Annotated in this window: 57 protein-coding genes and 1 pseudogene (1 of these 58 running past the window's edge); 27 read left to right on the forward strand and 31 right to left on the reverse strand. The window is 67.7% G+C overall.

Annotation, left to right across the window (positions count from 1 at the left end):
* Window positions 1-209, reverse strand: a pseudogene (locus tag D0D37_RS47425) (protein-tyrosine phosphatase family protein); the annotation flags it as partial.
* 104 nt (window positions 210-313) lie between these two features.
* Between D0D37_RS47425 and D0D37_RS17515 the strand changes: the two are divergent.
* The 9 genes from D0D37_RS17515 (at window position 314) to D0D37_RS17560 (ending at window position 8580) form a co-directional block, all read left to right on the forward strand.
* Complete coding sequence (locus D0D37_RS17515) at window positions 314-946, forward strand: DUF1707 SHOCT-like domain-containing protein (RefSeq protein WP_116201622.1); 633 nt, start codon at window positions 314-316, stop codon at window positions 944-946.
* A 136-nt stretch (window positions 947-1082) separates the two neighbouring features.
* Window positions 1083-2057, forward strand: coding sequence for a deoxyribose-phosphate aldolase (gene deoC, locus D0D37_RS17520; protein ID WP_116201623.1), 975 nt, complete (start codon window positions 1083-1085; stop codon window positions 2055-2057).
* A gap of 1 nt (window position 2058) precedes the next feature.
* Entirely contained in the window at window positions 2059-3492 is a 1434-nt protein-coding gene (locus tag D0D37_RS17525; RefSeq protein WP_116201624.1) for an aldehyde dehydrogenase family protein, read from the forward strand.
* Window positions 3485-4351 (forward strand): aldehyde dehydrogenase family protein, encoded by an 867-nt coding sequence (locus tag D0D37_RS17530; RefSeq protein WP_116201625.1) that lies wholly within the window; start codon window positions 3485-3487, stop codon window positions 4349-4351. Before D0D37_RS17525 ends, D0D37_RS17530 begins: the two co-directional genes overlap by 8 nt.
* 359 nt (window positions 4352-4710) lie before the next feature.
* Complete coding sequence (locus tag D0D37_RS17535) at window positions 4711-5139, forward strand: hypothetical protein (protein WP_116201626.1); 429 nt, start codon at window positions 4711-4713, stop codon at window positions 5137-5139.
* Window positions 5136-5762, forward strand: a complete 627-nt coding sequence (locus D0D37_RS17540; RefSeq protein WP_116201627.1) for a DUF3558 domain-containing protein — start codon at window positions 5136-5138, stop codon at window positions 5760-5762. The genes D0D37_RS17535 and D0D37_RS17540 overlap by 4 nt, the downstream gene beginning before the upstream one ends.
* 8 nt (window positions 5763-5770) lie before the next feature.
* Complete coding sequence (locus D0D37_RS17545) at window positions 5771-7108, forward strand: hypothetical protein (RefSeq protein WP_162834287.1); 1338 nt, start codon at window positions 5771-5773, stop codon at window positions 7106-7108.
* A gap of 243 nt (window positions 7109-7351) precedes the next feature.
* Window positions 7352-7591, forward strand: a complete 240-nt coding sequence (locus tag D0D37_RS17555; protein WP_116201629.1) for a hypothetical protein — start codon at window positions 7352-7354, stop codon at window positions 7589-7591.
* Between the two features lie 140 nt (window positions 7592-7731).
* Window positions 7732-8580 (forward strand): helix-turn-helix domain-containing protein, encoded by an 849-nt coding sequence (locus D0D37_RS17560; RefSeq protein ID WP_116201630.1) that lies wholly within the window; start codon window positions 7732-7734, stop codon window positions 8578-8580.
* Between the two features lie 3 nt (window positions 8581-8583).
* On the opposite strand, the gene D0D37_RS17565 is transcribed toward D0D37_RS17560, so the two are convergent.
* Together D0D37_RS17565 and D0D37_RS17570 are read right to left on the reverse strand one after the other, a co-directional pair.
* Window positions 8584-9126, reverse strand: a complete 543-nt coding sequence (locus D0D37_RS17565; protein WP_116201631.1) for a DUF4232 domain-containing protein — start codon at window positions 9124-9126, stop codon at window positions 8584-8586.
* 142 nt (window positions 9127-9268) lie between these two features.
* Window positions 9269-9901 (reverse strand): TetR/AcrR family transcriptional regulator, encoded by a 633-nt coding sequence (locus D0D37_RS17570; RefSeq protein ID WP_116201632.1) that lies wholly within the window; start codon window positions 9899-9901, stop codon window positions 9269-9271.
* A gap of 205 nt (window positions 9902-10106) precedes the next feature.
* Between D0D37_RS17570 and D0D37_RS17575 the strand changes: the two genes are divergently transcribed.
* From D0D37_RS17575 to D0D37_RS17585, 3 genes are read left to right on the forward strand one after another with little or no spacing between them, the layout of a single operon-like run.
* Window positions 10107-11333 (forward strand): cytochrome P450, encoded by a 1227-nt coding sequence (locus D0D37_RS17575; protein WP_116201633.1) that lies wholly within the window; start codon window positions 10107-10109, stop codon window positions 11331-11333.
* Window positions 11334-11343: 10 nt separating this feature from the next.
* Complete coding sequence (locus D0D37_RS17580) at window positions 11344-12549, forward strand: cytochrome P450 (protein ID WP_116201634.1); 1206 nt, start codon at window positions 11344-11346, stop codon at window positions 12547-12549.
* A gap of 40 nt (window positions 12550-12589) precedes the next feature.
* Window positions 12590-12784: a ferredoxin gene (locus D0D37_RS17585; protein WP_116201635.1), complete on the forward strand. Its 195-nt coding sequence runs from the start codon at window positions 12590-12592 to the stop codon at window positions 12782-12784.
* A gap of 41 nt (window positions 12785-12825) precedes the next feature.
* Here the strand turns inward: D0D37_RS17585 and D0D37_RS17590 are convergent, their stop codons facing one another.
* On the reverse strand, window positions 12826-13629 hold the full coding sequence (locus D0D37_RS17590) for a class I SAM-dependent methyltransferase (RefSeq protein WP_116201636.1): 804 nt from the start codon (window positions 13627-13629) through the stop codon (window positions 12826-12828).
* 51 nt (window positions 13630-13680) lie between these two features.
* On the opposite strand from D0D37_RS17590, the gene D0D37_RS17595 reads away from it, so the two are divergent.
* Window positions 13681-14286 (forward strand): TetR/AcrR family transcriptional regulator, encoded by a 606-nt coding sequence (locus tag D0D37_RS17595; protein WP_116201637.1) that lies wholly within the window; start codon window positions 13681-13683, stop codon window positions 14284-14286.
* Between the two features lie 30 nt (window positions 14287-14316).
* On the opposite strand, the gene D0D37_RS17600 is transcribed toward D0D37_RS17595, so the two are convergent.
* From D0D37_RS17600 to D0D37_RS17625, 6 genes are all read right to left on the reverse strand, one after another.
* The gene (locus D0D37_RS17600; RefSeq protein WP_116201638.1) at window positions 14317-14886 is read right to left on the reverse strand and encodes a DUF3995 domain-containing protein; all 570 of its coding nucleotides are present in this window, start codon (window positions 14884-14886) and stop codon (window positions 14317-14319) included.
* 123 nt (window positions 14887-15009) lie between these two features.
* Window positions 15010-16092 (reverse strand): ABC transporter ATP-binding protein, encoded by a 1083-nt coding sequence (locus D0D37_RS17605; protein WP_116201639.1) that lies wholly within the window; start codon window positions 16090-16092, stop codon window positions 15010-15012.
* Between the two features lie 12 nt (window positions 16093-16104).
* Complete coding sequence (locus tag D0D37_RS17610) at window positions 16105-16893, reverse strand: carbohydrate ABC transporter permease (RefSeq protein WP_116201681.1); 789 nt, start codon at window positions 16891-16893, stop codon at window positions 16105-16107.
* 89 nt (window positions 16894-16982) lie between these two features.
* Window positions 16983-17915 (reverse strand): carbohydrate ABC transporter permease, encoded by a 933-nt coding sequence (locus tag D0D37_RS17615; protein WP_116201640.1) that lies wholly within the window; start codon window positions 17913-17915, stop codon window positions 16983-16985.
* A complete protein-coding gene (locus tag D0D37_RS17620; protein WP_116201682.1) occupies window positions 17912-19258 on the reverse strand; it encodes an ABC transporter substrate-binding protein in 1347 nt (448 codons plus the stop codon). The genes D0D37_RS17615 and D0D37_RS17620 overlap by 4 nt, the downstream gene beginning before the upstream one ends.
* The gene (locus D0D37_RS17625; RefSeq protein ID WP_116201641.1) at window positions 19245-20252 is read right to left on the reverse strand and encodes a zinc-dependent alcohol dehydrogenase family protein; all 1008 of its coding nucleotides are present in this window, start codon (window positions 20250-20252) and stop codon (window positions 19245-19247) included. The genes D0D37_RS17620 and D0D37_RS17625 overlap by 14 nt, the downstream gene beginning before the upstream one ends.
* 131 nt (window positions 20253-20383) lie before the next feature.
* On the opposite strand from D0D37_RS17625, the gene D0D37_RS17630 reads away from it, so the two are divergent.
* Window positions 20384-21373 carry a sugar-binding transcriptional regulator gene (locus D0D37_RS17630; protein ID WP_425266950.1) on the forward strand — a complete coding sequence of 330 codons (990 nt, stop codon included), beginning with the start codon at window positions 20384-20386 and terminating at the stop codon, window positions 21371-21373.
* 32 nt (window positions 21374-21405) lie between these two features.
* Here the strand turns inward: D0D37_RS17630 and D0D37_RS17635 are convergent, their stop codons facing one another.
* On the reverse strand, window positions 21406-21723 hold the full coding sequence (locus D0D37_RS17635; protein WP_116201642.1) for a winged helix-turn-helix transcriptional regulator: 318 nt from the start codon (window positions 21721-21723) through the stop codon (window positions 21406-21408).
* 73 nt (window positions 21724-21796) lie between these two features.
* Here D0D37_RS17635 and D0D37_RS17640 point away from each other — a divergent pair, with 73 nt between their 5' ends.
* Window positions 21797-22378: an NADPH-dependent F420 reductase gene (locus tag D0D37_RS17640; RefSeq protein ID WP_116201643.1), complete on the forward strand. Its 582-nt coding sequence runs from the start codon at window positions 21797-21799 to the stop codon at window positions 22376-22378.
* 130 nt (window positions 22379-22508) lie between these two features.
* On the opposite strand, the gene D0D37_RS17645 is transcribed toward D0D37_RS17640, so the two are convergent.
* Window positions 22509-25013 carry a DEAD/DEAH box helicase gene (locus D0D37_RS17645; RefSeq protein ID WP_116201644.1) on the reverse strand — a complete coding sequence of 835 codons (2505 nt, stop codon included), beginning with the start codon at window positions 25011-25013 and terminating at the stop codon, window positions 22509-22511.
* Window positions 25014-25167: 154 nt separating this feature from the next.
* Here D0D37_RS17645 and D0D37_RS17650 point away from each other — a divergent pair, with 154 nt between their 5' ends.
* Window positions 25168-26421, forward strand: a complete 1254-nt coding sequence (locus tag D0D37_RS17650) for a primosomal protein (protein ID WP_116201645.1) — start codon at window positions 25168-25170, stop codon at window positions 26419-26421.
* 5 nt (window positions 26422-26426) lie between these two features.
* Here D0D37_RS17650 and D0D37_RS17655 read toward each other — a convergent pair whose 3' ends face one another.
* From D0D37_RS17655 to D0D37_RS17665, 3 genes are all read right to left on the reverse strand, one after another.
* On the reverse strand, window positions 26427-26615 hold the full coding sequence (locus tag D0D37_RS17655) for a hypothetical protein (protein WP_208720010.1): 189 nt from the start codon (window positions 26613-26615) through the stop codon (window positions 26427-26429).
* A gap of 62 nt (window positions 26616-26677) precedes the next feature.
* Window positions 26678-27886: an MFS transporter gene (locus D0D37_RS17660; protein WP_116201646.1), complete on the reverse strand. Its 1209-nt coding sequence runs from the start codon at window positions 27884-27886 to the stop codon at window positions 26678-26680.
* A gap of 109 nt (window positions 27887-27995) precedes the next feature.
* Complete coding sequence (locus D0D37_RS17665; protein ID WP_116201647.1) at window positions 27996-29087, reverse strand: adenosine deaminase; 1092 nt, start codon at window positions 29085-29087, stop codon at window positions 27996-27998.
* A gap of 211 nt (window positions 29088-29298) precedes the next feature.
* On the opposite strand from D0D37_RS17665, the gene D0D37_RS17670 reads away from it, so the two are divergent.
* Window positions 29299-30393 (forward strand): PA containing protein, encoded by a 1095-nt coding sequence (locus tag D0D37_RS17670; RefSeq protein WP_116201648.1) that lies wholly within the window; start codon window positions 29299-29301, stop codon window positions 30391-30393.
* A 59-nt stretch (window positions 30394-30452) separates the two neighbouring features.
* Here the strand turns inward: D0D37_RS17670 and D0D37_RS17675 are convergent, their stop codons facing one another.
* The 6 genes from D0D37_RS17675 to D0D37_RS17700 all read right to left on the reverse strand — a co-directional run bounded on the left by D0D37_RS17675 (window position 30453) and on the right by D0D37_RS17700 (window position 37274).
* Window positions 30453-31730, reverse strand: a complete 1278-nt coding sequence (locus tag D0D37_RS17675) for a thymidine phosphorylase (protein ID WP_116201649.1) — start codon at window positions 31728-31730, stop codon at window positions 30453-30455.
* A complete protein-coding gene (locus D0D37_RS17680) occupies window positions 31727-32116 on the reverse strand; it encodes a cytidine deaminase (RefSeq protein ID WP_116201650.1) in 390 nt (129 codons plus the stop codon). Before D0D37_RS17680 ends, D0D37_RS17675 begins: the two co-directional genes overlap by 4 nt.
* Window positions 32116-33354 carry an ABC transporter permease gene (locus D0D37_RS17685; protein WP_116201651.1) on the reverse strand — a complete coding sequence of 413 codons (1239 nt, stop codon included), beginning with the start codon at window positions 33352-33354 and terminating at the stop codon, window positions 32116-32118. The genes D0D37_RS17680 and D0D37_RS17685 overlap by 1 nt, the downstream gene beginning before the upstream one ends.
* A gap of 38 nt (window positions 33355-33392) precedes the next feature.
* A complete protein-coding gene (locus tag D0D37_RS17690; RefSeq protein WP_116201652.1) occupies window positions 33393-34490 on the reverse strand; it encodes an ABC transporter permease in 1098 nt (365 codons plus the stop codon).
* Complete coding sequence (locus D0D37_RS17695) at window positions 34487-36052, reverse strand: ABC transporter ATP-binding protein (protein WP_116201653.1); 1566 nt, start codon at window positions 36050-36052, stop codon at window positions 34487-34489. The genes D0D37_RS17690 and D0D37_RS17695 overlap by 4 nt, the downstream gene beginning before the upstream one ends.
* Before the next feature lie 79 nt (window positions 36053-36131).
* Window positions 36132-37274, reverse strand: coding sequence for a BMP family lipoprotein (locus D0D37_RS17700; RefSeq protein ID WP_116201654.1), 1143 nt, complete (start codon window positions 37272-37274; stop codon window positions 36132-36134).
* 554 nt (window positions 37275-37828) lie between these two features.
* On the opposite strand from D0D37_RS17700, the gene sdhC reads away from it, so the two are divergent.
* The 5 genes from sdhC to D0D37_RS17725 all read left to right on the forward strand — a co-directional run bounded on the left by sdhC (window position 37829) and on the right by D0D37_RS17725 (window position 42384).
* Window positions 37829-38278: a succinate dehydrogenase, cytochrome b556 subunit gene (gene sdhC / locus D0D37_RS17705; protein ID WP_116201655.1), complete on the forward strand. Its 450-nt coding sequence runs from the start codon at window positions 37829-37831 to the stop codon at window positions 38276-38278.
* A gap of 4 nt (window positions 38279-38282) precedes the next feature.
* The gene (locus D0D37_RS17710) at window positions 38283-38699 is read left to right on the forward strand and encodes a succinate dehydrogenase hydrophobic membrane anchor subunit (RefSeq protein WP_037712346.1); all 417 of its coding nucleotides are present in this window, start codon (window positions 38283-38285) and stop codon (window positions 38697-38699) included.
* Between the two features lie 35 nt (window positions 38700-38734).
* The gene (sdhA, locus tag D0D37_RS17715; RefSeq protein WP_116201656.1) at window positions 38735-40489 is read left to right on the forward strand and encodes a succinate dehydrogenase flavoprotein subunit; all 1755 of its coding nucleotides are present in this window, start codon (window positions 38735-38737) and stop codon (window positions 40487-40489) included.
* A complete protein-coding gene (locus tag D0D37_RS17720) occupies window positions 40489-41262 on the forward strand; it encodes a succinate dehydrogenase iron-sulfur subunit (RefSeq protein WP_009072547.1) in 774 nt (257 codons plus the stop codon). The genes sdhA and D0D37_RS17720 overlap by 1 nt, the downstream gene beginning before the upstream one ends.
* Window positions 41263-41418: 156 nt before the next feature.
* Window positions 41419-42384 carry a hypothetical protein gene (locus D0D37_RS17725; protein ID WP_244223554.1) on the forward strand — a complete coding sequence of 322 codons (966 nt, stop codon included), beginning with the start codon at window positions 41419-41421 and terminating at the stop codon, window positions 42382-42384.
* 55 nt (window positions 42385-42439) lie between these two features.
* Here D0D37_RS17725 and D0D37_RS17730 read toward each other — a convergent pair whose 3' ends face one another.
* Both D0D37_RS17730 and D0D37_RS17735 read right to left on the reverse strand, forming a co-directional pair.
* A complete protein-coding gene (locus D0D37_RS17730) occupies window positions 42440-43822 on the reverse strand; it encodes a S8 family peptidase (RefSeq protein WP_116201657.1) in 1383 nt (460 codons plus the stop codon).
* 76 nt (window positions 43823-43898) lie between these two features.
* Window positions 43899-44144, reverse strand: coding sequence for an SCO4848 family membrane protein (locus D0D37_RS17735; protein WP_116201658.1), 246 nt, complete (start codon window positions 44142-44144; stop codon window positions 43899-43901).
* A gap of 42 nt (window positions 44145-44186) precedes the next feature.
* On the opposite strand from D0D37_RS17735, the gene D0D37_RS17740 reads away from it, so the two are divergent.
* Window positions 44187-45416 carry a D-alanyl-D-alanine carboxypeptidase family protein gene (locus D0D37_RS17740; protein ID WP_116201659.1) on the forward strand — a complete coding sequence of 410 codons (1230 nt, stop codon included), beginning with the start codon at window positions 44187-44189 and terminating at the stop codon, window positions 45414-45416.
* A gap of 72 nt (window positions 45417-45488) precedes the next feature.
* Here the strand turns inward: D0D37_RS17740 and yhjD are convergent, their stop codons facing one another.
* From yhjD to D0D37_RS17765, 5 genes are all read right to left on the reverse strand, one after another.
* The gene (gene yhjD, locus D0D37_RS17745; protein WP_116201660.1) at window positions 45489-46502 is read right to left on the reverse strand and encodes an inner membrane protein YhjD; all 1014 of its coding nucleotides are present in this window, start codon (window positions 46500-46502) and stop codon (window positions 45489-45491) included.
* Window positions 46503-46556: 54 nt separating this feature from the next.
* A complete protein-coding gene (locus tag D0D37_RS17750; protein ID WP_116201661.1) occupies window positions 46557-47813 on the reverse strand; it encodes a hypothetical protein in 1257 nt (418 codons plus the stop codon).
* Between the two features lie 44 nt (window positions 47814-47857).
* Window positions 47858-48877 (reverse strand): tryptophan--tRNA ligase, encoded by a 1020-nt coding sequence (gene trpS, locus D0D37_RS17755; RefSeq protein WP_116201662.1) that lies wholly within the window; start codon window positions 48875-48877, stop codon window positions 47858-47860.
* 274 nt (window positions 48878-49151) lie between these two features.
* Window positions 49152-49439, reverse strand: coding sequence for a hypothetical protein (locus D0D37_RS47975; protein ID WP_244223555.1), 288 nt, complete (start codon window positions 49437-49439; stop codon window positions 49152-49154).
* Window positions 49440-49989: 550 nt separating this feature from the next.
* The gene (locus D0D37_RS17765; protein ID WP_116201664.1) at window positions 49990-50805 is read right to left on the reverse strand and encodes an exodeoxyribonuclease III; all 816 of its coding nucleotides are present in this window, start codon (window positions 50803-50805) and stop codon (window positions 49990-49992) included.
* Between the two features lie 63 nt (window positions 50806-50868).
* On the opposite strand from D0D37_RS17765, the gene D0D37_RS17770 reads away from it, so the two are divergent.
* Window positions 50869-51600, forward strand: coding sequence for an MBL fold metallo-hydrolase (locus tag D0D37_RS17770; protein ID WP_116201685.1), 732 nt, complete (start codon window positions 50869-50871; stop codon window positions 51598-51600).
* 385 nt (window positions 51601-51985) lie between these two features.
* On the opposite strand, the gene D0D37_RS17775 is transcribed toward D0D37_RS17770, so the two are convergent.
* Together D0D37_RS17775 and D0D37_RS17780 are read right to left on the reverse strand one after the other, a co-directional pair.
* Window positions 51986-52297, reverse strand: coding sequence for an SH3 domain-containing protein (locus tag D0D37_RS17775; RefSeq protein ID WP_116201665.1), 312 nt, complete (start codon window positions 52295-52297; stop codon window positions 51986-51988).
* A gap of 191 nt (window positions 52298-52488) precedes the next feature.
* Window positions 52489-53712, reverse strand: coding sequence for an NADP-dependent isocitrate dehydrogenase (locus D0D37_RS17780; protein WP_116201666.1), 1224 nt, complete (start codon window positions 53710-53712; stop codon window positions 52489-52491).
* Window positions 53713-53941: 229 nt separating this feature from the next.
* On the opposite strand from D0D37_RS17780, the gene D0D37_RS17785 reads away from it, so the two are divergent.
* From D0D37_RS17785 to D0D37_RS17795, 3 genes are read left to right on the forward strand one after another with little or no spacing between them, the layout of a single operon-like run.
* Entirely contained in the window at window positions 53942-54418 is a 477-nt protein-coding gene (locus tag D0D37_RS17785) for a hypothetical protein (RefSeq protein WP_244223556.1), read from the forward strand.
* Between the two features lie 37 nt (window positions 54419-54455).
* Window positions 54456-54821, forward strand: coding sequence for a DUF2203 domain-containing protein (locus D0D37_RS17790; protein WP_116201667.1), 366 nt, complete (start codon window positions 54456-54458; stop codon window positions 54819-54821).
* A 29-nt stretch (window positions 54822-54850) separates the two neighbouring features.
* Window positions 54851-55450 carry a class I SAM-dependent methyltransferase gene (locus tag D0D37_RS17795; protein WP_116201668.1) on the forward strand — a complete coding sequence of 200 codons (600 nt, stop codon included), beginning with the start codon at window positions 54851-54853 and terminating at the stop codon, window positions 55448-55450.
* Here the strand turns inward: D0D37_RS17795 and D0D37_RS17800 are convergent.
* Window positions 55447-55619, reverse strand: partial view of a hypothetical protein gene (locus tag D0D37_RS17800; RefSeq protein ID WP_116201669.1) — the end only. Its footprint extends 334 nt past the window's final position; the window shows 173 of its 507 coding nt (coding positions 335-507); the start codon falls outside the window, past its right edge — the gene reads right to left on this strand; its stop codon occupies window positions 55447-55449. The genes D0D37_RS17795 and D0D37_RS17800 overlap by 4 nt on opposite strands.

Consider the following 55619-nt stretch of genomic DNA (forward strand, 5'->3'; position numbering starts at 1 on the left):
TCCCAATCCCGAGGCAGCAGAAAGTCCGGCCAAAGCACCCACCGCCGCTCCCAACTCAACGACGGGTCGTACTTGGCCCGCATCCGCCGCGACCCCAAATACAACCCAAACTCCGGCTCCGGCCCCTCTGGTTTCGGCTTCCCCAGCCCGCGAGCCCGCACCACGGCCCCGTCCGGAAGCACCAAAGTCCCCAGCAACGCAGAATCCATCACGCCATGATCCCCCTATCCACCGTTAGACGGACCCGAGCCAGTCTCGACAGGACTAGGCTGCCCAGGTGAGTGAAGACCCAGCCACGCCGGGCCCGGACCAGATGCGCGTGTCGGACGCCGATCGGGAGCAGGTCGCGCAGGTCCTGCACCAGGCGCTGTCCGAAGGCCGCATCACGATCAACGAGCTGGAAGAGCGGCTCTCCAGCGTCTACTCGGCGAAAACGTTCGCCGACCTGAAACCGGTGACCGCCGATCTGCCCGGCAGCGCCGCGGTCACCGCCACGGCGTCGGCCTCGCTGCAGGCCGCCCCTTCGCGCGCGCTCGGGCTGCCGGACAACCGCGTCGGCGGGCATCCTGGCTCCGCCGTGTCGGTCGGCCTGATGTCCGCCGCGATGCGCAAGGGCAGCTGGGTGTTGCCGCAGCAGCACACCAGCGTCGCGTTCTGGGGCGGCACCGAGATCGATTTGCGCAGCGCCCGGTTCGCGGAGAAGTCGTGCACGATCACCGCCATCGCGATCATGGGCGGAATCGAGATCACGGTGCCCGATGACATCAACGTGAACGTCACCGGGTTCGGGTTGATGGGCGGTTTCGTGCTGGAGGACAAGTCCGGCGCGCCGCCCGCGCCGCCGACCGCCCCGACCGTGACGATCAACGGCCTCGGCTTCTGGGGCGGCGTCGTGGTGTACCGCAAGCGCGCCAAGGACTTGAACGCGCCGCAGATCGAGTCCTGAACCCGACTGCACACGGCACCGACAAAAACCGCCGTCCCCGGCCCGCGGCTGTGGACAACCGCGAGACCGTGACCAGCTGTCCACAGATTCCGGTGAGCGCTCCGGCGCCTGCTGTCGCGCACCTACACTCAGCGGTATGACAGCTACCACCAGCCCGGCAGCGGCGCCGGACACCCCGTCGCCGCTGACGGACGTCACTCGCGACGAAGCGAGCCTGCGGCGGTTCCTGCACGGGTTGCCCGGTGTCGACCAGGTCGGCGTCGAGCAGCGTGCGGCGGGGCTCGCGACCCGGAGCATCAAGAAGGAAGCCAAGCGGTGGGCGATCGACACCGCGGTGTCGATGGTCGACCTGACCACGCTCGAGGGAGCCGACACGCGCGGCAAGGTCCGCGGCCTCGCCGCCAAGGCGATGCGGCCGGACCCCGAGCGGCAGGACTGCCCGCGAGTCGCGGCCGTGTGCGTGTACCCGGACCTGGTGGAGACGGCCGTCGAAGCGCTTGCGGGCAGCGGGGTGCGGGTGGCGAGCGTCGCGACCGGCTTCCCCGCGGGCCGCACGAGCCGCGAGGTGAAGCTGGCCGACACCCGGCTGGCCGTCGAGGCAGGCGCGGACGAGGTCGACATGGTGATCGACCGCGGCGCCTTCCTCGAAGGCCGCTACCTGGAGGTGTTCAACGAGATCCGCGCCGTGAAAGAGGCCTGCGGCTCGGCGCACCTGAAGGTGATCCTGGAAACGGGCGAGCTGGCGACGTACGACAACGTGCGCCGCGCGTCCTGGCTCGCACTGCTGGCCGGCGGTGACTTCATCAAAACGTCCACCGGCAAGGTGTCGCCCGCCGCGACGCTGCCGGTCACGCACGTGATGCTGCAGGCGGTGCACGACTGGCACGAGCGCACCGGCGAACTGCGCGGCGTCAAGCCCGCGGGCGGGATCCGGACTACGAAGGACGCGATCAAGTACCTCGTCGCCGTGCACGAGGTCGCGGGCGAGCAGTGGCTCACGCCAGACCTGTTCCGGTTCGGCGCGTCGAGCCTGCTCAACGACCTGCTGCTGCAGCGGCGCACCCAGGTGGACGGCCACTACAGCGGCCCTGACTACGTGACGGTGGACTGACATGGGCATCTTCGAATACGCGCCCGCGCCGGAATCGCGCGCTCTGGCCAATCTGAAAGAGCATTACAAGCCGTTCATCAACGGCGAATTCGTCGACGGTTCGGGCGAGCCGCTCAAGACGATCAACCCGGCCACCGAGGAGATCCTCGCCGAGGTCGGCACCGCGTCGGAGTCCGATGTGGACACCGCGGTGAAGGCCGCGCGCAAGGCGTACACGTCGGTCTGGTCGAAAATGCCGGGCGCGGAACGGGCGAAATACCTGTTCCGCATCGCGCGGCTGATCCAGGAACGCTCGCGCGAGCTGGCGGTGCTGGAGACGCTGGACAACGGGAAGCCGATCAAGGAGTCGCGCGATTCCGACGTGCCCACCGCGGCCGCGCATTTCTTCTACCACGCGGGCTGGGCGGACAAGCTCGGCTACGCGGGCTACGGCCCGGACCCGAAGCCGCTCGGCGTCGCGGGCCAGGTGATCCCGTGGAACTTCCCGCTGTTGATGCTGGCGTGGAAGATCGCGCCGGCGCTGGCCACCGGCAACACCGTCGTCCTCAAGCCCGCCGAGACCACGCCGCTGACCGCGCTGGTGTTCGCCGAGATCTGCCAGCAGGCCGAGCTGCCGCCGGGCGTGGTGAACATCCTGCCCGGCGCCGGCGACATCGGAGCGTCCATTGTGGAGCATCCGGACGTCGACAAGATCGCGTTCACCGGCTCCACTGAGGTCGGCAAGCTGATCCAGCGCACCGTCGCGGGCACCCGCAAGAAGCTGACCCTGGAACTCGGCGGCAAGGCGGCGAACGTGGTGTTCGACGACGCCCCGCTGGACCAGGCGGTGGAGGGCATCGTCAACGGCATCTTCTTCAACCAGGGCCACGTCTGCTGCGCGGGCTCGCGCCTGCTGGTGCAGGAATCGGTGGCCGAGGAGGTGCTGGAGAAACTCCGGTACCGAGTGTCGACGCTTCGCATGGGCGACCCGCTGGACAAGAACACCGACCTCGGCGCCATCAACTCGGCCGAGCAGCTGGCGAAGATCCGCGGCCTGGTCGAATCCGGCGACGCGGAAGGCGCGCAGCGCTGGACCAGCCCGTGCCCGGTTCCCGACCGCGGGTTCTTCTTCGCGCCGACGGTGTTCTCCGAAGTCCACCAGTCAATGCGGATCGCGCGGGAGGAGATCTTCGGCCCCGTGCTGTCGGTCCTCACCTTCCGCACCCCGGAAGAAGCCGTGGCGAAGGCGAACAACACGCCGTACGGGCTGTCCGCGGGCATCTGGACCGAGAAGGGTTCGCGCATTCTGTGGATGGCGAACCAGCTCCGGGCAGGCGTCGTCTGGGCCAACACGTTCAACCGCTTCGACCCCGCCGCCCCGTTCGGCGGCTACCAGGAGTCCGGTTTCGGCCGCGAAGGCGGACGCACCGGTTTGGAGGCCTACCTCAATGTCTGACCGGATTTCCGTCGCCAAAACCTACAAGCTTTACCTCGGCGGCAAATTCCCCCGCTCGGAATCAGGCCGGGTCTACCCCGTCACCGATTCCAAGGGCGCTTTCCTGGCCAACGCCGCCCACGCGTCGCGCAAAGACCTGCGCGACGCGGTGTCCGCCGCCCGCAAGGCATTCCCAGGTTGGTCGTCGGCAACTGCATACAACCGCGGCCAGGTCCTCTACCGCGTCGCCGAGGTCATGGAAGGCCGCCGCGCGCAGTTCGCCGCCGAGGTGGCCGCCTGCGAAGGCGTCGCCGCGAAAAAGGCCGAGTCCCTTGTGGACGCGGCCATCGACCGCTGGGTCTGGTACGCGGGCTGGACCGACAAGATCGCGGCGGTCCTGGGCGCCGCCAACCCGGTAGCCGGCCCGTACTTCTCCTTCACCACGCCAGAACCCACCGGGGTCGTCGGCGTCCTGGCCCCGCAAGAGTCCTCCCTGCTCGGCCTGGTCACGGTCCTGGCCCCAGTCCTGGCCACCGGCTCGACGGCGGTCCTCGTCTCCAGCGCGGACCGCCCGCTGCCCGCCATCACGCTGTCCGAGGTCCTGGCCACCTCCGACGTCCCCGGCGGGGTCGCCAACATCCTGACCGGCCGAGCCGCGGAACTAGGCCCCTGGCTGGCCTCCCACGGAGACGTCAACGCTCTGGACCCGACCGGCGCCACCCCCGCCGACCGCGTCACCCTGGCCCAGGAAGCCGCGGGAACGGTGAAACGAGTCCTGTCCGTCCCCGACGCCGAGCCGGACTGGACCGCCGAGCCAGACCTGTCCCGCATTCGGCGGTACCTGGAAGCGAAAACCGTCTGGCATCCGATGGGCGTCTGACATTCGAGTTCACCCAGACCGCCGTTCCGGTTAACCCGGAACGGCGGTTTTGTCTGCGACAACTAGAAAAATTGCGCACCGGGCAGACTTTTCTTAGGTTGGGCGGCCAACCAATAAGGAGTAGAGTGAACCGCCCTGTGCCCGGCAAGCCGCATCGCTATTTCTCACAGAGATTTCCGCAGCCGACTTCCCTCTTAGCAGTAGTATTCGCCCAATTTCGCGAATCTATTGCCTGTTTTCTACGAGTATGCTCGACCCTCGCGACTTATCGTGCTCCGTCGGTTACGGTGAATATCGCCGCGAGGCACCGAACCGACCGTTGCGCGAAATGTCCGCCGTGTCTTGGGGAGGGCGAGGACATGGACCAGCCTGCCGCTGACGCAGGTAAGAACTGGTTGCCGGACTTCACCTTCACCATCACCGACACCGGAGCAGCACCGCCGGGCCCCGGCTTCACCATGAGCCGCGACGACGCCCGGAGCATGCTCAACCTCGCCAAACAGGCCCGCGAGCAGTTCGACGACATGCGGATCCACGCACAGTACTTGACCAGGCTGACTCCGCCCGCGGACGAACCGGCGAGCAACGACTACAACAGGCGATTGACCGGCAGCGACTCCGGCGACGGCGCGTTCGGGGCAGGCCTGGCGAACCTCATTCACCTGCGCGACTACACAGGCGAGCTGGTCCGGAAGCTGGAACAAGCACTCGGGATCACCGAGAGTTCCGACAAAGCCGCAGCCGCCGAGGTGAAGGCCTCCGGCGAGCCAACGGGCCTCGCCGGATGAACCGCCGCTCGCCAGCGTGGCTGCTCGTCGCCGTCGGCACGCTCGTCACCGCTGCGGGATGTTCGGGAGGCAATGCCCCCTCGCCGCCGGTTTCCTCGGCGCCATCGCCGGCCGCGGCTTCCCTGCCCTACGGAGGAGCGCCGAAGGTGGACCGGCCCCTGCCTTCGTCGGTCTTGTCGGGCGATCCCTGCCACAACGCGCTGACCGCTGAGCAGCTCAAGGAAATACTCGGTGCCACGGATCCGCCCAAACCCGAGAACATCCCGGCGACCGGGCCGTCCTGCCGGTGGAACCATCCGGACTCCGGTGCCGGACTGAATATTTTCTACGACATCCGCACCCGCCAGGGACTCAGTTCGGTCTACCAGAACACCAAACCGAAGACGACCACGTGGCGGCAGCTTCCCTTGGTCCAGGGATTCCCCGCAGTCGCGTTCTCGATCCATCCCGTCTCTGGAGTCGATGATTCCTGCGAAGTGAGCGTGGGAATCGCGGACGACTACACCTTCGACGCGGCGCTGACCCTCGGCCGCGGCAAAGAAGGAAAAGCCGATCCCTGCGAGCTGACGGCCAAGGTCGCCGACATGGTCGCCGGGAACCTTCGGCAGCGGGCGGGTTCGTGATGGGCTTCGTGGATTTGCTCGAGGACGTCGGCCACTGGGTCGGCGAGCGCATTGACGACCTCGGCAAGTTCTACTCCGTCGCTTTCCACGGCAACACCGGCGACGAAGCCGTGCCCGCGCCCGAACTGGCCCGCAAGGTGCTCGCCGGGCCCGGTACTTCGGTTTGGCACGAAGGCGCCGGGCGAGCGGTCCAGCTCAGCAGCGAGCACCACGAGGCCAGCGATCTGGTCTCCCGCATGAGCACCGGGCTGGAATCCGCTTGGACCGGCAAGGCCGCGGATGCCGCGCAGACCCGGATTCGCGCCCTGGCGGAGATCGCGTCCGTGTCCGCGGCGATCTACACCACCAACGGCGCCAATCTGTCCGACGTCGCGCACGGGTTCGACGCCATGAAGACCTCCCTGCAACCGATGCCGGACCAGCCGCCGCACCTGACTTTTCTCGATCGGATCACTCCCTGGGAGACCGACGCGGAGAGGGAGATCCACCAGTACAACGCGGTGGCCCAGCAGAACGTCGACCGCTATCAGGCCTACGTCCAGCATGCCCGCACAGGCAGCCAGCAGCTGCAGGCCGACTACGGGCGGCTCGACGATTTCGGCGGGCGGAGCACCACGGCCGGCTCCCAGCTGAAGGCGGGACGAAAACCTGACGACGCACCGCATTTCCCGAAACCTCGAAACCCCGGGCATCCGCCGGACGCTCCTCCCCCGGCCTCCGCGCCACCGACGAGTGGACCGTCCACAAGGCGAGGGCCCAGCGAAAAAACCGGCCCGGGCATGGAACTGCCGTCGAGAACCGGCGATCAGACGGTGCCATCCGGATGGACACAGCCCTCGTCAGATCCAGCGACGACCAGGGATTGGGTTCCGCCTGCCGCCGCACCCCGCACCGGCGAGTCAGGGAGCGGCAGTGCGTCGTGGTCGTCGATTCCTGTCCAAGGAAACGCAAGCACCGGAGGGGAAGGCCGTTCAGGCGGGAACACCGAAGCCCGCAGCCGAGCGGGCAGCCCACCAAAACCGGGCCCCGGCGGAAGAACCGGCGGGGGCGAAGAAGGCCGCCCAGGAAGCAACACAGCACGCGGCACAAGCGCCACCCCCGGCAAGACCGGTTCCCGAGGCACCCCAGGCGCAGGCGGAATAACCCCGACCCGCGGCAAAGACAAAAACGAAGACTCCCAGGAACACCACCGCAAATACGGCCTGGAGACCGACGACGCCTTCTCCCTCACCGACGACGACGGAGAACGCACCGTGGATCCCCGCACCGGTTTGCCTAGGACGGCAGCCGGACGCACAGCACCCCGCTGTCCGCGATCGACCTCACCGGTCGCGGGCGCGTGCTGAGTTTCGTCAGCCCCGACGACTCCGGCGGGCTGCAGATCAACGTCTACTCCGGCACCCGCTCCCACCTCGTCGACGCGCTGGCGCTGACGCTCGCCGAACTCGCCTGAGCGGCGATCACCGGACGGCAACATTTCGCGCCATGCCTCTATCCTTTCGCGAAATTCTCTGCCAACATGAGCCATTGGGGAAATTTCGACGCCCCGGTCCGGTACAGGCGCCGCCAGCACGTCAGGAGGACTCCGCATGACCCTGCGTCCCGCTCAGCCCGAAGAAGCACTCGCCCTCGAGTTCCTCGGCACCACCAGCGCGGGCGGCAACTGCCCCAACGCTTATCGCACCAACCGCGGCACGTACGTCGTCCAGGGATACCGGGTCACCGACGAGGAGGCGCTGCGGCAACTGCACGAACGCGGCATGCCGGACACCGAAACGGCCGTCGAAATCCCCGCCGGCCTCCTCAAGTTCTTCCCGCGGGAAGCTTGAGAACGGCGGGCCGGCGCGGGCGAGGCAAGGCGTCCCGGCGATCCAGACGCACTAGGCGCCCAGGATTTCTCGAAACTCGACCCCAGGTGTGGGAAGATGCCATCGGGTTCGAGGAATTCCGCATGCGATAGCGAGGGCGAGTGCCTACCAGTTTCGAGAAACGCCGGGCAGAGCTTGGCGACCGCCTGCGCCGGCTCCGGGTCGACGCGGGCTACGAGACCGGAAAGGACTTCGCCAAGGCCATCGGCTGGAACGCGCCTAAGGTCAGCAAGATCGAGAACGGCAGGCAGACCGTCGGCGACGACGACCTCGACGCCTGGGTCGCCGCGGTCGGCGGGCCGCCGGAACTGGCCGAGCAACTGCGCGAGCAACTCGTCGAAGTACGCGACGCGCACGCCAGCTGGAAAGACAAAGTCCGCGACGGACACCGGGCCAGACAAGAGGAATCCATTGCCCGGGAGGCCCGCGCGCTACGAATTCGCGCGGTCGACCTCAGAATTGTCTCCGGATTACTGCAAACCCCGGAGTACGCCCGGCATACGCTGCTCGCCCACTCCCGGGTCCACGGCGGCGCCCAGGACATCACCGAGGCCGTCCGGGCGCGGATGCAGCGCCAGCAGATCCTCTACGAACCCGGCCGGACCATCGAACTGCTCACCTCGGAAGCCGCGCTGCGCTACCCGAACGCGCCGCACGAGGTGATGATCGCGCAGGTGCACAAGCTGCTCGCGCTGCTCGGCACCCCGAACATCCGCTTCGGCATCATCCCCGCGGACGTCGTCCTGCCGTACCCGGTCACCGCGGACTTCTGGGTCGTCGACGACGTCGCGATGGTCGAAACCCCGGAGGGCGAGCACATCGCGAGCGACGCCGACCCGTACCACGAAGTCGCGGATCTACTGTGGACAGTCGCGGCCGAAGGCGACGCCGCCCGGGCGGTGCTGCTGCGGGTCCTCGATTCCCTCACCCGCGCAGCCCCGCCCGGATAACCGTTACGCGGCAGGCGCTTCACCGGCGGTCAGCGCGCCGACGTCGATGGTGTGGCTGTCGGCGTTGGCGTCCACCGCACCGAAGGTCCAGTCCACCGTCACGTTCGGGTCGATCGGGTCCCCGTGCGGGTTGGAGTCGGCCGGAGCGGTCATGGTCACCGCGTTCGGCGTCTGCTGCTCGTCGTCGGCCCCGATCGCGGTCCAGTGCAGCGGCACGTACGCCGACGAACCGTTCGCGATCAGCACCGGCGGCGCGTCGGCCCGAGCCTCGTTGTTGACCAGGACGTCGTGCGCGCCGACCAGGTTGACGTCGGCCCGGCCGGACAAAACGCACCGCTCGCCCTGGTTCGCGGTGAACTGCAGCGCCGCCTGGCGCTGGCCCGCGCCGGCCCCGCCGTAGACGAGCTTGGTGCTGAACTGGTTCGCCGTGCAGGGAAGCGCCGACGAGTCCGTGCTCGCGGTCGTGGCGGCGGCCGTCCCGGCGAAGGCCGCGGCAGCGCCCCCGGCGACAGCAACGGCGATGGCAATTCGGCGGATGTTCTTCATGTTCTCGTCCCCTCTCGCGTTTTCCGGCGGCTCCGCACCGGCTTTCACGAGATAAGACGTCCCCGCCCGGATCCCGATGGCCCGTTGTGCGATCACCCCTATCGGAGCAACCCGAAACGGCCCGACACGTCCGAAGAAAGGGTCAGATCAAGTCGTCCTTGCCGAGCGGCCGCCCCGGCAGCGGAGTGACCGGACCGGCGCGCAGGCCGTCGATCATGATGGCGATGCTGCGCGCGGTCGCCAGCTCCGGCGTCTTCAGCCGGTGCGCGGGCAACTGCCGGATGATGCGCGCGAACAGCACCGCGACGTCGCCCGCGCCCACGTCCGTCCGCAACGCCCCCTCGGCCTGCGCCCGGACCACCAGGTCGTCGACCTCGAGCAGCACCGCCTCGCGCAGATGCGCCACCTCGGGGTCGTCCTTGAGAATTTCGTGCGCCCGCTGCGACAACATCGCCAGCTGCATCGACAACTGCAGTTCCGCGCCGTGGTACAGCAGCTGCACCAACGCTTCCCACGCCGTCGGCGCTTCGACGGACAGCCGCTTGGCGTTGTCCAGCACGCCCGCGAAGTTGTCCACCGCCACCGCGCGGATGAGCGCGTCCCGGTCCGGGAAGCGCCGGTACAGGGTGCCCACGCCGACGCCGGCCCCGCGCGCGATCTCCTCCATCGGGACCTCGGGACCATGACTGGCGAAGATGACGCGAGCGGCGGCGATGATCTGGTCGCGGTTGCGTTGCGCGTCCGCCCGCAGCGGCGTCTCGGGGTCTGCACTCATAACCCGGCCTTCCCTCTTCCGGTTGGCGCGCATTCTCGCATGCCCGGCCAGCTGCGCAAACGTGCCGGCAAACCGGGCCGGACAGCAATTGTCACCCCGTTGCTAGTGGACGACGATCCTCCACTTCGGTACCTTGGGCACTGAACCGGAATGTAATCCTCCACATTCATTCCGTAACGGGGCAAACCCACCACAGGGGGTTCTGATGACCGAAGTCGCCCAGCCCAGCCACACCCAGCCTGAGCAGGCCGCATTCCCGATGGAGCGAACCTGTCCGTTCGCGCCGCCGCCCGGCTACGACCGTTTCCGCGACGCTCGCGCGCACTACGTCGAGCTGGAACGCACCGGCCAGCGCGCCTGGGTGCTCCACCGGCACGAGGACCTTCGGGCGATGCTGAACGACCCGCGGTTCAGCTCGGACCGCTTCAACCCCGGTTTCCCGATCCTGTTCAAGGACGGCCAGCAGCGCCGGCCGAGGCTGCGCCCGTCGCTGATCGGGATGGACGCGCCGGACCACGGCCCGGCCCGGCGCGGCGTCGTCGGCGAGTTCACCGTCAAGCGGATGAAGGCGTTGCAGCCGCGCATCCAGGAGATCGTGGACCAGCACCTCGACGCGATGCTGGCCGGCGACAAGCCCGCCGACCTGGTGTCGGCACTCTCACTTCCGGTGCCGTCGCTGGTGATCTGCGAACAGCTCGGCGTCCCGTACTCCGACCACGAATTCTTCCAGAAGCACAGCTCACGGCTCCTCAACCGGGAAGTGAGCGGCGAAGAACGCAGCGCCTCGGTCGAAGAAATGCAGAAATATCTGTCCGACCTGATTTCCGCGAAGGAAACCGCCCCGGCGGACGATCTGCTCAGCCGTCAGATCGAGAAGAAGCGCGAGGAAGGCGCCTACGACCGCGACGACCTCGTGTCGATGGCCTTCCTGCTGCTCCTCGCCGGGCACGAGACCACCGCGAACATGATTTCGCTCGGCACCGTCGCGTTGCTGGAGAACCCGGACGCGCTCGCCGCGATCAAGGAGGATCCGGGCAAAACCCTCGACGCCGTCGAGGAATTGCTGCGATACTTCACTATCGCGGAATTCGCCACCACTCGCGTCGCGCGCGAGGACGTCGACATCGCGGGCGTCACCATCAAGGCAGGTGAAGGCGTGCTCGGACTGAGCTACGCGGCCAACTTCGACCCCGAAGTCTTCCCCGAACCCGAGCGGCTCGACATCACCCGCGGCGCCCGGCACCACGTCGCGTTCGGTTTTGGCGCGCACCAGTGCCTCGGCCAGAACCTCGCGCGGATGGAACTGCAGATCGTGTTCGACACGCTCTTCCGCCGCATCCCGACGCTGCGTCTCGCCGCGCCGGTCGACCAGTTGCCGTTCAAACACGACTCCGGCGTCTTCGGGCTGTACTGCCTCCCGGTGACCTGGTGAAGGGGAAACGATGACTGCCACTGAAGAACTCCGCATGCCGGTCGCCCGCACCTGCCCGTTCGCCCAGCCGGAGCAGTACGTCCGGATGCGCGCGGAAAGCGCGCTTCACCGGGTGCAGATCCCTGGCGGCAAGGAGGCCTGGGTGGCCGCGCGGCACGAGGAAGCCCGGCAGATCCTGGGCGACCGCCGGTTTTCCTCCGACCGGTTCCTGCCCAATTTCCCGTTCCTGGCCGAGGGCGGGGCCGCGATCCTCAGCAACTCCAAGCAAAAGGCCATGATCGGGATGGACGCGCCCGAGCACGGCGAAGCGCGTCGCGAGGTGCTCGGCGAGTTCACCGTGAAGCGGGTCGAGGCGATGCGGCCGCGGATCCAGGAGATCGTCGACGGCCTCGTCGACGAACTGCTCGCCGGGCCGAAACCCGCTGACCTGGTGGAAAAGCTGTCGCTGCCGGTGCCGTCGCTGGTGATCTGCGAACTGCTCGGCGTCCCGTACGGCGATCACGACTACTTCCAAGAGCGCACCATGGCGCTCATCCGGCGCACCACCAGCGTCGAGGACCGCAAGAAGGCGTCCGAGGAGTTGCGCGAGTACCTCGGCGGCCTGGTCGCGACGAAGGAGAAGGACCCGGCCGACGACCTCCTCGGCAGGCAGATCGTCAAGCGCCGCGAAGAAGGCCGTTACGACCACGACGCGATGATCGGACTGGCGTTCCTGCTGCTGGTCGCCGGGCACGAGACCACCGCGAACATGATCTCGCTCGGCACCATCGGGCTGCTGGAGAACCCCGGGCAGCGCGCGACGATCGAGGCGGACCCGGGCAAGACGCTCCTCGCGGTCGAGGAACTGTTGCGCTACTTCACGATCGTCGAAGGCGCGACCGCGCGGGTCGCGACCGAGGACGTGGAGATCGGCGGCGTCACGATCAAGGCCGGCGAGGGCGTGCTCGTGCTGGGCTACGCCGCGAACTGGGACCCGGAGGTGTTCGAGAGCCCGGAAAAGCTCGACCTCGAACGCGGCGCGCGCCACCACGTCGCGTTCGGGTTCGGGCCGCACCAGTGCCTCGGGCAGAACCTGGCGCGGATGGAGCTGCAGATCGTGTTCGACACGCTGTTCCGCCGTATCCCGACGCTCACGTGCACGCTCCCGGCCGACCAGCTGCCGGTGAAGAAGGACGCGACGATCTTCGGCCTGTACCAGTTGCCGGTGACCTGGTAGAGATCAGAGTGCTCCCACCACAAGCCAGGAAGAGGCCATCATGAAGATCATCGCGGACACCGGCAAGTGCGTCGGCGCCGGCCAGTGCGTGCTCACGGAGCCCGCGCTGTTCGACCAGAGCGAGGACGACGGCACGGTCATCGTCCTCAACGACACCCCGGACGGCGAACTGATCGAGAAGGCGCGCGAGGCCGTGAACATCTGCCCGAGCCAGGCGCTTTCGCTGGAGGAGTGACCCTCGTGAGTGTTTATGCCGGTTCTAACCGGCATAAACACTCACGAGCCAATGCGGACGGCGGTCACCGCGGCGGTCGAGTACTTCGTCGTCAGGCGGCCGCCGCGCGCGTCGATCGCGGCACCGACCTCGGCCAGGATCCGGTCGCGCTGCTCCGGCGTCGCCACCGTGACACCGCCCTGCGTGGCGAGCAGGTCCAGCCACTCGTCGCGGCGGTAGTCCTGCGTCCATTCGTAGTGCCAGTACTCCGTTTCGGCGAACGCGCCGGACTTGGCCAGGCCGTCGGCGGCTTTGTCGAGCATCGGCTGGTAGGCGTCCGCGGTGGGGCTTTTCAGGTAGTTGCCGCTGAACGGCGAATCCGGCATCGCCCGGCGCAACGCGTCGGCCAGCGCGTGCGAAATTTCTTCCGGCGGCATGAAAACGTGCCAGAACGCGGCGAACCGGCCGTCCGGGCGGAGCACCTGCGCCGCCTTCGCCGCTCCTGCGACCGGATCGACCCAGTGCCACGCCTGTCCGGATACGAGGGCGTCGAACGTCCGCCCCGCCGGGTCCCAATCCTCGAATTTCGCGACCTCGACCGGGAAATCGCGCCGGGCGAACTCCGCCATCCGCGCGTCCGGCTCCACTCCGGACACGACGGCGCCGCGGGCGCGGAATTGCCGCCCCTCGATGCCGGTTCCGCAGCCGACGTCGAGGATTTCCTTCCCCGGGCACGCCTTGAGAACGGCGGTCACCAGCTCGTCCGGGTAGCGCGGGCGGGCCCGGTCGTAGCGCTCGGCATCGACGCCGAACGACTCCGCCATGGTGCGGTGCTGATACGGTTCGGGACGAGGTAAAGTGGGCATGTGCCCACCATAGTGGGCAAGCGCCCACTATGGCCAGGAAGGACCCACGAGTTGCCCACCGGGATCCACCTCCGCGACGTCCGCGCCCAGCTTTTCGACGCCGCGGAACGGGTTTTGCTGCGCGAGGGCCCGAGCGGCCTCACCAGCCGCGCCGTCACCGCCGAAGCGGATTGCGCGAAGGGCGTGCTGCACCGGCATTTCGAGGATTTCGACGCGTTCCTCGCCGCGCTGGTGCTCGACCGGATCCATCGCCTCGAAGCCCGCGCGGGCGACCTGAACGCCGGGGCCGGAACCGGCGACCTGGTGGAGACGGTGGCCGAGGTGCTCACCGAAGTCTTCTCGTCGGTCGCGGTGTCGATCGTCGCCCTGATCACCTTCCGCGACGAACTGCGGCACCGGCTCCGCGCCGCGCGGCCGGGTCCGGGGATTCCGCTGGCCACCGACGCGGCGAACGTGCTCGCGGATTACCTTGCCGCGGAACGAAATCTTGGCAGGCTCGCTCCGGACGCGGACGTGCAGACGCTGGCGCCGACGCTCATCGGGGCGGGCCATCTGCTCTTCGCCGATCGCACTGGGGAGCCGCCCAGCGAAGAGGCCGTACGGCAGATGGCGGCGACCGTTCTCGCTGGGGTGGTCGTGAGTGTTGATCCCGGTTAGAACCGTGATGAACACTCACGAGCACCCAGTTCACCCAATGCCCGTCGCGACCGCAGCCACCGACAAGGCCAACGCACCCAACGCACCCACCACTCCGTAACGAGTCAACGTGCGTCGGTCATCGCGGTGCCGGACGTACTGCGCGACCGCCCAGGCGAACACGAGACCGCCCGCGATGAACCACGGGCCCCAGAGGTAGAGATACCAGTTGATCAGGTCGGACAGCGCTGGGTCGACGGCGACGGCTCCGGTCTTGACCAGCACGCCCTGCACGACGAACAGCCCGCCGTGCCAGGTCAGCAGGATCGCCGCGCCAGCACCGCAGAACACCATCGTCCGGCTGAGCCACCGACCGCGCGGCTGCGTCAGGCTGATGCCGATCACGGCACCGAAAACCTTCAGCAGACCGGTGATCACCAGGACGGCCACGAACCACGGCACCCGGTCCTGCGCGAGCTTGACCAGTGACGGCGACACCGTGGATGTCGCGCCGAAGGTGTTGCCGGTCGCCCAGACGAAGCTGGGGATCGCGAACGCCACTCCCCAGGCAGCGGCGGCGCAACCTGGCCATTTGCTCAACTCGGCTTGCGTTGACGTCATGCGGCAAGCGTCGTCTGGAGCGCGGCGGAAGGGATCGGGCGCGAGGGGGAAGCGCCTCCCCCATGAGAGTGGGGTCGTGAGTGTTCATCCCGGTTCTAACCGGGATGAACACTCACGAGCCGCTCAGCCCAGCCGCAGCGTCGTCTTCGGGTGGAACGCGTGCGCCTCGCCCTCGCCGCGCAACGCCACCCGCACGTTGTCGCCGATCCGCGGCGGCGTCCGTCCGTCGACCCGGACCACGAACCGGTCGTCGCCGACCTTGCCGTGCAGGTACGCGTCCGCGCCCAGTTCCTCGACCAGTTCCACCACCAGCTCGAAGCCCTCGTCCGCCTCGCCGACGAGGCGCAGCGACTCCGGCCGGATGCCGAACACGATCTCCGACAGCCCGGCCGCCGCTGTCCGCACCTCGGTGGGCAGCGGCACCACCAGGTCACCCAGCTGCACGCCGCCGTCGGAAAGCGGCAGCGTCGCCAGGTTCATCGCCGGCGACCCGATGAACCCGGCCACGAACGAGTTCTCCGGCTTCTCGTACAGCGACCGCGGCGCGTCGCATTGCTGCAGCACGCCGTCCTTCAGCACGGCCACCCGGTCGCCCATCGTCATGGCCTCGACCTGGTCGTGCGTCACGTAAATGGTCGTCGTGCCGAGCCGTTGCTGCAGTTTCGCGATGTTGGCACGGGTTTCGACGCGTAATTTCGCGTCCAAATTGGACAGCGGCTCGTCCATCAGGAACACGCTCGGCTCACGCACGATCGCCCGGCCCATCGCGACCCGCTGCCGCTGCCCGCCGGACAGCGCCTTCGGCTTGCGGTCGAGGAACCGGGACAGGTCGAGCATCGTGGCCGCCTCGTCGACCCGCTTCTTGATGTCGGCCGCCGAGAAACCGCGCAATTTCAACGCGAAACCCATGTTGTCGGCGACCGTCATGTGCGGATACAGCGCGTAGGACTGGAACACCATCGCGATGTCGCGGTCCTTCGGCGGCAGGTCGGTGACGTCGCGGTCACCGATCCGAATGCTGCCCTCGTTGACGTCCTCCAGCCCGGCGAGCATCCGCAGCGCGGTGGACTTGCCCGACCCGGACGGGCCGACCAGCACGAGAAATTCGCCGTCCGGAACTTCGAGGCTCAACTGGTCGACCGCGCGGACGCCCGGGTTGCCGGGATAGACGCGCGACGCCTTGTCGTAGATCACTTCAGCGGACATCTGCGTTCTCCCTTACTTCACGGCGCCCATGGAAAGCCCGCGCACCAGGTGGTTCTGCGCGATCCAGCCCACGATCATCACCGGCAGCGAGGCCAGCAGCGCGGCGGCGGACAGCTGGGCCCAGTACAGGCCCTCGCTGGTGATGAAGCCGACCAGGAACACCGGCACCGTGCCGGCCCGGGCGGCGGTGAGGTTGACCGCGTAGAAGAACTCCGTCCAGGAGAAGATCACGCAGATCAGCGCGGTCGCGGCGATGCCCGGCGCGACCACCGGCATGATGATTTTGCGCAGCAGCGTCGGCAGGTTCGCCCCGTCGATCCGCGCCGCCTCGATCATTTCGCCGGGGACTTCCAGGAAGAACGACCGCATCATCCAGATCGCGAGCGGCAGGTTCATCGCGGTGTACAGGATGATCAGCGCCCACACCGTGTCCAGCAGGTTGGTGTTCTGCGAGATCACGTACAGCGGGATGATCGCCGCGACGATCGGCAGCATCTTGGTCGACAGGAAGAAGCCCAGCGCGTTCTTCGTGCCCTTCACCGGAGCCAGCGACAGCGCGTACGCGGCCGGGATTCCCAGCAGCAGCACGAGCAGCGTCGAAATCACCGTGACAAACGCCGAATTTCCCAGGTACGGCAGGAAACCGCTGTTGAGCACACCGGAGATCTGGTCGAATGTCGGGGTGAAGAACAGTTTCGGCGGATCGGTGTAGGCGTCGTTCTCCTGTTTGAACGCGGTGAGAATCATCCACAGCAACGGGAAAACGAACAGGATCGCGATGATCCAGGTCGCGACGGTCAGCGTGCCGGGCCCGTAGCGGCGTTTCGTCTTGCGCTGCGGGGGCGGCGCGGTGTCGCTGGCGGCGGGCGAAGCGGTGGCGGTTGCGGTGCTCACTTGACTCCTCCGTCCACGGAGAACGCGCGGAACATCAGCCGCAGCGCGAACGTCGCGACGATCATCGTCAGGATCACCACGACGACGCCCATCGCGGACGACTGGCCGATGTCGAAGCCCTCGAACGCGCGCTGGTAGATGTAGAACGGCAGGTTCGTGCTGGCCGTGCCCGGACCGCCTTGCGTCATCAGGAAAATCGCGTCGAAGCTGTTCACGATGTAGATCGCGCCGAGCAGCGTGGCCAACTGCAGGAAGCGCGACAGGTGCGGCAGCGTGATCGACATGAAGGTGCGCCATCGGCTCGCGCCGTCCACCGACGCCGCCTCCAGCACCTCCTTCGACTGGCTCTGCAGCCCGGCGAGGATCAGCAGTGTCATGAACGGCGTCCACTGCCAGATGATCTGCGCCATCACCGCGGCCATCGGGAATTGCGAAAGCCAGTCGGTGTCGGTGCCGAACACGAAGTGCAGCAACCCGAAACTCGGGTCGAACACCGTCGTCTTCCACAGCAGCGCACCCGCCGCCGGGAGGATCAGGAACGGCGTGATCAGCAGCGTGCGGACGAATCCGCGACCGAAGAACTTCCGGTCGAGCAGCACCGCGAGCCCGAGTCCGAGCAGCAGCGAAAGGAACACGCAGACCACGGTCAGGACCACCGTGTTCAGCAGCGCGCCGAGGAACGTCGCGTCGGTGAAGACGTCGACGTAGTTGCGGAAACCGACGAAATGCCGCGAGCCCGGACGCACCAGGTTCCACGACTGGAACGAGTAGAACACGGTGAGCAGGAAGGGAATCTGCGTCACCGCGATCACGAAGATCAGCGCGGGCAGCAGCGGAAGCCGCCGTTTCCCGGTCGAGCCGGTCACTTTCTTCGCGACGGGCGGCGCGGTCGCCGGCGCGGTTCCGGCGGGGACGGAGAGGGTGCTCATCGCTGCACCTCCTGATAGGACTTTCCGACGGATTCCGCGTATTTCTGCGATTGCGCGAGCGCGTCGGCGACGGAGGTCTGACCGGCGATCGCGGCGGACAGCTGCTGGCTCACCCGGGTGCCGAGGTCCTGGAACTCCGGGATCCCGACGAACTGGATGCCCGGATACGGCACCGGGTGCACCATCGTCTTCTGCTGGTTGGCCGCCGCGATGCCGTCCAAAGTGGGCTGTGCGTAGGCTTTCGCGGCTTCCTTGTACTGCGGGATCTCATAGGTCGACTTGCGCGTGCCCGGCGGCACCCGGTTCCACCCGTAGGTCTCGCCGATCTTCTTCGCGTATTCCTTGTTCGTCATCCACGCCATGAACTTCCAGGCGTCGTCCTTGTTCTTGCCGACCTTCGGAATGCCCAGCGACCAGGTGTAGAGCCAGCCGCTCGCCTGCGTCTTCTCCACCGGCGCGGCGACGTACCCGTTCTTGCCGCTGACGTGGCTGCTCTTCGGGTCTTCCGTGGTGCCGGTCATCGACGTGGCGTCGTACCACATCGCGGCGTTGCCCTGCGCGTACTTCGTGCCGCATTCGGTGAACCCGGCGCTGGAGGCGCCGACCTCGCCGTGGTCGCGCAGCAGGTTCACGTAGAAGTTCGCCGCCTGGGTGAACTCCGGACTGGTCAGCTTCGCGTTCCAGTCCTTGTCGAACCATTGGCCGCCAAAGGTGTTCGCCATCGTGGTGAACGGTGCGAGACTCTCGCCCCAGCCCGGCTTGCCGCGCAGGCAGATTCCCGCGATACCGGCCTGCTTGTCGTCGAGTTTCGCGGCGAAATCGGCGATCTGCTGCCACGTCGGGTGCGCGGGCATGTTCAGCCCGGCCTTCTGGAACAGGTCCTTGCGATAGACCACAAAGGACGATTCGCCGTAGAACGGCACCGCGTACATCTGGTTCTCATACGACAACGACTGCCGGATGCTCGGGATGAAGTCGGCCTCGTCGTACCCCGGCGTCGCCTTCATGTGCGGTTCGAGGTTCTCCAGCCAGCCGTTGGCCGCCCATTGCGGGGCCTCGTAATTGCTGATCATCACCACGTCGAACTCGCCGCCCTGGGTGGCGGTGGACGCGGTGATCTTCGCCCTGGCCTCGTTTTCCGGCAGGGACACGAACTTCAGCTTGATCCCGGGGTTGGCCTGCTCGAACTCGCCCTTGAGCGAGATGGCGTCCTTCATCTGCGGATTGGACACGATCGCGACGACCAGTGTCCGCCCGCCGGTGCCGATCGCCCCGGCTCCGGCGCATCCCGTCACTAACAACGCTGTCGCGGCAAGGAGGCACAGGAGTTTACGCACCGCCACCACCTCCGGGCAGCACCTGGATCTTGAGGCCGGACCCGCTGCGCATCTTCGCCAGCGCCTCGGGGTACTGCTCGAGCGGAAGGGTGTCGGTGATCAGCGCTTCGGTGTCGATGTAGCCGTTCGCGACGAGGTCGAGCGCGTTGCCGTAGCTGTTCAGCACGGCCATCGAACCAACGATGGTGATTTCGTCGTTGTAGATGCGGAACGGTGAAAGCGCGACGCGTGCCTCAGCCGGGGCGACGCCGAACACGAGCAACCGGCCGCCGCGGTGAAGCGCGTTGAAAGCAGCTTCGATGGCGGGTGCCGCGCCAGTGCAGTCCACTGCGGCGTCGAAGCGTTCATCGTCCAATTCGGACACGTCGGAAGCCACCGCTGCCGCACCGAGATCGGTCGCCCGCGGCAGCCGCGCGGCGTTGCGGTCGACCACCGTCACGTGCGCGCCCGCGCGGAGCAGGAGCTGCTGCATGATCAGGCCCATCGTGCCCGCGCCGACCACGAGGAAGCGTTCGCCCGCCTCCACGCCGATCCGGCGCACGCCGTGCACCGCGCAGGAAACGGGTTCGACCAGCGCGCCCTGTTCCCAGGTCATCGAGTCGGGCATCCGGTAGCAGGTGTCGGCGGGCACCGCGACGTACTCGGCGAAGGCGCCGTTGACCGTGTCGCCGGTGGCGTTCCAGTTCGCGCAGAGGTTGCCGTGCCCGGACCGGCACGGGGTGCAGTATCCGCAGTAGATCGACGGGTCGACCGCGACCCGGTCGCCGACCTTCCATTCGGCGGGCACGTCCGCGCCGAGTTCGACGATCTCCCCGGAGAACTCGTGCCCGGGGACGATGGGATACGGGGTCGGCGGGAAATGCCCGTCGGCGATGTGCAGGTCCGTGCCGCAGATCCCGCAGGCACCCACCTTCACGACGACCTGGCGCTCCCCGGGCTTCGGATCGGGAACCTCGCCGACCCGGATCTGCCCGGGCCGGTCCACGATCGCGGCGCGCATGCGTCATCACCTTCCAAGATGCTCATCTGAGCGATTTTGACTTATGCCGTAGGTAACATGCGTAGGCATTACAGGCCCCTGCCTGCGGATCCGTCAACCGGCAAAGCTCATTTTTGCGCTATCCTGCTCATGTGAGCAGGAAAAAGGGGCCACCGCCGCTGACCGAAACGCTGCTGCTGGCGACCATGGCCAGGCGGTTCTACGTGCAGGGCGCCTCGAAGCTGGAGATCGCCGACGAGTTCGGCATGAGCCGGTTCAAGGTCGCGCGGATGCTGGACACCGCACTCGAGTCCGGGCTGGTGCGGATCGAGTTCGACCTGCCCGCGCCGATCGACGTCGAACTGTCCGACGACATCCGCCGCGCCTACCGGCTGGACCGGGTGCTCGTGCTCGAACGAGCATCCGAGACGGAGCCACGCGAGATCGTCCGCAAGCAGGTCGGCGCGCTGGCCGCCCGGCTGCTGGAGGAGATCGCGACCCCGGACGACGTCATCGGGCTGTCCTGGGCGCGGTCGGTCAACGCGATGACCGAAGCGATCCGGACGCTGCCGCGCTGCCCGATCGTGCAGCTGTGCGGGGTGCAGGCCGGGATGGACATGCGCGGGCGTTCGGTGGAAACGGTCAGCCGCGTGACGTCGGTGTCCGGCGGCGATTCGTACCCGATCTTCGGCCCGCTCGTCCTGCCCGACCGGCGGACGACGGAGATCCTGCGGCACCAGCCGGGCATCGCGGAAACGTTCGCACAGTTCGGAAAACTCACCAAAGCCGTGGTCAGTATCGGTTCGTGGGAAGCCGGGGAATCCACCGTGTACGACGCGCTGGACGAGGCCGAACGCGCCGCCATCGCTGCCCGGGGTGCGACCGCCGAAGTCGCCGCGAGGTTGTTCGACGCGGACGGCAATTCGCTCGGCACCGGGCTCGCGCACCACGTGCTGGCGATCAGCCATGAGGAGCTGATTGCGGTCCCCGAGGTGATCGCGATCGGTTACAGCCGCCCGAAAGCCGAGGCCGTGGACGCGGTATTGCGGTCCGGGCTGGTGTCGACGCTGGTCACCGACGCTGCGGCGGCCGTACCGCTGCTGGAGCTGGCGCGGGCCAGGCCACTGCCGGAACCCTCGTGAGTGCTGGCGCCGGTTAGAACCGGGATTGCCACTCACGACACCCGAGCCTGCGCCTCCACCACCCGATCCCCGTACTCCGCCGCCCAACGCCCGAACCCCTCGATCGGCCCGAGGAAACTCACGCCTACCTCGGTAAGCCGATACGCCCCCGCCGCACGCTCGACGAGCCCGTCGCGTTCCAGCTTGCGCAGCGCCTCGGTGAGCACCTTCGCGCTGATCCCGCCGATGCGCGTGCGCAGTTCGCCGTGCCGCAGCGGGCCGTCCTTCAACGCCCACAACACGACCGGATGCCAGGTGTTCGCCACCAGGTCGAACGCGAGCCGGGTGCGGCAGTCGGCGATGAACTCCATGGTTACCTTTCGGTTCCTGCCCAGGTCCATAACGTCGCTTCCGTACAACCACGCGACGACAGGAGACCTTCCCATGCGCATCGCCCTCTTCGGCACCGGCGGCATGGCATCCGCCCTCGGCGGCCAATGGACCCGGCACGACCTGACCGTGTCCGGCCGCTCCCCCGCTGGTGTTGCCGCCTTGACAGCGGAACTCGGCGCCGAGGCTTTGGACTGGGCCGACGCCGCCGCCCGGGCAGACGCCATCCTGCTGGCCGTCCCCAGCACCGCCCTCGAAGCGCTGCTCACCCCGCTCGACCTCACCGGCAAAGTCCTCGTCGACTGCACCAACACCCCCGGCGCGACCGGCGAACCGGTGGCCGCGCGGATCGCCGAATACGCCCCGGGAGCGTCGGTGGTGAAGGCGTTCAACCTCGCCCACGTGGACGTCTGGCGAATGACTCCGCCACTGTTCGAGGGCCGTCCGCTCGGTGTCCCGCTGTGTGGCACCCCGGAGGCGGTCGCGGTGGCGACGGAGCTGGTCCAAGACCTGGGCTGCACTCCCCTGCCCGCCGGCGGCCTGGAGCGAGCCGCCCTGCTGGAAGCCGCCGCCGGGCTGGCGATCGGCCTGTGGTTCGACGGTTTGGATGCGCGTTCCATGCTCATGGCCAGCTGATCGGGCCGCCCCTGACCGAATTTCCCTTGCTGTCAAAGGTGTTCGAGGCCGTGAGGGGAACACTGAGGGAACCTGATTCCCTCAGGGTTCCCCTCACGGACCGCACAGTCCGAATCCCGGCTAAGCGTCCTCAGAGCTGATTGACGTCCACGACCCGCACCACCGCGGCGCCCACCTCATCCGAGGCACGCAGATCGACCTCCGCGCTGATCCCCCAGTCATGATCCCCAGCCGGATCATCGAAGATCTGCCGCACCCGCCACAACTCCGGCTCCTGCTCGATCAGCAGCAAAGCCGGACCACGCGCGTCCGGGCCGATTCCGAGCGAATCGTGCTCGTCGAAGTAGTCCTCGATCGCGTCTTCCCACGCGTCCGCGTCCCAGCCGGAGCCGGAGTCCAGCGAGCCCAACGTGTCGTAATCCCGCCGCGACGCCAGCTCCACCCGCCGGAACAACTCGTTGCGCACCAACACCCGGAACGCTCGCTCGTTGCGCGTGACCGCGGGCGGCTCGGCGGGCGGGCGGTGCGAAACCGGGCCCTCCTCGTCCGGATGCCGCAGCGCTTCCCATTCGTCCAGCAGGCTCGAGTCGACCTGGCGCACCAATTCGCCGAGCCATTCGATGAGGTCCTGCAACGCTTCGGTCTTCGCCTCGTCCGGCACGGTGTGCCGCAACGCGTCGTAGGTGTCGGCGAGGTACCGCAGCACCAAACCCTCGGAACGCGCGAGCTGATAGAAGCCCACGTATTCCACGAAGTTCATCGCGCGCTCGTACATATCGCGCACCACCGACTTCGGCGACAGCTCGTAATCCGCCACCCACGGATGCCCGGCGCGATAGGACTGATAAGCCGCGTTAAGCAGTTCCTCCAACGGTTTCGGGTACGTGACGGACTCGATAAGCTCCATCCGTTCGTCGTACTCGATGCCGTCGGCCTTCATCGCCTGCACGGCCTCGCCGCGAGCCTTGAACTGCTGCTGCGACAACACCGGCCGCGGATTGTCCACAGTGGATTCCACAATGGACACCACGTCCAAAGCGTACGACGGCGACTCCATGTCCAGCAGTTCCACCGCAGCCAGAGCAAACGGCGAAAGCGGCTGGTTCAACGCGAAATCGAACTGCAGGTCGACCGTCAGACGCACGATGCGGCCCTCAGCGTCCGGTTCGGGCAGCCGTTCCACGACGCCAGCGGCGAGCAGCGAACGGTAGATCTCGATCGCCCGAAGGATCAGTTTCCGCTGCGTCGGACGGTCCGAATGGTTGTCCTCCAGCAGGTGCCGCATCGCGTCGAAAGCGTTGCCGGGGCGCGAAATCACGTTCAGCAGCATCGAGTGGCTGACCCGGAAGCTGGACGTGAGCGGTTCCGGGTCGGCCGCGATCAGCCGGTCGAACGTGCTCTCGGTCCAGTTGACGAAACCTTCTGGCGCTTTCTTCCGGACGATCTTCTTTTTCTTCTTCGGGTCGTCGCCCGCCTTCTCCAGCGCCTTCGCGTTCTCCACCACGTGATCCGGGGCCTGCACGACCACGTACCCGTCGGTGTCGTACCCGGCGCGGCCCGCGCGCCCGGCGATCTGGTGGAATTCGCGTGCCTTCAAATGCCGCTGCCGCACGCCGTCGTACTTCGTCAGCGCCGAGAACACCACCGTCCGGATCGGCACGTTGATGCCGACGCCGAGGGTGTCCGTCCCGCAGATCACCTTCAACAGCCCGGACTGCGCGAGCGTTTCGACCAGCCGCCGGTACTTCGGCAGCATGCCCGCGTGGTGCACGCCGATGCCGTGCCGCACGAGCCGCGAGAGCGTCTTGCCGAACCCGGCGGAGAACCGGAAGTCGCCGAGCAGGTCGGCGATCGCGTCTTTCTCGGCGCGAGTCGTGACGTTGATGCTCATCAGCGTCTGCGCCCGCTCGATGGCCGCGGCCTGCGAGAAATGCACGACATACACCGGCGCCTGGCCGCCGTTGAGCAGCTCGGACATCGTCTCGTGCAGCGGCGTGAGCGCGTACCGGAAGGTGAGCGGCACCGGCCGCTGCGCCGACGTGACCACCGCGGTCGGCCGTCCGGTCCGCCGGGTCAGGTCCTTTTCGAAGAACGAAACGTCGCCGAGCGTGGCCGACATGAGCACGAACTGCGCGTTCGGCAGTTCGATCAGCGGGACCTGCCACGCCCAGCCGCGGTCCGGTTCCGAATAGAAGTGGAACTCGTCGGCGACGACCTGGCCGACCGGAGCGTCGGCGCCGTCGCGCAACGCGATGTTCGCCAAGATTTCCGCGGTGCAGCAGATGATCGGGGCGTCCGCGTTGACGCTGGAATCACCGGTCATCATGCCGACCTGGTCGGCCCCGAAGATCTCGATGAGCTGGAAGAACTTCTCCGAGACCAGTGCCTTGATCGGCGCGGTGTAAAAACTGCGTTTGCCGTGTGCGAGCGCGGTGAAGTGCGCGCCGACCGCCACGAGGCTTTTGCCGGAGCCGGTCGGCGTCGACAGGATGACGTTGGCCCCCGAGACGACCTCGATCACCGCCTCCTCCTGCGCGGGGTACAGCTCGATCCCCCGTTCGGCCGTCCACGTCGTGAAGGCTTCGAACAGGGCATCTGCGTCGGGATCCGCTGGCAGGAGGTCGGTGAGAGTCATCGCGGCACCTATCGTGCCATCCCGCCCCCGCCCGCAGGTGCAGGGGAGATCGCGGGCCCTTGCCCTAACCCGTAGGCTTCCGGTACCGCGCGTCGCCGGAGGGGCCAAAGGCAGGCGGGCGCGCACACGGGCGGTACTCGCGGAGGATTCGGCAATGGCACAGGACATCATCCCGATCGAGCTCGGGCTGCCGCAGGGCGACGTGGTCACCCTCTGGGCCCCGCGGTGGCGGGAGGACGGCGAGGAGTGGGAAGCGTTCCTCGGCGACGAGGACGACCTGTACGCCTTCCCGGACGCCGCGCACCTGGCCGCCTTCGTGCGCACAGCCGAGCAGCACGACCTGCTCGACCACCCGGCGTGGGACGCGGTGCCCGCGCTGAACGTGCCAGAGCTGATCCCGGACGACGACCACTCCTACGACCTCGTCGGCGTGCCCGAACTGGTCGCCGAGGAGCCGGACTCGTGGACGATCGGCGAACTGGCCGAGATCGTCGGCATCGTCCGTTCGCTCGCCGACGTGTGCGAGCTGGACGAGGTGCACGAGGTGCTCGACGCCTACGAGGGCTTCTCGCTGCTGGAGCAGGGCCGGCTGCCGTTCACCGGGCGCGAGGGCGAAGCGCTCTGGAACGACCTGTCGAAGGCCGTCTCCGAGAAGTGGGACATCGTGCTCGACGCGATCGACAACCTGGTGACAGTGCCGGACGTCGACGCCGCGGTGCTGGAGCAGACCGCCGAAGAGCTGGCCGCCTTCCACGAGGAGTCCGCCGAGGCGGAAGCCGGCGAAGAGGACGGCGGGCCGGAAGACCTCGAAGCGGTCGACGCCGAAGACGAGGACGCCGAGGACGAGCCGGTCGGTTTCTGGGGCGAGGTCGGCATCGACCCGATCAAGATCGTCACCTCCGGCGCGGAGTACTACACGCTGCGCTGCTACCTCGACGACAAGCCGGTGTTCCTCGGCAACGACGGCGAGATCGACGTGTTCAGCTCGCCGAAGGCGCTGCTCAAGGCGATCAAGGCGGGCGACGAACTGGCCGACACCGACCTCGCCAGCGTGTCCACTTGGGACGAGGTGCGGGAGAAGGCGGCGGCCGACGAGCTTGAGGTCGAGGTCGACACCGACAACACCTACGTGTTCCCCGGCCTCGACGACGACATCGCCGAGGGCCCGGAGTCGATCGACCCGACTCAGCTGGAGCTGGCTGTCGAGCTGATCACCGACGCCGCCGAATGGGCGGGCGACGACACCGTCGAAACCGCGCTGGCGGCCAACGAAAGCCTGGGCTGGCTGGTGTCGTTCGTGCTGCGGCCGGACCCGAGCCGGCTCGAGCCGAGCGCTCCGTTCGACACCGAGCAGAGCGCGTGGCGCAAGCTGGTCGAGGACTTCGAGAACCGCCTCACGGTGGTCTGAACCTCTTAGCGGGCGTCGAACACGCTCTCGGCCGAGTCACCGGCGGAAAACATCTTCCAGGCGACGCCGGCGATCGCATCCGGATCCAGGGTGCGACCGCCGGCGTCGCCGTATTTTTCCGGCTGCCCGGCGACCATCCGGTGAATGTCGCCGCGTTCGATCAGGCCGCCGATGATGAGGCTGCCCGCGTACACGCCGGTCCCGGCTCGTGAGTGGCGATCCCGGTTAGAACCGGCATTGCCACTCACAAGCCCCCCTATTCCTCCCGGGCCTCTGCCCTCACCGGCACCACCCCTATTGCCAGCAACGGAAAAACCGCCGCCACGCAATACGCCAGCGCATACCGGCTGTCCCCGATCACCAAGCCCAGCAACGGCGGTGTCGCTGACGCCGCGATGTTCTGCGCAGTATTCTGCGTCCCCATCGCGCGCCCGGACCACGCGACACCCGCCAGCTCGGCCGACGCGGTGAAGCCAAGACCGTTGTCCGCCACCGTGATCACCGCTGCCAGCACCAACGCGGCCAACACCAGCCACAGCCCGGTCGCGTCCCCGACCGCGACCAGCAGCATCACGACGACGCTGGCGACAGCGAGCTGCCGCATCGGCCGCAACCGGCTGCCGACCCGGTCCGACCAATACCCCGACGCCAGCCGCCCGAGCGCACCGAGCACCTGGGCCACCGCGACGAACACCCCGGCCTGCGCGGCGGTCCATTGATGCTGCGACACCAGATACACCGGCGCGAAGGCGGACACCGCGAACTGCGGCACCACCAACAGCGCGCTCGCACCGTGCACTCGCCACAGCCACGGCTTGCGGTACGGCGACGGTGGCCGCTCCCCCTTCGCCGCGCGAGGCGGCCGCGGCGGGTCAACGACGAACGCCGCCACCAACAACGCCACGAAGACCGCCAGCACAGCCGGCAGCAGCATCGCCGCCTGGAATCCCCACTGCGCGGCCAGCGGCGGCAGCCCGAGCGCGGCCACGCCGACACCCAGCGGTTGCGCCGTCTGCCTGATCCCCATGGCGACGCCGCGCTCGGATTTGGCGAACCAGCCCATCACGACCCGGCCGCTCGCCGCGTTCACCGAAGCCGTGCACGCACCGGCTACGAGAAACACACCAAAGAGAAGGCTGACCGGGTGGTGCCACACGGCGGCGTACACGAGGAGTAACCCCGAAACGCCCAGGCCGAGGGCCATGATGAGGCGCTCGCCGTAACGGTCCGCAGCCGCGCCCCAGGCGATCAGCGTCAGCAGCAGGCCGATGCTCGGCGCCGCGACGACCGTTCCCGCCTGCGCCAGCGTCAGATGGTCGGCCTCGCGCATGGCGGGCACGAGAAACGGCAGCCCGTAAAGGAAGGAGCAGCTGGCGGTCTGCGCGGCGAGGCCGAGCGCGAGGATCAGCCACCGTCGTGAGCTGCCTTGTTGCCGCACCTGCTCCCCGGTCCCGACCTGCGCCATTCCGTCCACCGTCTCACTATTTGAGAAATATGTCTTACATAGTGAACGATAGTTGGCATAGCTAACGAACGCAACCGCCTTTCGGAACGGCCGCGTCCGGAGCCGGGATTCAGCCGAGCGCCGCGTATCCGGGTTTGACGACCTTCTCGATCAGCTCGAGCCGCTCGTCGAAATCGAGGAACGCGGATTTCATGGCGTTGATGGTGAACCAGCGGAAGTCGTCGAGACCGAAGCCGAACGTCTCGGCCAGCGCGGCGAATTCACTGGTCATCGTGCATCCGCTCATCAGCCGGTTGTCGGTGTTGACGGTGACGCGGAAGCGCAGCCGGGCGAGCAGTCCGATGGGATGCTCGGCCAGCGACGGCACGGTTCCGGTCTGGACATTCGACGAGGGGCAGATTTCGAGCGGGATGCGCCGATCCCGGACGTAGCCAGCCAACCGTCCAAGATGGACATTTCCGTCGGCGTCGGCGGTGATGTCCTCCACGATCCGCACGCCGTGTCCGAGCCGTTCCGCGCCGCAGTACTGGATTGCCTCGCCGATCGACGGAAGTCCGAACGCTTCGCCGGCATGAATAGTGAAGTGTGCATTGTTCCGGCGCAAATAGTCGAATGCGTCCAGATTACGGGTGGGCGGGAATCCGTCCTCCGGTCCGGCGATGTCGAATCCGGCCACGCCCGCGTCGCGGTAGCGCACCGCGAGTTCGGCGATCTCGAGCGCGCGGGCGTGCTGGCGCATGCCGCACAACAGGGTCCGCACCCGGATCCGGCCGCCGTTCGCGACTACCCTCCGCGTCCCCTCGGCGAAGCCTTCTTGGACAGCCTCGACCACTGCATCGAGTGACAGCCCGCGTTCCACGAACAGCTCGGGCGCGTACCGCAGCTCGGCGTAGACGACCCCGTCCGCGGCCAGGTCTTCCACCGCTTCGGCGGCAACCCTGACCAGCGCTTCCTCCGTTTGCATGACACCACACGTATGGGCGAACGTTTCGAGGTACGACACGAGAGAACCGGAGTCGGCCGCGGCGCGGAACCAGCGGCCGAGTTCCGCCGGATCCGTCGCCGGAAGTTCCCGGTAGCCGAGATCCTCGGCGAGTTCGGCGACGGTGGCCGGGCGCAGGCCGCCGTCGAGGTGATCGTGGAGCAGGACCTTGGGGGCACGGCGCAGGATCTCCGCGCTCAGCGGGGTTACGTCCGACATGCTCCAACGGTAGCCTCGCTGTCATTCCCCTACCTGGCCGTAACCGAGAGCACCGGAACAACCCTCTGCTCAGCACTGTGCGCAAGGAATCGGCCATCCGGGTGGCCCGGTCGTTATCCGCGTTCCCCGGGGGCCATACGCACAGCAATTTTCTTCATCGATAAGCTCGGGTCAGTCCCTTCCATTTTCCCCGCCGACGAAGGACACCGCAGTGACCACTGACAACCACATTGCCGCACCGTCGTTCGACCGGATGCGCAACATGCTGGTGCGCGCGGCCGAGGTTCGTGAGAGCGAGCAGCAGCAGATCTTCGACGCGCTCGACGACATCTACGCCCGGCTCGCGCCGGTCGACTCCCTCGGCGCGGTGCGCAAGCGGCTGTCGGAAATGCCGGACCGGACCGAGGTCGGGGTGCTGGCGGAGCGCCTCGACGAGGCGATGACGCGGCTGGAGTCCCAGGACAACGCGATCGCCGCGCTCACGCACGCGGTGGAGAGCATCGTCGACAAGCTGGCGAAGCCCTTCGCCCAGCTCGACGGACGCCTCGACGGCGTGGCGGCGCGGTTCGAGGGCGTCGCGGGCCGGATGGACGGGCTCGAGGACAAGCTGCAGAACATCCACCGCCGGCTCGACGAGCTGGGCGGGCACCTGGACAAGCAGGACGCGAAGCTCGAGTCGCTGCCGCAGGCCACGCAGGGCCCGATCCGCGACCGGATCGAGATGGCCGAGGCGTCGCTGCGCGAGCGGATCGAGACGACGGACCAGGAACTGCGCTCGCGCGTGGACGAACTGGACCGCGCAACGAAGGAACGCATCGCCACCGCGACCGACGCGCTGAAGAGCACGGTCTCCGACACCGGCGAGATGATCGACCCGGCCGCGCGCCTCGACTCGGTGGGCACGAAGCTCGAGACGATCACCCAGCGTCTCGACGACCTGTCCGGCCGTATCGACAAGGTCGAAGACGACGTCACCGGCCGCATCGGCGACCTGGACGGCTCGGTGCGCAGCGGCCTGTCGAAGGTCGAAAGCACGCTGTCGAAGCAGCCGGACACCGACTCGGTGGACTCGCTGGTGCGCCGCAGCAACGACGAATCCGTGCGCCGCATCGGCGGCCAGCTGGACGAAGCGATGGCGACGTTCGCGGAACTGATGCTGGGCGGCGGACCGGCCGTGCAGCAGATCGCCCCGCCGCCGCCGGCTCCGCGGCAGCCGCGCCGCGCCAGCTCGCGCAACGGCCGCTCGCCGAAGGCCGCCGACGCCAAGGCCAAGGCCGGTGGCGACGCCGACGAGTCGACTGACTGACAGCCCCGCTAGACCCAGCCCTCGTGAGTGGCAATCCCGGTTCTAACCGGGATTGCCACTCACGAGGGCTTTATGGTGTCCAGCACGATCCCAGTCGCAGCAGGAGCCTCCGCCCCCACCGCGAACCCGCCCTCCAGCGCAGCAAGGGCCGCCGGGATCGCCTCCGGAGTGTCCGTGTGCAGTTCCAGCAACGGCTCCCCCGCCACCACCGGATCACCCGGCTTCGCGTGGCACAGAATCCCCGCCGCAGCCTGCACCGGATCTTCCTTCCGCGCCCGACCGGCCCCGAGCCGCCAAGCCGCGACACCCACTGCGTAGGCGTCCAGCGACGTCAGCACTCCCGACTCCGGTGCGGCGACAACGTGCACGTGCGCCGGACGCGGCAGCTCGGCCGACGGGTCTCCGTCCTGCGCAGTGATCATCCGGGCCCACACCTCGTAAGCCTCGCCAGACGCCAGCACCTCAGCCGGATCCACGGAAATCCCCGCCAAAGCAAGCATTTCCCGAGCCAGCGCCACAGTCAGCGAGACAACATCAGCCGGACCACCACCGCGAAGGACCTCGGCCGCCTCGGCGACCTCCACCGCATTCCCGACCGCCCGTCCGAGCGGCGTGCTCATGTCGGTGATCAACGCAGTGCAAGCAACGCCGTGCGCCGTCCCGATGTCCACGAGCGTCCGCGCCAGAAGCTGCGCCTCGGGCACGGTCTTCATGAAGGCCCCGGAGCCAGCCTTCACGTCCAGCACCAGCCCCGAAGCGCCCTCGGCGATCTTCTTGCTCATAATCGAGCTGGCGATCAACGGCACCGACTCGACCGTCGACGTGACATCCCGCAGCGCGTACAGCTTCTTGTCCGCCGGAGCCAACCCCTCGGTCGCCGCGCAGACCACCGCGCCGACTGAGTTCAGCTGCGCCGCGATCTCGTCCAAAGACAAAGCCGCGCGCCAGCCCGGGATCGACTCCAGTTTGTCCAGCGTCCCGCCGGTGTGACCGAGCCCGCGACCGGACAGCTGCGGCACCGCGGCACCGCACGCCGCGACCAGCGGAGCCAGCGGCAAGGTGATCTTGTCGCCGACTCCGCCGGTCGAGTGCTTGTCCACGGTCGGGCGCGCGACGTCCAGCGACAGCCGCGAACCCGAGTCGATCATCGCGCCGGTCCAGCGCGCGATTTCGCCCTCGTCCATGCCACGCAAGAAAATCGCCATGGCCAGCGCGGCCATCTGCTCTTCCGCGACAGCCCCGTGAGTGTAGGCGTCGACGACCCAGTCGATCTGTTCGTCGCTCAGCCGTCCGCCGTCCCGCTTGGCGCGGATGACATCGACCGCAGTGAAAGTCACGGCAAGTCCTCCGGCCCGAACGCGTCCGGCAGCACCTCCGACATCGGCAGCACCCCGCGCGGAGTGTCGACCAGGCAAGAAGAACCGCCGAGTTCAAACAGAATCTGCCGACAACGGCCGCACGGCATCAGCAGTTCGCCTTCGCCGCTACGGCAAGCCACCGCGACCAAACGGCCACCGCCGGACAGTCGCAATTGTCCGGCCATTGTGCACTCAGCGCACAAACCCAAGCCGTACGAAGCGTTTTCGACGTTGCACCCGGTCACCTGCCGACCATCGTCCACAATGGCCGCGACGCCGACGTGCAGTCCCGAATAAGGCGCGTAAGCGTGCGCAGCAGCCGAGACCGCAGCCGCGCGCAAAGCTTCCCAGTCCACTTCGGACATCAGTCGCCCTCACCTCGCCGGTACTGCGCACCGTCTGCCTTAGGCGGCCGAAGTCGTTGCGACGCAACAGCTAGCACGATCAGCGTCACGAAGTGTGCGGTGTACGGGATCAAGTCGCTCGGCAGCGTGTTATTGGTCCAGTAAATCGCGTACAGGATGCCAGCGCCGACCACGCCGAGCGCGGCCGCGAGCCAGCGCTTCCGGATCAGCTGCACGATCACGATGATCGCCAGCAGAATCACCGCGCCGTACAGCAACGCCAGCACCGCGTCGCCGCCACCGGCGAGCTGCAGACCGTCGGAGTACCCGAACAGCGCGGCACCGCCAAGGAGCCCGCCCGGCCGCCAGTTGCCGAAAATCATCGCGGCCAGACCGATGTAACCGCGGCCGTTGGTCTGGTTCTCCAGGTAGTCCGCGCCGCCCTTGAGCAGCACCAGCGACGCGCCACCCATGCCCGCGAAACCACCGGAAATCAGCACGCCGACGTACTTGTAGCGGTACACGTTCACACCGAGCGACTCCGCCGCGACCGGGTTCTCGCCGCACGAACGCAGCCGCAGGCCGAACCGCGTGCGCCAGAGAATCCAGTAGCTCACCGGGATCAGCACGATCGCGAGCATGGTCAGCGGCGCGACGCCGGTCACCAGCCCGCGCAGAATGCCCGCGACGTCAGACAGCCCGACGCGCTGCTGGTTTTCCAGCGAGCCCAGCCAGTCCGACAGCCCGGCCGCCGAGTAGGTGTCGAACTTCGGCACCGGCGGCGACTGACGCGGATTTCCCGACAGCGGCTCGAAAATCAGGTTAGCCAGATACTTCGCGACGCCTAGCCCGAGAAGGTTGATCGCCACACCGGAGACGATGTGGTTGACGTTGAACGTCACCGTCGCCACCGCGTGCAGCAGGCCGCCCAGCGCGCCGAACGCGATCGCGGCGAGCAGACCGACCCACGCGCCGCCGTAATACGCGCCCCAGGCCGCGCCCCAGGTGCCGAGGATCATCATGCCTTCGAGGCCGATGTTGATCACGCCCACGCGCTCGGCCCACAGGCCGCCCAGCGCACACAGCAGGATCGGCAGCGCGAGCCGCAGTGCGGTCGACGCGGTGTTGCTGGACGTCAGCGCCGAAACGCCGGTGGCGTACGACGCGGTGGACATGACCGCGATCGCGACCACGGCCCAGATCACGCCGCGCAGCCAGCCGGGGATCCTCGGCCGCTTGCGCTTGACCGGCACCGGCATCCCGGACTCCGGTCCTGGCCTCGACAGTTCTGTGGTGGTCACACCGCACCGCCTTCCGCGACCGAGGCGCCCTTGCGGCCGTTGCCGGCGAGCGCCCTGCCCACCCTTCGCTGTTCCGCGGCGAGGTCGGCCCGGCGCACGATCTCGTACGCCACGACGACCGAGAGCACGATGACGCCCTGCATGATCGTCGCGATTTCCTTGGACACGTTGATCTGCTCCAGCGACACCGCGGAGGTGTCCAGGAACGCCCACAGCAGCGCGCCGAACGCGATGCCGCCGGGATGGTTACGCCCGAGCAGTGCGACCGCGATGCCGGTGAAGCCGTACATCTGGGTCGCGGTGATGCCGTAGCTGTAGTCGCGGCCGAGCAGTTCCGGCATAGCGACCAGACCGGCTACCGCGCCGGACAGCAGCATCGCGATGAGCGTCATCTTCTTCGCGCTCACCCCACCGGCCGCGGCGGCCGTCGCGGACTCGCCGCTGGCCTTCAGTTCAAAGCCGAACCTGGTGCGGTTCAACATGAACCAGTACGCGCCGCCGATCACGATCGCGATGAACACGAACCCGAACAGCGTGCCCGAGCCGAGCGGGATGCCCGGGATCCGGCCGGACGGCGCGATCACCCTGGTCCCGATGTTGTTGCCGGTCTGCACGCCGAACTGGTTGGCGTTGATGAGGAACGCGATGATGCCGGCGACGATCGAGTTCAGCATGATCGTCGAGATGACCTCGCTGACGCCGCGGGTCACCTTGAGCACAGCCGGAATCGTCGCGTACAGCGCGCCGGAAACGATGGCCACCAGCAGGATCACGATGGTGTGGATGACCGGCGGCAGCTGCAGCGCGCCGCCGACGATCGCGGCGATCACCGCGGCGAACCGGTACTGGCCCTCGACGCCGATGTTGAACAGGTTCATCTGGAACCCGATCGCCACGGCCAGGCCGGACAGGTAGTACACCGTCGCGAGGTTCACCGTGTCGACCGCGGTCGAACCCTTGAACAGCTGGCCGATCATCGTCCCGTACGCCTGCAACGGGTCGGCACCGGAGATGACGAGCGCGATCGCGGACAGGATCACTGCGAACGCGATCGCGAGCAGAGGCGGCAAAAGCCGCGTGCGCCACGAACTCATGAGTCTTCACCTTCTTCGGCGCCGGTCATGGCGGAACCGAGTTCCTGCGGAGTAACGGTGGCGGGGTTGGCCTCGCTCACGAGCCGCCCGCGCAGCATCACGCGAATGGTGTCGGACAACCCGATCAGCTCGTCGAGGTCCGCCGAAATCAGCAGCACGGCAAGCCCGTCGGCACGTGCCTGACGGATCTGCTCCCAGATCAATGCCTGCGCGCCGACGTCGACACCGCGCGTCGGGTGCGATGCGATCAGCAGCACCGGGTTCCCGGACAGCTCTCGGCCGACGATCAGCTTCTGCTGGTTCCCGCCGGACAGCGCGGCGGCCGGGACGTCGATGCCGGGCGTGCGGACGTCGTACTCGCGCACGATCCGCTCGGTGTCCTCGCGCGCGCCCGCGATGTTGAGCAACTGCCCGCCGGACACCGGTTCGCGCGTCTGGTAGCCGAGAATCCGGTTGACCCACAACGGTTGCGTGAGCAGCAGGCTGTGCCGCGTGCGGTCCTCGGCGATGTAGCCGATGCCTGCCTCGCGCCGCGCCAGCGTGCCCAGCTTGACCAGATCGTGCGTCTCGCCGTCCGGCGGAGTCAGCTCGATATGGCCGCCGCTCGCCTTGCGCATCCCCATGATCGTCTCGACCAGTTCGGTCTGGCCGTTGCCCTCGACGCCCGCGATGCCGAGCACCTCGCCCGCGTGCACGGTGAAGGAGATGTCGTCCAGCACGTTGCGCTCAGACCCTTCGGCGGACAGCCGCAGGTCGCGCACGTGCAGGACCTCGCGGTCGGTCACCGTCGACTCGCGCGTCTCCGGGCTCGGCAGCTCCGAACCGACCATCATCTCGGCCAGCTCGCGGCTGGTGATCTTCTTCGGGTCCGCGGTGCCGACCGTGGTGCCGCGCCGGATCACGGTGACCGTGTCGGCGATCGCGCGCACCTCGTCGAGCTTGTGCGAGATGAAGAGGAACGTGTAGCCGTCGGCCTGCATCTCGCGGACGGTGGCGAACAGCGCGTCCACTTCCTGCGGCACGAGCACGGCGGTCGGCTCGTCGAGGATGATGATTTTCGCGCCGCGGTAAAGGACTTTGACGATCTCGACGCGCTGGCGGTCGGCGACGCCGAGTTCCTCCAGCAGCGCGTCCGGCTTCGCGTGCAGCCCGGTCCGCTTCGACAGCTCCTGCAGCCGCGCCCGCGCCGCGCGGCCGATGCCGTGCAGCGCCTCGCCGCCGAGGAACACGTTTTCCGCGACGGTCAGGTTGTCGGCGAGCATGAAGTGCTGGTGCACCATGCCGATCCCGGCGCGGATGGCGTCCTGCGGGTTGCGCAGTCTCACCTCGGCGCCGTTGATGGCGATGCTGCCCTCGTCGGGCTGCTGCATCCCGTACAGGATCTTCATCAGCGTCGACTTGCCCGCGCCGTTCTCGCCGCACAGCGCGTGCACCTCGCCCGCCGCGACGGTGAGGTTGACGTCGGAGTTCGCGACGACGCCGGGGAACCGCTTGGTGATCCCGGTCAGCTGGACGGCCGGCACGCCCCGGTCGGGGACGGCGTCGGCCTCGATCTCGGTCATCGGAGGGGACATCCCGTTCTGTCGAAACGCGTGAGGGCCCGGAAGGAAGATCCTTCCGAGCCCTGCCGCGTCGTGAGCGTTACTTGGCCGGCTTGTCCGAAACCTTGATGGCGCCGGAAATGATCTGGGCCTTGTACCCGTCGAGCACGTCCTTGATGTCGTCGACCTTGCCACCGGAGGTGGAGTAGCCGACGCCGTCGGACTTGAGGTCGAAGCGCTTCGGCACCGTGCTCAGGTCGCCCTTCGCGACGGCCTGCAGGTACTCGAACACCGCGACGTCGACGCGCTTGATCATCGAGGTGATGATGATGTCCTTGTCGGCGGCGACCGTCTTCTGGTTGTACTGGTCGGAGTCGACGCCGATGGCCAGCGCGTTGTTCTGCTTCGCCGCGTCGAACACGCCCTTACCGGAGGCGCCGGCGGCGTGGTAGACGACGTCCGCGCCGCGGGAGATCTCGGCGGCGGCCTTCGCGTTGCCCTTCGGCGGGTCCTGGAAACCGGAGAAGTCGCCGGCAGGCGTCAGGTACTCGTCCTCGACCTTGATCTTGCTCGAAACGGCATGCGCGCCCTGCAGGAAGCCCGCCTCGAACTTCTGGATGAGCGGGGTGTTCACGCCGCCGACGAAGCCGACGTGGCACTTCTTGCTCTTGTACGCGGCGGCGACGCCGGCCAGGAACGAGCCCTGCTCCTCGGCGAAGACCAGCGGCGTGACGTTCGGCAGGGTGATCGAGTCGTCGTCGACGATCGCGAACTTGGTGTTCGGATACTTGGTGGCAACGGCCTTGACCGACGGCGCGTACGCGAACCCGACCGCGACGATCGGGTTCATGCCCGACTGCGCCATCTGCTCGAGCCGCTGCTGCTTGGCGGCTTCGCTCTCGCTCGCGCTCGCGGTGCTCTCGTTGACGGTCGGGACGCCCAGGTCGGACTTCGCCCGGTCGGTGCCCGCGGCGGCCGCGTCGTTGAAGGAAGCGTCACCGCGACCGCCGACGTCGAAGGCCAGCCCGACCTTGAGCTTGCTGCCGTCGACCTTGCCCGAGGCGGCGCTGCTGCTCGTAGCGGCGGCCGGAGCGGCGGGCGGCTTCGGGGCGGTGATGCAGTTCGAGCCCGCATTGCCGTCCGAACCGGACGCGTTGTTATTGCTTCCCCCGGTGTCCTTCGCGCACCCGGCCAGTGCAAGCACCCCAGCCATGGTCGCGGCGGCCAGCGCGGTTCCACGCATGCGACGCAACGTGTGTCTCCCTCCCCGCTGATCCAGCGGACGATCCAGGAACGGCCCGGTCACGGTCGCCCGGGCTCAACTGGCAGACCGTACCCAACCGCCGGGTAACCGCCATAGGAACGGCACGCTACGTAACACAAACGTTTACTCGGAGGCTCGATCCGCGACCATTCCGGCGCCGACCGTGATCAAGAGCCGCCGCCCCGCCCGCCGCGATCACTCACCGTGGCACCGCTTCCGCCCGGGAACGGTCCGTGAAGGACTCCTTGAGGGAATCTAAGTCCCTCAAGGAGTCCTTCACGGCCAGCTCAGACGTGCTCCAGACCACACGTCCGAGTGGTCTGCCGTGGTCACGGTGTCTGGTCCATCACAGAGAGGAACCCGGAGGTGAGCCGCGCGTATGGGTCGGGTCTAGCATCCATGCATCCACGCTCGATGGCCCCTGATCTCGGCACCGTCGCCGGAGTTGTCCCCAGTGGACCGACCCCGGCCGCGGGTGCGGACCTCACCGGTCACCCGGGCACGACAGTCATGACGTTGGAGGCCGTTCACCGATGTCCACCACGGCGAGCACTGCCACCGAAACCGGGGCAGGAGCTAGCGATCGGGCGGGTGCCTCACGCCGGCAGGGAACTTTCTACCGGGGCGACCCCGGCATGTGGTCCTGGGTGCTGCACCGCATCACCGGCGTGCTGACCTTTTTCTTCCTGTTCGTGCACGTGCTCGACACCGCGCTCGTGCGCGTGTCGCCGAACACCTACGACCAGGTCATCGAGACGTACAAGACGCCGATCGTGAACCTGCTCGAGGTCGGCCTTGTCGGCGCGGTGCTGTTCCACGCGCTCAACGGGCTGCGCGTCCTGCTGGTCGACTTCTGGGCCAAGGGCCCGAAGTACCAGAAGACGATGCTCTGGGTCATCGGCGTCGTGTGGGTGGTCGTGATGGTTCCGGGTGCGTTCTTCATGCTGAAGCGCACCGTCGAGACGCTTTTCGGGGGTGCCTGATCCCATGGCCGACGCTCTGATCCTCGACAAGCCGCGCTCGCCGCGGCGCCCGTCCGCCCGGCGCAGCAACTTCGAGCTTTACAGCTGGCTGTTCATGCGCATCTCCGGGCTCGCGCTGATCATCCTGGTGCTGGGCCACCTGTTCATCATGAACATCCTCGACGGCGGCGTGCACCGCATCAACTGGGGCTTCGTCGCCGGCCGCTGGGCCTCGCCGTTCTGGCAGTTCTGGGACCTGGCGATGCTGTGGCTCGCCGAGATCCACGGCGGCAACGGCCTGCGCACGATCATCGACGACTACGCGCGCAAGGACTCCACCCGGTTCTGGCTGAAGATCCTGCTCTACGTCTCGATGGCGCTCATCCTGGCCGTCGGCACGATGGTGATCTTCACGTTCGACCCCGAGATGCCTGCCTCCTGAGGCGCACCCACCACTAGCTAGCGGAGTCTTTCCCTATGCAGTTCCACAAGTACGACGTGGTGATCGTCGGCGCGGGCGGCGCCGGCATGCGCGCGGCCATCGAGTCCGGCCAGCGCGCCCGCACCGCGGTCCTCACCAAGCTGTACCCGACCCGGTCCCACACCGGCGCGGCCCAGGGCGGCATGTGCGCCGCGCTGGCGAACGTCGAAGAGGACAACTGGGAGTGGCACACCTTCGACACCGTCAAGGGCGGTGACTACCTGGTCGACCAGGACGCCGCGGAGATCATGGCCAAGGAGGCCATCGATGCCGTCCTCGACCTGGAGAAGATGGGCCTTCCGTTCAACCGGACGCCCGAGGGCAAGATCGACCAGCGCCGGTTCGGCGGGCACACCCGCGACCACGGCAAGGCCGCGGTGCGCCGCGCCTGCTACGCCGCGGACCGCACCGGGCACATGATTCTCCAGACGCTGTACCAAAACTGCGTCAAGCACGGCACCGAGTTCTTCAACGAGTTCTACGTGCTCGACCTGGTCCTGTCCGAGGGCGAGGACGGCAACCCGATCGCCACCGGCGTGGTCGCCTACGAGCTGGCCACCGGCGAACTGCACGTGTTCCAGGCGAAGTCGATCGTGTTCGCCACCGGCGGCGCCGGCAAGATCTTCAAGACCACGTCGAACGCGCACACCCTCACCGGCGACGGCCTCGGCATCATCTTCCGCAAGGGCCTTCCGCTGGAGGACATGGAGTTCTTCCAGTTCCACCCGACCGGCCTCGCCGGCCTCGGCATCCTGATCTCCGAAGCGGTGCGCGGCGAGGGCGGCATCCTCCGCAACTCCGAGGGCGAGCGCTTCATGGAGCGCTACGCCCCCACCATCAAGGACCTCGCGCCGCGCGACATCGTCGCCCGGTCGATGGTCCAGGAGGTGCTGCAGGGCCGCGGCTGCGGGCCGAACAAGGACTACGTCGTCCTCGACGTGACCCACCTTCCGGTCGAGGTCCTCGAGACCAAGCTGCCGGACATCACCGAGTTCTCCCGCACCTACCTGGGCGTCGACCCGGTCAAGGAGCCGGTGCCGGTGTTCCCGACGTGCCACTACGTCATGGGCGGCATCCCGACGAACATCCACGGCGAGGCGCTGCGCGACAACGAGCACGTCATCCCGGGCCTGTACGCCGCGGGCGAGGTCGCCTGCGTGTCGGTGCACGGTTCGAACCGGCTGGGCACGAACTCGCTGCTGGACATCAATGTCTTCGGCCGCCGCGCGGGCATCGCCGCCGCGGAGTACGCGCTGGCGCACGAGCACGTCGAGCTTCCGGAGAGCCCGACCACCCTGGTCGAGGAACAGCTGGAGCTGCTGCTGTCGGAGCACGGCGACGAGCGCGTCGCCGACATCCGCAAGGAAATGCAGCAGACGATGGACTCGCACGCTTCGGTGTACCGCACCGAGGACACGCTGAAGCAGGCGCTGACCGACATCCAGGCGCTCAAGGCGCGGTACTCGCGGATCACCGTGGCGGACAAGGGCAAGCGGTACAACACCGACCTGCTCGAGGCCGTCGAACTCGGCTTCCTGCTGGAGCTGGCCGAGGTACTGGTCGTCGGCGCGATCGCGCGCAAGGAGTCCCGCGGCGGCCACGCCCGCGAGGACTACCCGAACCGCGACGACACGAACTTCATGCGGCACACCATGGCCTACAAGCAGGGCGAGGGGCTGTCGTCCGACATCCGGCTCGACTACAAGCCGGTCACCTTCACCCGCTACGAACCGATGGAGCGGAAGTACTGATGACGACGGCCACCCCAGAGGCGCCCTCCTCCAAGGCGTCCGACGAGCACACGCCGATCCAGGTCACGCTGAAGATCCTGCGGTTCAACCCCGAGGTCGACTCCGAGCCGCACTGGGAGTCCTACGACGTCCCGGCGCAGCCGACCGACCGCGTGCTGAACCTGCTGTTCTATGTGAAGGACTACATCGACGGCACGTTCTCCTTCCGCCGCTCGTGCGCGCACGGCGTGTGCGGTTCGGACGCGATGCAGATCAACGGGATCAACCGGCTGGCCTGCAAGGTGCTGCTGAAGGACCTGCTGGAGAAGAACGGCAAGAAGACCGAGATCACCATCGCCCCGATCAAGGGCCTGACGACGTTGAAGGACCTCTACGTCGACATGGACCCGTTCTTCGAGGCGTACCGGGCGATCAAGCCGTACCTGATCACCTACGGCAACGAGCCGACCCGCGAGCGGATCCAGTCCCAGGCCGACCGCAACCGGTTCGACGACACCACCAAGTGCATCCTGTGCGCCTGCTGCACGTCGTCCTGCCCGGTCTACTGGAACGACGGCTCGTACTTCGGCCCGGCGGCGATCGTCAACGCCCACCGCTTCATCTTCGACTCCCGCGACGAGGGCGCCGAAGAGCGGCTGGACATCCTGAACGACGGCGAGGGCGTGTGGCGCTGCCGCACGACGTTCAACTGCACCGACGCCTGCCCGCGCGGCATCCAGGTGACCAAAGCCATCCAGGAAGTAAAACGCGCCCTCCTCTTCAAGCGCGTCTGATCTTTTAGCGTTCCGTGAGGGGAACCCTGAGGGACTCTGAGTCCCTCAGGGTTCCCTTCACGGCTTTTTAGCTGCTCTGTCCACAAGGCCGCGGGTTGTCCACAGAACAGGCCCGGCCAGGCACGAAACTTCGCCGGGTGCGGCAGCATTTATCGGGTGAAACAACGAGGCCGCTGGGCCGCACACCCCGAAATGCTCGCGCAACACAGCACGCACCAAGTGATCCGAGCGATGACGCTGGAATCGCTGGGCATGAGCAGCAGAGTCATCTACCGACGATGCCTGCCCGGGGGACCATGGCGAAGACTGTTGCCCGGAGTCATCCTCCTGCACAACAACGACCCCACGCCTGACCAACTCGTACACGCAGCCTTGTTGTACGCGGGCGAATCAGCGATCGTCACCGCGGAAGAAGCCTGCCTGCGGTACGGCCTGCGTCTCCCGACCCCGGAAAGCCCGCGGCAAATCCACTTGCTGGTTCCGCATCGAAAGAAGCTGAACAGCTCTGAATTCGTGACCATCGAGCGGACGAGGCATCTTCCGGCACCGTGGCTTCGGGCTGGCGTTCCGCTCGCGCCTCTGGTCAGAGCCACCACAGACTTGGTCCGGCGAACACGCGACTCCGAGACGGTCAGCCGTGTCCTGATCGAAGCGATCCAGCGAGGACGCTGTTCACCACAAGCCCTGGCAGAAGAGCTGGACCGCGGCACCAAAAGGGGAACCGCGATCCCCCGGCGGCTTCTCGCCGAATGGTCGGACGTCCGGTCAGTCGCCGAAGCCGAAGCTCAGAAGTTATCCAAGAGTCTTCCGAATCCGCCAACCCATCAGAACACCGTGCTTTACGACCACGCGGGTCAATATGCAGGCCAACCTGACTTCTGGTGGGACGAGGTCGGACTGGCTTGGGAGATCGACTCAGTGGAATTTCACTTCCGCTCGGCCGACTACGCGCGAACGTTGCATCGGAACACTCGCTACGCGGCCCTGGGCATTGCCGTGGTGCAGACTCTGCCGTCCCGTCTGCGCACCGAGCCAAAAGCCGTTCTGAACGAACTCAGTGACGCATACCGTGCCGCCGAGGTCCGCCCCCGCCCACCGGTCTCCCTACGCCCCGCTGGTTAGTACGTGAGGGGAACCCTGAGGGACTCAGAGTCCCTCAGGGTTCCCCTCACGGACGTTAGTGGACCGCGTCCAGGGCGTTTACCAGGCCGCGTCCGTAGTACGAGTTGTTCCGCGCCGGTCCGGAGCAAGCCGAGACATCGCAAGCCACCGGATCCGCCTCCGCGGTGAGCAAAGCCGCCAAAGCGCGCGGCGGGGCGTGCCTATGCGTGGAAGCCAGCAAAGCCGCGACCCCGGCTGCGTGCGGGGAGGCCATCGAAGTGCCGCACTTAGTGCCGTAAGCCCCGTTGAACACCGTTGACAGCGGGCACCCCGCGCCTTCCCCGGCAGGCGGCTTCTGCCCCGAATCCCCGCCCGGCGCGGTGACCGTGACCGAGCCGTAGTTGGAGTAGTAAGCCTTCGTGCCCGCGTAACCAACCGCAGACACCGTCACGACCCCGTCGATCGCCTTAGGCAGGATGCCGCACGAAGGGTCGATCTTGTGCGGACGGTTCGGGTCGACAGTCTGCGTACGCACGTCGAAGCCCGAGTTGCCCGCAGCAGCGACGTTGAGAGTCCCGCGCTGCGTCGAGTAAGTCACGGCGCGCCGTACGGCTTCGTACGCGGCAGCGTCGCCCGCTTCGTTGCGGCAGTAGAACATCCCGGGGTCGATGTAGTAGCTGTTGTTCGTCACCTGGAAGCCGTGCTGCCCCGCCCAGACGAAGCCACAGACGGCCGCCTCCGGGAAGATGTAGCCGTCGTCGTTCACCACCTTCACCGACGCCAGCCGCACGCCCGGCGCGATGCCGGTGAAGCCGCGCGCGGGGTCCTTGCCCGCGATGGTGCCGGCGACGTGCGTGCCGTGGTCGGAGTTCGTCGGAGTCCACGCGGAAGCGTCCGGCGCGCCGGTGACACAGCCGGTCGACGACTGTGTGTCCACCGCGTGCGCGAGCGCCGGGTGCTTGGCGTCGATGCCGGAGTCCAGCACGCCGACCGTGACCGCCCGCGAACCGGGGTTGATCTTGTTCGCTTCCGGTGCGTGGATCGCGCGCATGTCCCACTGCTGAGTCGACAAATCGTCACCAGTGGCGACGCTCTCCGTCTGCTCCAGCATCCCGATCGCCGAGCGCAGTCCGGCTCGGGCGGCGGCTTTCGCGGCGACGTCCTTGCCCGCTGAGTACGCCCGCTTCACGCCGAGCCGGTCGGCGAAGTCCGCGTTGCGCGAGCTGGCGACCGCGACGCCGATCTCCGGGTAGTACGCGATCCGCTTGCCGCACTTGGCGCTCAGCTCCGCGTCGACCGAACGCTGCTTCTCGCCCGGTTGGTACAGCACGACGTAGCTGTACTGCGTGCTGGTGGTGTCACAGGACGGCGCTGGCGCGGCGGACGCTGGCACGGTCACCGCGCCGGCGGCGACCCCAGCCACCGCGATCGGGACGAGCAATCGACGTAAACGGGACATTTAGCCTCCATGGTCGGTCGCCCGAAACTAAGCCAGCCCGGACGCGCCCGCCACCGACCAAAGGACGGTCACCGCATCAGGTGTCGGCGCGGTCCTTCGCCGTCGCCCGGATGCCGCGCCAGCCGAGCACCCCGATGGCGGTGCCGAGCACGAACGAAACCACCGTCAGCACCGCGTGCACGATGAAGTACCCAGTGGGGGAACCGTCGGCCGCCCAGGACTGGTTGCTGGCCCACAGATTCTTCGCGAACGTGATCCAAATGATCCAGGACCAGATGCCGAAAGCGAACAAGGCCATCGCTGTACCTCGTGAAATGCGCATGTCCCGAGTATGCCGCCGGGCCATCGGCGCTAGATTGCGTGGGTGCACCCTGCTTTCGCCCGGTCGCTGCGAGCATTCGCCGCGCCACTCGCCGCAGCCCTCGTAGCCGTCGCCGCGCCCGTCGCCCTCGCCGCACCGGTGCTGGCGGAGCAATGCATCGACCACGCCGCGCCGCCGGCCCCGGTGGACACCTCGGAGAAGCCGAAGCCGGGACAGACCGTCCCGCCGCCGCTTCCGATGCCGGCCCAGCCGGTCGGCGGCGACCGCCTCGGCGGCTGCGGCCCGATCCTTCCGCCGGGCGCGCCCGCGCTGCCGCCGGGCGACACCTCGGCGTCGTGGGTTCTGCAGGATCTCGACACCGGCGCGGTCGTCGCGGCGAAGGACCCGCACGCGCGGGAGCGGCCGGCGTCGCTGATCAAGACGTTGCTGGCGCTGGTGGTGGTCACCGAGCTGAAGCCGGAGCAGGTCATCGTCCCGACGAAGGAGGACGCCGAGCAGGAGTGCACCTGCGTCGGCATCGCCGCGGGCGGGCATTACACGATGGACCAGCTGCTGCACGGCCTGCTGATGCACTCGGGCAACGACGTGGCGCACGCCTTCGCGACCGCGCTGGGCGGGGCCGACGCGGCGGTCGCCAAGATGAACGCGCTCGCCGCCCGCATCGGCGCGACCGACACCCGCGCGGCGACCCCGTCCGGCCTCGACGGACCGGGCATGTCGACCTCGGCGTACGACCTGAGCCTCGTCTTCCACTACGCGATGAAGCAGCCGGAATTCGCCAAGGTGGTGGCGACGAAGAATTTCACGATCCCGGCGATCGACGGGAAACCGCCGATTCCGGTGTTCAACGACAACAAGCTGCTCGGCGTGTATCCCGGCTTTCTCGGCGGGAAAACGGGCTTCACGGACGACGCGCGGCACACGTACGTCGGCGGCGCGGAGCGCGACGGCCACCGCCTCGCGATCGTGATGATGCGGGCCGAACAGCGCCCGACGAAGGTGGTCGACCAGGCGGCGAAACTGCTCGACTACGGCTTCGCGCTGGAGAAGAACGGCGCGCAGCCAGTCGGCCAGATCGCCTACCAGTCGCTGAGCGCCGACGCCGCCCCGATGTCGGACAAGCAGGTCACCCCGGCGGGCGCGACGACCGCGGCGGCGCAGAAACCGGACCCGTTCGGCACGACCGGCTGGATCCTGACAGTGCTCGTGCTGGTGATCATCGTGGCCGGGTTCGTCCTCAGCTACCAGCGCAAGCGCAACGCCCGCGCGTAACGACCAGTTGCAGGTCCGTGAAGGACTCCTTGAGGGAATCTGATTCCCTCAAGGAGTCCTTCACGGACATAGTCAGCTCTTGCGTTTGCCTAGCCAGGCCAGCAGCGCGCCCGCGCTGAACGCGCCGGCCACGGAACCGAGCCCCAGCCCGTGCTGCACCGTCACCCGAGGCTCCAGCAGCACCGGAGCGGGCGGCTGCACCACGCGTCGCTGGTTCTCCCGCGCGGTCGCCGTCCAAGCCGTCACCAGCAGCAGGAACCGCGACACCAGGTTCGCGAACACCAGCAACCCGATCACCGGCCCGAAGATCGCTGCCGACGGGGACTTCGTGACGCTCGCCAGATAGACCGTCGCGACCTGCTGCAAGACCACGAATCCGACCGCGGCGATGAGCGCGCCCTTGACCGCGCTCCGCAGCGCGACGTGCTCCCGAGGCAGCCGGGCGATCACCCACAGGAACACCAGCGCATTGGCGATCAGGCTGAGCACGATCGTCGCGACGTGCAGCAGGAAAACCGCCCACTGCTGGCCTTCCAGCCCGACCAGCTTCAGCAGCAGTTCGCCGAGACCGCTGCCCGCCGCGGTGAGCGCGAACGACACGACCAGCGCCAGCCCGAGCCCGAGCAGGGACAGCAGGTCCTTGATCGTCCGGCCGACGAACGGTTCCGTCTTCTTCTCCTGGCCCCACTGCGCGGTGAGCGCGTCGCGGAGGTTGGCCATCCAGCCGATGCCGGAGTAAAGCGCCAGCAGCAGCCCGAAGACCCCGATGCCGCTGCCGGACTTGAGCGCGGCGTCGGTGATCTGCTTGACCAGGCCTTGCAGGCCTTCGGGGACCGAGCTGTCGATCCCGTGCGTGATCTGGGCGATCACGGCTCCGTTGTGCCCGAGCACCATGCCGACGATCGCGAACGCCACCATGAAGATCGGGAACACCGACAGCACGCTGAAGTAGGTGATCGCCGCCGCGTAATGGTTGCCGTAGTTGTCGTTGAAGGAGTCGTTGGCGCGGATCAGGTGATCCAGCCACGGGTACTTCCGCCGCAGCCGGGGCAGCAGCTTTTCCTTGTCACCGGTCTCTTTCGCCACCGGAAAACGCTAACCACGGCAACCGGGCACCGCAACGCGAGCGTGCCCGCGCGGTTACTGCTCGTGGAAGGCGGAGATCATTTTCTGGGCGGCGGGCACCAGCAGCCGGGTCGCGTCCGCGCCGCTGATGCCGTCCGGGGCGGCGTTGTGGTCGGCGAGGTAGAGCTTGAACACGAAACGGCCTTTGCGGAACAGCACCTCGCCGTTGGTCTGGCCCTTGCTGCGCACCTGCCCCTCGTCCCCGACCTGGGCGGGCGCGGACTGGCCGTCGTTCGGCGCGGATCCGAGGTAGCTCTTCGCCGCGTCTTCGCCGAGGAAGCTGATCGCGGTCAGGTGCAGCGCGCGCCGGTCGATGCCGTTGTCGTGCCCGGTGCCGCGCTCGCAGTCGATCTGCACGTAGTTGTGCTTGGTGCTGTTGGTCATGATCATGTCGCCGACGGCGGTGGCGGGGGTTTCGGCAACCAACGGCGAAGCGTCGGTGCCGATCGCCGGGGTCACCGCGTCGGGGGTGAGCATCGGGCAGGGCTGCGCGACCGATTTCGGGAATGCCGCGCTGTCGTAACCGATGACGTTCGCCCCGGCCGGCGCGCTCACCTGCTTCGCGAAGTTCTCGGCGACCTTCTTGCCGAGATCCTGCAGCTTGCCCGCGCTCTTGTCCGCCTTCAGCTCGAAGTCCAAGTCGACCAGCGTGTCCCCCAGGACCAGCGCGGCGTCGCCGGAAGCGTCCGACGGGTTCTCCGTCTTGCGGCGCTTGGAGAAGATCTTCACCGGGCCGACAGTCAGACTGGGATCCGCGTCGTCAAGGTAGGGCTTGGTGTCCACGGTCGGCACGTAGGCCGGCTGGGACACCGCGACCGCCAGCCGCTCCTGCGTTTGATTGCCCTGGTTGTCTTGCAGGCTGTACACACAGTGGTTTACGCCCGAGGTCAGCGCCTTGGCGTAGGTGTTTTCGGACGACCGCAGCGGTCCCGAACCGTCGCCGACCAGGTAGCGGCGCTCGAAGGTGGCCCCGTTCGGGTCCGGCCGCGAGTCGACCATGATCCCGAGCGCGACGAGGTCCGCGACGGTCAGCAGGTTGCACGCCTGGATCACCGGCTTGCCGCCGATCCGCACCGCTTGCGGGTTCGCTTTTTCCTTGATCGGAGCGGGGTCCGGATACTGCGAGTTCGCATAACCCGGCCGTTGCACGGTCTGGCCGTCGCCGTTCGGGTCCTTCGCCTTCTCGATGTCCGATCCGGACATTCCACCGCACGACGTGACCAGCACCAGCGTCGCGACACCGATCGGCCACAAACCAGCTTTGAATTTCATGCTATTTCGTCCCCCCGGACCGGAATTTATGGTGTACGCCCCGCTCAGCGAGCGGGCAGGAACCCGATCCGCTCGTAGACCGACGCGAGCGTGGCCGACGCGACCTCGCGGGCCCGGTGCGCGCCCGCGGCGAGGATCCGGTCCAGCTCGGCGACATCGTCCAAATAGGACTGGACGCTCTCCTGCAGCGGCGTGACCCAGTCGACGAGCACCTCGGCCAGGTCCTTCTTGAGATCGCCGTAACCCTTGCCCTCGTAAGCGGTTTCGAGGTCGGCGACGCTGCGGTCGGTCAGCGCGGAGTAGATGGTGAGCAGGTTGGAGACGCCGGCCTTCTCCTCGCGGTCGAACCGGACCTCGCGGCCGGTGTCGGTGACCGCGGAACGGATCTTCTTCGCCGAACGCTTCGGGTCCTCGAGCAGTTCGACGAGCCCGTTGGCGGTCGCCGCCGACTTGCTCATTTTCGCCGTCGGTTCCTGCAGGTCGTAGATCTTGGCGGTGTCCTTGACGATGAACGGCTCCGGCATCACGAACGTCTTGCCGAACCGGCTGTTGAACCGCTGCGCGAGGTTGCGGGTCAGCTCGAGATGCTGCCGCTGGTCTTCGCCGACCGGCACCGCGTTGGTCTGATACAGCAGGATGTCCGCGGCCATCAGCACCGGATAGGTGAACAGGCCGACGCTCGCGTGGTCGCTGCCCTGTTTGGCGGCCTTGTCCTTGAACTGCGTCATCCGCCCGGCCTCGCCAAAGCCGGTCTGGCATTCGAGCACCCAGCTCAGCTGCGCGTGCTCGGGCACGTGGCTCTGCACGAACAGCGCGCTGCGCGCCGGGTCGACTCCGATGGCCAGCAGCTGCGCGGCCGAACGACGCGTCCGCTCCAGCAGCACCTTCGGGTCCTGCTCGACGGTGATCGCGTGCAGGTCGACGACGCAATAGAAAGTCTCGTGGGTGTCCTGCAGCCGCACCCACTGACGCAGGGCGCCGAGGTAGTTGCCGAGGTGGAAGGAGTCGGCAGTCGGCTGGATCCCGGAAAGCACCCGCAGGCGCCCGTTCTGTTCGTCGGACACGCCGAGATTCTTTCAGGCTGCGGAGGAGACGGTGCCGCGGGCCCGGCGGTTCGCGGGCCGGACGGGCAGACGGGACGTTTCGCTGGCCTTCGCCTGGGTATCTGCTTGCCAGAAGGAGCTGCCGACGAAGCGTCGCACGGGGATTCAGGGGTGGAAGTTGAAGCTCAGACAGCCAGGACCGTCGCGGCCGCCCGGGCCGGGAGGAAGTTGCTGACGAAGCCTGGGGTTCCTCGAGCTGTGGGAGATTTCGACTGCCGGCGGACCGGCCAGCCGACTAAGACTGGCGCAGGGGCAGCGCGGCCGGAGCCGGTTCCAGCGGCCGGGCGGGTTCCTCTTCGAGAGCCCCGGCGGCAGCCACCGCCTCGATCGCCTTCGTGCGGGCCTTGCGCCGCTGGCGGACGACGCCCAGCGCCATCCCGATGACGCCGAAGCCCACCGCGACCAGCCCGACCGGTCCGAGCATCCCGAACCCGGTCGACGTCGTCTCCGCGCGGACGACACCGGTGTCCGCGAAGGCCGTCACGCCCGTTCCGACGGCCGCGACCAGGATCGTCGCGAGCACCGCCAGGACTCGCCCGCCCGCAGCCGCCAAGGAACGGCCCGAAGCCGCGGCACGACTGCTGCCGACCGCCAAAGCTCCGCGACCGTCCTGCGCCGAGCCGCGAAGCGGAGTCCGGTTAACCGCCTCCGCGCCGGGCACCCCCGATGGGGCGACAGACGACTGAAGCGCTGGACGGCAAGAAGCCAGCGTGGACCGTGTCACGAACCGGCCTGGGTTGCGCACCGGAGTGCCTCCCGCGAGGTGACTGTTCTGAGTGAGCGTCTCACCCGTAAGGATGAGTTCTCGACGTGCTACTGGTCAGAAAACTACCGAGCGTGTCAAGACCTGTCGGATCTGATCAACTCGGGAGCCGAGGCTAGCGCCCACTCGGGGAGTAATCATGGGCACCCCTGCCGTCTCGGTGTCGTCGGTGGTCAGAGCTGTGCGCCATTCGCGGAACCACGCACAGTGTCCTCAGCCCCGGCGAAACCGGACAGAATCACCCCTCAGCACAAACCCGAACTACTCTCCGCAGGTTATTCACCAACTAGTCACCACTGGGAAACCGGGCTCAGCCCGGGAACGGCACGTCGTACTTCGCGGTGACCGGCGCGTGGTCCGACCAGCGCTGGTCGTAGGAATCTGCCCGTTCGACCACTACTGACTTCACCTTCTCCGCGAGGCCGGGGGTCGCCAGCTGGCAGTCGATGCGCCAGCCAGAGTCGTTGTCGAACGCCTTGCCCCGGTAGGACCACCACGTGTACGGGCCGGGACCCTCGGCGTCGAGCCGGCGCTGGACGTCGGTGTAGCCCGCCTCGTAGACGCGGCCCATCCACTCGCGTTCCTCGGGCAGGAAGCCGGAGTTCTTCTGGTTGCCGCGCCAGTTCTTGAGGTCGACGGTGTCGTAGGCGATGTTCCAGTCGCCCACCACGACGACCTCCCGCCCCTCGGCGGCCGACTTCGCGCGCAGCTCGACCAGGTACGGCAGGAACGCGGCCATGAAGCGCTCCTTCTCGTCCTGGCGCTCGGTGCCGACGTCGCCGCTCGGCAGGTACAGGCTCGCCACCACCACGCCGGGCAGGTGCATTTCCAGGTACCGCCCGCTGTCCTCGAACTCCGGCTCGCCGAACCCGGTCCGCACCTCGTCCGGCTCGACGCGGCTGTACAGCGAAACTCCGTTGCGCCCCTTCGCGACCGAAGGCGCGTGCGCGGCGAACCACCCCTCCGGCGCGACGACGGACGCGGGCAGTTGCGCGGCCTCGGCCCGCACTTCCTGACACGCGACGACATCCGCCTCAGTGGCGGCCAGCCACTCGACGAAGCCCTTCTTGACGGCAGCCCGGAGGCCATTGACGTTGACAGTGGAGACGATCAGCACCCCGCGCACGCTACCCGCCGGGTCCGACAATTTCCGCGCAAGGCAGGTCCGGCGAGGTCCAGAATGATCGCCATGCCCCGTCTGACAGTCCTCGGCAGCTGCGGCGCCTGGCCGGAGCCCGGTCGCGCCTGCGCCGGATTCCTGCTGTCCCACGAGGATTTCCACCTCGTACTCGACCTCGGCTACGGAGCCGCCGCACAGCTGTTCCAACATGTCTCCGCCGACCGGCTCGACGCGATCGTCGTCACGCACGAGCATCCCGACCACCTCGCGGACGTCAGCGCGCTCGGCCGAGCCCGCCATTACACGACCGACCGCAAACTCCCGATGCATTGCACGCCCGGCACCGTTCACCGGCTGGCCGCGATGGAGCCCAACCCGGCCCCCGCCGAGATCTTCGCCCTCCACGACCTAGGTCCCGAGACCGACCTCGGCCCGTTCCGGCTCACCACCGCACTCCTGCCGCACCACGTGCCGAACTACGGCGTCCGGCTCACCACACCCGGCTACACCCTCGCTTACACGGGCGACACCGGTCCCGCTCCGCAACTCACCGACCTGGCCCGCGACGCCGACGTCCTCATCTGCGAAGCCACCCTGCAAGGCGCACCGCCGGACGGCCCGCGCTATCTGATGACCGCCACGGAAGCAGGTCGACTCGCCGCTGCGGCGAATGTCCGAACGCTGCTGCTCACGCATTTCTGGCCAGGTTCCGACCGAGCGGTTTCAGTGGCCGAAGCCCGCGCCGAGTTCTCCGGAGAAGTGCTCGCCGCGGAAGAAGGACTCATGCTGAATCACGCATAATCGCGTCCACCGTAAAACGCGCTTTCGCGCCGCGGAGCAACGCAAAGAGCAAGGCGAACCCGTGCAGGCGCCGTAAAGGCGTTCGGCAATCGCTGAAGTTTCGGTCCGCACGGCGGCATCGGCTCAACCGATCGGCCGCATTCCTGGTTGGACAACAGAAGCCGTCCCACCACATGAGACGAAACGGCGAACGACTACGGGAGCCGCCGCACCGCGACCCGAGCCCGTCCAGAACCAAGCTCAGCAACCGCCAAGCCCCAGCCGAACCACGCGTCGCACCGAACCCGGCAACCACGCGAACCCAAGCACCGCAAGCAGTCCGTGCAGACCAGCGTCGGCAAAGACGACGCTCAGCCCCGCGACCAGGACCCAGTACGAACCGGACTCAGCACTTCGCCCCGGGAACCGGCGTCACGAAGCTGTCCGCAACCCACTTGCCGTCGGCGATCTTCCGGAACCCGTTCTGCACCATCGGCTGTGCGTCGAATTCCGCGCCGCGCAAGTACTTCCCGATGACTTTCCCGTTACCCGCGGCGGTTTCCCGCGCGTTGAGCACGTCCGCGGTCACCGAGACCTTGCAGCCGGTCGGGGATCCCTGCGCGTCGGCCTGGCCTTTCTGGCCGAACGCGTAGATGACCACGACCGCAGCGATGACGCCGATAATAATCAGTGTCTTCTTGGGCAAACCCAGAATCACGGCCGCTCCTCAGTCGCGAAAAACCCCTCGTCCAGAGTAGGCAGTCCGACCGGGCCCGGACAGCTTCCCGCCGCCATTCCACCCGGAGGTGCCAATCCTGTCACCGACACAACACGAAGAGTGACAAAAAAGAGAAGGGCACCTCGGAAGACTCCTCCGAGGTGCCCTTCTCCCTAACGGCTAAAGAAAGATCAGCCCTGCGCGATCTTCTTGGCCAGGTTCTCGTCCAGCGTCGCGAGGAAGTCCTCGGTCGTCTGCCATTCCTGGTCCTTGCCGACCAGCAGCGCGAGGTCCTTGGTCATCTTGCCGCCTTCGACGGTGTCGACGACGACCTGCTCCAGCTTGTTCGCGAAGCCGATCAGCTCCTGGTTGCCGTCCAGCTTGCCGCGGTGCTCGAGGCCCCGGGTCCACGCGTAGATCGAGGCGATCGGGTTCGTGGAGGTCGGCTTGCCCTGCTGGTGCTGGCGGTAGTGCCGGGTGACCGTGCCGTGCGCGGCCTCGGCCTCGACCGTCTTGCCGTCCGGCGTGCGCAGGACCGAGGTCATCAGGCCGAGCGAACCGAAGCCCTGCGCGACGGTGTCGGACTGGACGTCGCCGTCGTAGTTCTTGCACGCCCAGACGTAGCCGCCCTCCCACTTGAGCGACGCGGCGACCATGTCGTCGATCAGCCGGTGCTCGTAGGTGATGCCCTTGGCGTCGAAGTCGGCCTTGAACTCGGCCTCGAAGATGTCCTGGAACACGTCCTTGAACATGCCGTCGTAGGCCTTGAGGATGGTGTTCTTGGTCGACAGGTAGACCGGGTACTCGCGGTCGAGGCCGTACTGCAGCGACGCGCGCGCGAAGTCCTCGATCGACTTGCGGAAGTTGTACATCCCCATCGCGACGCCGCCGCCCTCGGGGAAGTTCGCGACCTGGAACTCCATCGGCTCGGAGCCGTCTTCGGGGGTGTAGGTCATCGTCAGGGTGCCCGGGCCGGGGACCTTGAAGTTGGTGGCCTTGTACTGGTCGCCGTGCGCGTGGCGGCCGATGATGATCGGCTTGGTCCAGCCGGGCACCAGCCGCGGCACGTTCCGCATGACGATCGGCTCGCGGAAGATCACGCCGCCGAGGATGTTGCGGATGGTCCCGTTCGGGGACACCCACATCTTCTTGAGGCCGAACTCCTCCACGCGCGCCTCGTCGGGCGTGATCGTGGCGCACTTGACGCCGACGCCGTGCTGCTTGATGGCGTTGGCGGCGTCGACCGTGATCTGGTCGTCGGTGCGGTCCCGCTCCTCGATGCCCAGGTCGTAGTAGTCCAGGTTGACGTCCAGGTACGGGTGGATCAGCTTGTCCTTGATGAACTGCCAAATGATGCGGGTCATCTCGTCGCCGTCGAGTTCGACAACGGTGCCCTGGACCTTGATCTTGGCCATGAGCAGCGGTGCTCCTTCCGCGGATCTTCGCGTTCGCTTCTTCGCTCTCCGATAGCGGTACAAGCGTACTGCTTAACAGAGCTGGATGGTTCCAGAAGTGGTCGGAATCAAGTCTCTACCACCCTTGACGCGGCTCTCCGACCGGGCACGATCCCGGCGCCCAGCCGAGGGGAACCGGACAAGCCCGGCGAGCATCCCATCGCATAACCACAGCCTGGAGGTCCTCGCCATGTCGTACCCCGCGCCCTACCCAGCCCAACCGGCGACGGTCAGCCAGCCGGCCAGCCGCGCCGTCGCGCGCGTGCTGAGCGGACTGTGCGGCCTGGTGCTCACGCCCGTCGCGATCGGCGTGCTGGCTTACGGCGGCTACCGCCAGCAGACCCAGGTGTCCGCGACGTTCGCCGAACACGGCGACGGTCTCGGCATGACGCTGATGGTGGTCGGCGCGCTCCTGCTCGTCGGAGTGGCGGTGCTCGGCGCGTGGTCGTCGACCGGGCCGATCGTCGGCGGCCTGATCTGGGGCGTGCTGCCCGGGGTGGCCACGCTCGTGTCGCCGCGGACCGGAATCGACCTGCTGCGCCTGCTGCCCGCCGACGAGCTGGCGGCCGGATTCGGCGGCTGGCTGGTGTCCGGCGCGCTGCTCGGCACCGGATTCCTGCTGGTCGGCGCGGGTTTGGCGACGACGCTCGCGCGCCGGCGCAGGTAGCGGCAGGACGGCGCGGGCCCGGTGAGACTATTTGCAGATGGGATTGTTCACCGTAGCCGAGGCCCGCACCGAACTCGCCCGGCTGCTTCCCGTTCTCGCCGAACTGATCCGGGTCCGCGCCGACGCCGCCGAACTCGCCGCGTCCCTGCGTCCGGGCGGGCGGGACACCAGCCTCGGCGGCCTGCCGGAGTGGAAGGCCGCCCAAGCCAGGCTGGACGACCTGATGACCGCGATCCAGGCGACCGGGGCCGAGCTGAAGGGCTTCGCCCCGCTGCTGGTGGACTTCCCGGCCTCGCTGGACGGCGACGACGTGCTGCTGTGCTGGCTCGAGGGCGACCGTGAGCTGACCTGGTACCACCGGGCCGACCTCGGTTTCGCCGGCCGTCGCCGATTGCCCGGATAATCACTGGTCAAGCCCACTACGGTGGCTAGGTGAGCACACTTTTCGACGCCGACGCGGCAGCATACGACGAGGACACCTTCCACCCGTACGTGGCCGAGCAGCTGATCGGCGGCCTGGCCCCCAAGCCCAACCTCTTGGTCGACGTCGCCGCGGGCACCGGCGCGGCCGCCTTCTCGGCGCTGCGCCTTGACCCGGCCGCGGTGTTCGCGATCGACCTTTCCCCCGCGATGATCGAGATCGCCCGAGCCAAGGCCGCCGACCGCGACCCGGACGGCCGGATCTCCTGGCACGTCGGATCCGCGGTCCCGCTGCCGCTCGGCGACGGCGAGGCCGACGCGGTCGTCTGCGCGTCCGCGCTGCACTTCCTGGGCGCGCGCGCCTTGGCCGACTGGCGGCGCGTGCTGCGTCCCGGCGGCAAGCTGGCGTTCAGCATGGTGTCGTCGGAACGCTTCAAGCCGACCGGCAAGTTCGCCAACGTGTTCCCGCGAGACCTGCGCGTCCCGGGCACCCTCGACGAAGCCGCCGCGCTGGCCACCGACGCCGGCTTCAGCTCGGCGACGGCACAGCACGTGACGCTCGATCAGGGCGACCGGGTACGGCAGGTTTTCGCGGTGTTCGCGGAGGTTTAGCGGTGGAAGTGCGCCTCGCCGCGAGTAGCGGCGGTGGAGGTGCAGTGCAGGACGAAGGCGACGTCGAGGTCAGTCACCGCACCGTCGGCCGCACGGGCGAGGCGGGTCACGGTGAAGTCGGCGGTCGAACCCGGCTCGGCGCAGGCGCCCGTGCCGCCCGCCCTGGTGC

This window comes from Amycolatopsis circi (assembly GCF_003385235.1).
Lineage (GTDB): Bacteria > Actinomycetota > Actinomycetes > Mycobacteriales > Pseudonocardiaceae > Amycolatopsis > Amycolatopsis circi.

What these genes read in the sequence shown, in the direction of transcription:
- D0D37_RS17625 (WP_116201641.1), bottom strand. Translation starts at nt 20,252, where the DNA reads ATGCGCGCCGCGATCGTGGACCGGCCCGGGCAGATCCGGGTCGGCGAG.
- D0D37_RS17700 (WP_116201654.1), bottom strand. Translation starts at nt 37,274, where the DNA reads ATGCGTGGAACCGCGCTGGCCGCCGCGACCATGGCTGGGGTGCTTGCA.
- D0D37_RS17540 (WP_116201627.1), top strand. Translation starts at nt 5,136, where the DNA reads ATGAACCGCCGCTCGCCAGCGTGGCTGCTCGTCGCCGTCGGCACGCTC.
- D0D37_RS17570 (WP_116201632.1), bottom strand. Translation starts at nt 9,901, where the DNA reads ATGAGTGCAGACCCCGAGACGCCGCTGCGGGCGGACGCGCAACGCAAC.
- D0D37_RS17730 (WP_116201657.1), bottom strand. Translation starts at nt 43,822, where the DNA reads ATGTCCCGTTTACGTCGATTGCTCGTCCCGATCGCGGTGGCTGGGGTC.
- D0D37_RS17710 (WP_037712346.1), top strand. Translation starts at nt 38,283, where the DNA reads ATGGCCGACGCTCTGATCCTCGACAAGCCGCGCTCGCCGCGGCGCCCG.
- D0D37_RS17555 (WP_116201629.1), top strand. Translation starts at nt 7,352, where the DNA reads ATGACCCTGCGTCCCGCTCAGCCCGAAGAAGCACTCGCCCTCGAGTTC.
- D0D37_RS17525 (WP_116201624.1), top strand. Translation starts at nt 2,059, where the DNA reads ATGGGCATCTTCGAATACGCGCCCGCGCCGGAATCGCGCGCTCTGGCC.
- deoC (WP_116201623.1), top strand. Translation starts at nt 1,083, where the DNA reads ATGACAGCTACCACCAGCCCGGCAGCGGCGCCGGACACCCCGTCGCCG.
- D0D37_RS17575 (WP_116201633.1), top strand. Translation starts at nt 10,107, where the DNA reads ATGACCGAAGTCGCCCAGCCCAGCCACACCCAGCCTGAGCAGGCCGCA.
- D0D37_RS17695 (WP_116201653.1), bottom strand. Translation starts at nt 36,052, where the DNA reads ATGACCGAGATCGAGGCCGACGCCGTCCCCGACCGGGGCGTGCCGGCC.
- D0D37_RS17580 (WP_116201634.1), top strand. Translation starts at nt 11,344, where the DNA reads ATGACTGCCACTGAAGAACTCCGCATGCCGGTCGCCCGCACCTGCCCG.
- D0D37_RS17735 (WP_116201658.1), bottom strand. Translation starts at nt 44,144, where the DNA reads ATGCGCATTTCACGAGGTACAGCGATGGCCTTGTTCGCTTTCGGCATC.
- sdhA (WP_116201656.1), top strand. Translation starts at nt 38,735, where the DNA reads ATGCAGTTCCACAAGTACGACGTGGTGATCGTCGGCGCGGGCGGCGCC.
- D0D37_RS17660 (WP_116201646.1), bottom strand. Translation starts at nt 27,886, where the DNA reads ATGGCGCAGGTCGGGACCGGGGAGCAGGTGCGGCAACAAGGCAGCTCA.
- D0D37_RS17665 (WP_116201647.1), bottom strand. Translation starts at nt 29,087, where the DNA reads ATGTCGGACGTAACCCCGCTGAGCGCGGAGATCCTGCGCCGTGCCCCC.
- D0D37_RS17615 (WP_116201640.1), bottom strand. Translation starts at nt 17,915, where the DNA reads ATGAGCACCCTCTCCGTCCCCGCCGGAACCGCGCCGGCGACCGCGCCG.
- sdhC (WP_116201655.1), top strand. Translation starts at nt 37,829, where the DNA reads ATGTCCACCACGGCGAGCACTGCCACCGAAACCGGGGCAGGAGCTAGC.
- D0D37_RS17565 (WP_116201631.1), bottom strand. Translation starts at nt 9,126, where the DNA reads ATGAAGAACATCCGCCGAATTGCCATCGCCGTTGCTGTCGCCGGGGGC.
- D0D37_RS17790 (WP_116201667.1), top strand. Translation starts at nt 54,456, where the DNA reads ATGGGATTGTTCACCGTAGCCGAGGCCCGCACCGAACTCGCCCGGCTG.
- D0D37_RS17515 (WP_116201622.1), top strand. Translation starts at nt 314, where the DNA reads ATGCGCGTGTCGGACGCCGATCGGGAGCAGGTCGCGCAGGTCCTGCAC.
- D0D37_RS17680 (WP_116201650.1), bottom strand. Translation starts at nt 32,116, where the DNA reads ATGTCCGAAGTGGACTGGGAAGCTTTGCGCGCGGCTGCGGTCTCGGCT.
- D0D37_RS17750 (WP_116201661.1), bottom strand. Translation starts at nt 47,813, where the DNA reads ATGAAATTCAAAGCTGGTTTGTGGCCGATCGGTGTCGCGACGCTGGTG.
- D0D37_RS17785 (WP_244223556.1), top strand. Translation starts at nt 53,942, where the DNA reads ATGTCGTACCCCGCGCCCTACCCAGCCCAACCGGCGACGGTCAGCCAG.
- D0D37_RS17605 (WP_116201639.1), bottom strand. Translation starts at nt 16,092, where the DNA reads ATGTCCGCTGAAGTGATCTACGACAAGGCGTCGCGCGTCTATCCCGGC.
- D0D37_RS17530 (WP_116201625.1), top strand. Translation starts at nt 3,485, where the DNA reads ATGTCTGACCGGATTTCCGTCGCCAAAACCTACAAGCTTTACCTCGGC.
- D0D37_RS17535 (WP_116201626.1), top strand. Translation starts at nt 4,711, where the DNA reads ATGGACCAGCCTGCCGCTGACGCAGGTAAGAACTGGTTGCCGGACTTC.
- D0D37_RS17770 (WP_116201685.1), top strand. Translation starts at nt 50,869, where the DNA reads ATGCCCCGTCTGACAGTCCTCGGCAGCTGCGGCGCCTGGCCGGAGCCC.
- D0D37_RS17590 (WP_116201636.1), bottom strand. Translation starts at nt 13,629, where the DNA reads ATGCCCACTTTACCTCGTCCCGAACCGTATCAGCACCGCACCATGGCG.
- D0D37_RS17645 (WP_116201644.1), bottom strand. Translation starts at nt 25,013, where the DNA reads ATGACTCTCACCGACCTCCTGCCAGCGGATCCCGACGCAGATGCCCTG.
- D0D37_RS17690 (WP_116201652.1), bottom strand. Translation starts at nt 34,490, where the DNA reads ATGAGTTCGTGGCGCACGCGGCTTTTGCCGCCTCTGCTCGCGATCGCG.
- D0D37_RS17585 (WP_116201635.1), top strand. Translation starts at nt 12,590, where the DNA reads ATGAAGATCATCGCGGACACCGGCAAGTGCGTCGGCGCCGGCCAGTGC.
- D0D37_RS17650 (WP_116201645.1), top strand. Translation starts at nt 25,168, where the DNA reads ATGGCACAGGACATCATCCCGATCGAGCTCGGGCTGCCGCAGGGCGAC.
- D0D37_RS17720 (WP_009072547.1), top strand. Translation starts at nt 40,489, where the DNA reads ATGACGACGGCCACCCCAGAGGCGCCCTCCTCCAAGGCGTCCGACGAG.
- D0D37_RS17780 (WP_116201666.1), bottom strand. Translation starts at nt 53,712, where the DNA reads ATGGCCAAGATCAAGGTCCAGGGCACCGTTGTCGAACTCGACGGCGAC.
- D0D37_RS17640 (WP_116201643.1), top strand. Translation starts at nt 21,797, where the DNA reads ATGCGCATCGCCCTCTTCGGCACCGGCGGCATGGCATCCGCCCTCGGC.
- D0D37_RS17685 (WP_116201651.1), bottom strand. Translation starts at nt 33,354, where the DNA reads ATGCCGGTGCCGGTCAAGCGCAAGCGGCCGAGGATCCCCGGCTGGCTG.
- D0D37_RS17635 (WP_116201642.1), bottom strand. Translation starts at nt 21,723, where the DNA reads ATGGAGTTCATCGCCGACTGCCGCACCCGGCTCGCGTTCGACCTGGTG.
- D0D37_RS17600 (WP_116201638.1), bottom strand. Translation starts at nt 14,886, where the DNA reads ATGACGTCAACGCAAGCCGAGTTGAGCAAATGGCCAGGTTGCGCCGCC.